Below are 56,980 nucleotides of genomic sequence, written 5' to 3'. Positions count from 1 at the left end.
GCTTGGCCAGCAGCGCGGGGGTCAGGTCGACCTTGGTGTCGTACGGGTTGTTGTAGGCCACGATCGGCACGCCCGCCTTGGCGACCTCACGGTAGTGCTCGACGACGGCCCGCTCGTCGGCGCGGAAGGAGTTGGGCGGCAGCAGGAGCACCGAGCCGCAGCCCGCCTCGCCCGCCTGCTCGGCCCAGCGGCGCGACTCGGCGGCGCCGTACGCGCCCGCTCCGGCCATCACGTTGCGGCCGCCGACGGCCTTGACGGCGGTCTCGATCACCTTGGCGCGCTCGTCCGGGCTGAGCGTCTGGTACTCGCCCAGCGATCCGTTCGGCACGACGCCGTCGCAGCCGTTCTCCACCAGCCAGCGGCAGTGCTCGGCGTAGGCGTCGAAATCGACGGACAGGTCGTCGCGCAGGGGCAGCGCTGTGGCGACCATGACGCCGTGCCAGGCCTTGCTGCGGTTCTCCATCGGGAAGTCCTCCATGTCAGGGGGGTTCATTGAACGGTGGGGTCGTCTGTGAGGTCGGCGAGTGCGCCGAGGGTGACGGGCTGGGCGATGGGGCGGCGGGGCGGCTGCGGCGGCTCACCCGCCAGGCAGGAGACGGCGTAGCCGCAGATGCGGCCCTGGCACCAGCCCATGCCGGGCCTGGCCAGCAGCTTGATCGAGCGCGCGTCGGTGGCGCCGAGGCTCTGCGCCTCGCGCACCCGCGCCAGCGGCACCTCCTCGCACCGGCAGACCAGCGTGTCGTCACGCAGCCAGCTCTGCCAGCCGGGTTGGACGGGGTAGGCGCGCTGCAGCGCCTCACCGAACGCCCGCCACCGCTCCCGCCGCCGCAGCAGCACCCCGGCCACGGCCCCGGCACCCGCCTCGCCGCCGTGGGCGCGCCAGTCGGCGGCGATCACCTGCCCCGCGATGCGCCCCTCCAGTTCGGACAGGCGCCAGCCCCCGACGCCCGTGGGCTCGCCCGCCGCCCAGACCCCGGCGACACTCGTGCGCTGGCCGGCGTCCACGGCCAGCACCGGGCTGCCGTCCACGTCGTGCCTGGTCGCGCAGCCGAGCTGGACGCCCAGGTCGATCTGCGGGACGAACCCGTAGCCGACGGCCACCGTGTCGCACTCGAGGACGCGGGTGGCGAGAACGTTCCAGTCCTTGTCGAGGCGGGCCACGGTGACGGCCTCCACCTCGCGCTCGCCGTGCGCCGCCACGACCGCCCGGCGCGTCCGGTACGGCACCCGGTGCCGTACGAGGTCCGCCGCGTACCCGGCGGCCTCACCGGCCTTGCCCAGGGCCAGCAGCGGATGCCTGGCCAGGCCGAGGCCGCCGTTGGCCTCGAACACCCCGAGCACCCGAGCCCCTGCCCCCGCCAGCCCGGAGGCCACGGGAAGCAGGAACGGCCCGGTGCCGGCGACCACGATCCGCCTGCCGGCGACGACGTCGTTGCCCTTGAGCAGCGCCTGCGCGCCGCCGGCCGTGAGCACGCCGGGCAGGTCCCACCCGGGGAACGGCAGCGGCCTGTCGTGCGCGCCGGTCGCGATCAGCACCCGCCGCGCCGCCACCGGGAGCGCCGTACGGTCAGGAGCCGTGCAGTGCACGGTCAGATCGCCGTCCGGCCCGCGGGTGAGGCTCCAGACCTGGTGCCGCAGCAGCAGGTCGGCGCGGGAGTCGAGGGCGCGGGCCAGCCGCAGGAACCGATCGAGCCCGGGCGCGGGCCGCGGGTCGGCGGAGTGGCGGAAGTACTGGCCGCCGAGCCGCATGGCGGAGTCCACGAGCGCCACCCGCAGACCGGCCTGCGCCGCCGTGAGCGCGCCCGCCACCCCGGCGGGCCCGCCCCCGATCACCACCAGGTCGTACGTCATGACGTGGTCACCTCGTCACCGGGCGCGGCCTCCACCAGGCAGGCCCGCTCGGGAGCCCGCCCGTTGACCGAGATGAGGCAGTCGAAGCAGACCCCGATCCCGCAGAACAGCCCGCGTGGCCGCCCGCCGAAGCGCGTGCTGCGCCACGAGCGCACGCCTGCGGCGTGCAGCGCGGCCCCGATCGTCTGGCCGGGGGTCACGGGGACAGGACGCCCGTCGATCGTGATGTGGAACGTCAAGGGGAGTCCTCCGAGAAGCGATCCGGCCGGAAGGGCCGCAGGTCCACGTCGGTCTCGGAGCCGGTGAGCACCTGCGCGAGCAGGTGACCGGTCGCCGGGGCCAGCCCGATGCCCGCGCCCTCGTGCCCGCACGCGTGGTACAGCCCGGGCACCCGCGGATCGGCGCCGATGACGGGCAGGTGGTCGGGGCAGTACGGCCGGAACCCGCAGTACGACCTGATGGCGCGCACGTCGCGCAGCGCGGGGAACAGCGCCACCGCCTGCGCGGCCAGCCGGGCCAGCACCGGCACCGACATGGTCCGGTCGAAGCCGACCCGCTCCCTGCTGGCCCCGATGAGCACGGTCCCCGAGGGCGTGGCCTCCACGACGGCCGACGTCTCCAGGCCCTCCGAGTCGCTGGCCACGTTCGTGACGTAGGCGGCGGTGTAAACCTTGTGCCTGATCAGCAGCTCCGCAAGCGGCTCCGTGACCAGGATGAACCCGCGCCTGGGCAGGATCGGCAGGTCGACGCCCGCCAGCGCGGCCACCTCGCCGCCCCATGTGCCCGCGGCGTTGATCACCGCGTCGCCGAGCACGTCGCCCTGCGAGGTGCGCACGCCCGTGATCCGGTCTCCTTCGCGGATGAACCCGGTCACCGCGGCCCCGAGGCGCAGCCGGAGCGTGCCCCGGCCGAAGCTCTCCGCGCCGTGGCTCAGCAGCCGCGCGGCGGCCAGCATGGGCTGCACCTGCGCGTCCTGCGGGTAGAACACCCCGCCCGCCAGGCCGTCGGCGAGGTGCGGCTCGTAGTCGCGCAGGGAGTCGGCGGGCACCAGGGAGTGCTCCACCTCCTGCTTGGCGGCCAGCCCGGCGAGCTGCCGCTGGACCTCGCCGGTCTCGGCGACGACCAGCCCGCCCTTGGCCTCGAACTCGAAGCCGCCGTGGCCGGCCAGCTCGCGCCACAACCGGTTCGAGAGCACGGCGAGCTCCAGCTCGGGCCCCGGCTCCTTGTCGGACACCAGGATGTTGCCCTCACCCGAGCCGGTAGTGCCACCGGCGACCGGGCCGCGATCGACCACGGTCACGTCGAGGCCCGCGCGCGCGGCGTAATAGGCGCAGGCGGCGCCCACCACTCCGGCGCCGACCACGATGACGTCGGACATCCCTACCTCCCTTCTGTAATATGTCACATACCCTCGCGCTTGAGAAGTCCACCGGTCATCCCATGGAGAAGGCCCCGCCGCGCGCCGGGCTTCGCGCTCACCGAGCGGGCGTTCCGGACGCCGGGCGACCGGTGGCGGGACCGGCCTGCCCGGCCCGTACCATCGATGACGTGAAGCTACCCACCGACCACCCCAATCCTCTCGTGCGCCGCCTGCTGTCCTTCTGGGCGCCCACAACGGGGACGATGCGGGGCTGGGCGCTGGCGTCCGTGGTGGTCAACGCGGGCATCGCGGTGACGGGCGCGGGCGTGCGCGTCACCGAGTCGGGGCTCGGCTGCCCGACGTGGCCCAGGTGCACACCGGACAGCTTCGTCCCGGTCGCGCACCCCGAGACCGACATGCTCAACATGCTCGTCGAGTTCGGCAACAGGCTGCTGACGTTCCTGGTGCTGGCGGTGGGGGTCGCGTGCGTGATCGTGGCGCTGCGCCTGACGCCGCGCAGGCGCTCGCTGGTGCTGCTGGCGTGGCTGCAGCCGGCGGGCGTGCTGGCCCAGGCGCTGTGGGGCGGGCTGGTGGTCAGCACGATGCTCAACCCGTTCACGGTGGGCATGCACTTCCTCATCTCCACCGGCCTGATCGCGGCCTGCTGGATGCTGTACGCGCGCGCCGGCGAGGGCGACGGCCCGGTCCGGCGGGTGACCCACCGCGACATCCGCAGGCTCGGCCACGCGCTGCTGGCCGCCGTGTTCGTGCTGCTGGTGGTCGGGGTCGCGGTGAGCGGCACGGGCCCGCACTCGGGCGACGAGAGGGCCTCCCGCTTCGATCTCGACATCGAGGCCGTGGCGCGGCTGCACGCCGACGTCGTCTACATCGTGGTGGGGCTGACGTTCGCGCTGCTGTTCGCCCTGCACGTGAGCCACGCGGAGCGGCCCGCCAGGCGGGCGGCGCTGGTGCTGCTCGCCGTGGAGCTGGGCCAGGGCGCGATCGGCTACACGCAGTACTTCCTCGCCGTACCCGCCGCGCTGGTCCTGCTGCACGTGCTCGGCTCCACGCTGGTCTGGATCGCCGCGCTCAGGGTGGTCACCTCGCTGCGCACCCGGGAGCCGCTGCCTGACCACTCCCCCACCGGAGTACCCGCCGCCGTCTGAGCGGTTGTGCCAGGGTATGGGGAGATAAGTCGGCCACTCCCCCACCCCTGGAGGGTGCGATTTGCTGCTGAATGTCCGCCCCACTCGGAAGGGGCTGCGCCGCGCGTACCAGGGGCTGGTGCTGGTCAGCGTGCTCGCCCTGGCCCCCATGACGTGGGCCTGGCTCAGCAGCTCAGCGCATCGGGAGTTGGCCGAGAGCGACGGCTGGCTCGCCCGCGTCCCCCCGGCGCAGGCCGCTCTGGTGCTGGGCGCGGGCCTGTACGGGAATCAGCCCACGGCGATGCTGGCCCGCAGGCTCGACATCGCCGCCGAGCTCTACCGGGCCGGCAAGGTGCGGGCGCTGCTGCTGTCGGGCGACAACAGCCGCAAGGAGTACGACGAGCCCACGGCCATGCGCGACTACCTGCGCGGCAAGGGCGTGCCCGACCAGGTGATGGTGCTGGACTACGCCGGGTTCGACACCTGGGACTCGTGCGTGCGGGCGCGCAAGGTGTTCGGGGCCCGGCAGGTGACCGTGGTGACGCAGGAGTTCCACCTGCCCAGGGCCGTGACGCTCTGCCGTACGGCCGGGCTGGAGGCGTTCGGGGTGGGTGACGACTCGACCAGGCAGTTCGCCGCGACCACGTACGTCTACGCCACCCGTGAGCTGTTCGCCACCGCCAAGGCGTTCGCCGACGCGATGATCCTGCACTCCGACCCGGTCTATCCGGGGCCGCGCGAGGTCTCCCTGGACCGGATCCTCGCTCAGCCGGGCGCGCCGGGGGCATAGCCCGGCGGCGGGGTGCCTCTCGCGATCGATCTGGTGTGCGCCGCCGGGACGGGGAAGTCGGCGCGGGCGGTGCTCATGCACTCCAGCAGTGCCCGCTGCTCCTCGTGGAAGGTCTGCTCGTCCACCATGTGTCGGGCCGCCCGCTCGTGCAGCAGGCCCAGCTCGGTGGCGGCCAGCTGGTAGTCGCGCATCGCGCGCAGCCCGCGCTTGCCGCCGTGGGCCTTGGCCCACTGCCGGGCCTGCCGCCTCCTGGAGAACGTCGACAGCATGTAGATGTCGGCCTGGCCGACCAGCTTGGTCGGCTCGTACGGCGGCAGATAGCGCTGGATGAGGGCCACGATGCGGCGCCGGTCCCTGAACACCACGCCGATGAGCACGATCAGCACGACCAGCAGGGTGAGATAGGCCACCACGAGCCCGGGGAAGCCGCCGTAGGAGGCCAGGCCGTTCCACAGGCCGTGCAGGATCATCGCGCCCGACCAGCCCGCCAGGATGTAGAAGACCCGCTCGGGGCCCTCGCGCTGGGCGGCGTAGGCCACGGCGACGCCGATCATGGAGCTGAACAGCGGGTGCGCGAGCGGCGACAGGATGCCGCGCAGCACCACGGTGACCGCCAGCCCCTTGACGCCGGAGGTGGAGAGCGCGGCGATGTAGTAGCTGACGTTCTCGCTCATGGCGAAGCCGAGCCCGACCATGCTGGCGTAGATGATCCCGTCGGTCGGCCCGTCGAGCTCGGCCCTGCGGAACCTCAGCAGACCCAGCAGCACCAGCCCCTTCATCGTCTCCTCCACCACGGGCGCGCCGAAGGTGGCCGCGATGTTGCGGGCACTGGCCTCCGACAGCTTGGCGGCGTCGATGATGTAGTGCAGGTTGAGCGAGTTGATCAGTCCGGCGGCCAGCACCGCGATGCCCGCGCCCCAGGCGAAGGCGAAGATCAGGTTGCTGCGCGGCTCAGGCTCCATGCGGTCGAGCGCCAGCACCGCCGCGAGCAGCATCGGCACCGGCGCGAGCGCCAGCGCGAGCCCGATGAAGAACTGCACCGGGGTGCGGTCGAACAGGTCGTACGAGAACGAGACCAGAGCGCAGATGCCGGTGAGGACCAGCCCGATGATCAACGCGGATGACGGGCGGTCCTTCAACACCCAGCGTGGATCACGGGTCGCCATACGGTGACTTTAACGGATCAGAGTGGAGGGGTCTGTGCCGGTCAAGACAGCGTCTTCGGCTCTCTGTGTTTACATCAGTAAAACGGACATCAGCGTGGCCTCGTCGCTTGCCGGCCGAGGCCAGGATGCGATCCGGTGGAAGCCGATGCCGCGCCCGTCCGGCAAGCCGGGCAGACCGTAGTTGAGAGCCGCGTTGTCGGGGCCTGACTCCGCATTCCTGGAGGGAGTGCGGCTCTTGGGCCACCGCCCCGCCGGACGCTTTCCCGTTGGTGCGGACACCAATGGGGGCGGGGACCGGACGCCAGTCAGGCACCCGGCTGTGACTGAACATTACCATCTGATTACTTGCAGTCGCAGCCGATCGGTCCAGAAAGCCAATAACAGTTCTTCGGGCAACTACAGGTTCACGTAGCGAGCGCCGGCAACGGTTCATACCCTCACCGCCCGGGCACGGCGAAGGTCACGCCAGCAGCGGGTCGATCGCGACGGCCAGGAACAGCAGCGCCAGGTAGGCGTTGGACCAGTGGAAGAAGCGCATGGGGCGCAGGTCGACGCCGCTCTTGCCGGCGTTGAGCCGGGCCAGCAGGCGGTGGACCTCCCACAGGCACATGGCGCCCAGCACGGCGGCCACGAGGGGGTAGAAGAGCGTGGTGCCGGCCACCGGCCACAGCGCCAGCGAGCAGAGCACGGTCGCCCACGTGTAGGCGATCGACTCCAGGATCACCCGCCGCTCGGTGGCCACGACGGGGAGCATGGGCACCTTGGCCGCCGCGTAGTCCTCCTTGTAGCGCATGGCCAGCGTCCACGTGTGCGGCGGCGTCCAGAAGAACACCACGCCGAACAGCACCAGCGGCGCCCAGTCGAGCCGGTCGGTGATGCCCGCCCAGCCGATCATCACCGGCATGCAGCCCGCGATGCCGCCCCACACGATGTTCTGGGCCGTGCGGCGCTTCAGGATCATCGAGTAGACCAGCACGTAGAACAGGATCGCCCCGGTGGACAGCAGCGCGGCCAGCCCGTTGGCGGTCATCCACAGGCCTGCCGTGGACAGCACGCCGAGCACGATTCCGAAGATCAGCGCGCCGCGCGGCGAGACCTGGTGCCTGGCCAGCGGCCTGCGGCGGGTGCGGCGCATCTTCTGGTCGATGTCGCGGTCCACGTAGCAGTTGAGCGCGTTGGCGCTGCCCGCCGATAGGGTGCCGAACACCATGACCGAGATCGACGTCCACAGCGGCGGCAGGCCGCCCGCGGCCAGGAACATCACCGGCAGTGTCGTGATCAGCAGCAGCTCGATGATCCGCGGCTTGGTGAGCGCGATGTAGGCCTTTACGATCATGGCGATCGAGCGCGGCCCCTCCACCTGCGGAGATCGGGCCGTCGCCTGCCTGTTGGTCAGCACCGTCAAGGCGCTTCCAGCCTGTGCGGAGTCAACGCGTAACCTCTGAATAGAGCGGATCCATGGGTAGGCGCCGTGGCGCCCCTGCGAACAAACAAACTGTAGTCGCAGGGTCGGCCGGTCCGGCCAATGGGGGGCTTGCGCCGTACATGGACGCGTGCGGGTGGAAGGGGAATCGATCGCCGACTCCACTCGGTTAGGGTCCCGTATGGGCGGGATAGCCAACACCAATGACAACTAGATTCCGGAGACCGAGCAGTTGAGCACCGAACTCGTGCCAGCCCTTGAATGGACCGACCTGGACAAGCAGGCGGTCGATGTCGTTCGAGCCCTGGCGATGGACGCAGTCGAGAAGGCGGGCTCGGGTCACCCCGGCACCGCCATGAGCCTGGCCCCCGCCGCATACTTGCTGTTCCAGCGTGTGTTGCGTCACGATCCGACCGATCCCAACTGGCTCGGGCGCGACCGGTTCGTGCTGTCGTGCGGCCACTCGAGCCTGACCCTCTACATCCAGCTCTACCTTTCCGGCTACGGCCTCACGCTCGACGACCTGCGGCGGCTGCGCCAGTGGGACAGCCTGACGCCCGCCCACCCGGAGCACGGCCACACCGCGGGCGTGGAGACCACGACCGGCCCGCTCGGCCAGGGCATCGGCAACGCCGTCGGCATGGCGATGGCCGCCCGCCGCGAGCGCGGCCTGTTCGACCCCGACGCCGAGCTCGGCGCCTCGCCGTTCGACCACCACATCTGGTGCTTCGTCAGCGACGGCGACATCGAGGAGGGCATCAGCCACGAGGCCAGCTCGATCGCCGGCCACCAGAAGCTGGGCAACCTCATCGTCGTCTGGGACGACAACCACATCTCCATCGAGGACGACACCCTCATCGCCAAGTCGGAGGACGTCGTCGCCCGCTACGAGGCGTACGGCTGGCACACCCAGAGCGTCGACTGGACCACCACCGGCGAGTACGAGGAGGACGTCCAGGCCCTCTACGACGCGCTGCAGGCGGCCAAGGCGGAGACCGACCGGCCGTCGTTCATCCGGCTGCGCACGATCATCGGCTGGCCGGCCCCCAACAAGCAGAACACCGGCAAGATCCACGGCTCGGCCCTGGGTGAGGCGGAGGTCGCCGCCACCAAGCAGGTCATGGGCATGGACCCGGCCAAGACGTTCGACGTGCCCGCCGGGGTGCTGGAGCACGCCCGCGGCATCGCCCAGCGCGGCCGCACCGAGCACGCCGAGTGGGAGAAGTCCTACGCCGAGTGGCGCCTGGCCAACCCCGAGCGGGCCGCGGAGCTCGACCGCATCTCCGAGCGCGAGCTGCCCAACGGCTGGGCCAAGGCGCTGCCGTCGTTCGAGGCCGGCACGTCGACCTCGACCCGCAAGGCCTCCGGCGAGGTGCTGAGCGCGCTGGCGCCGGTGCTGCCCGAGCTGTGGGGCGGCTCGGCCGACCTGGCCGAGTCCAACAACACCACGATGAAGGGCGAGCCGTCCTTCATCCCCGAGGAGTTCCAGACCAAGGAGTTCCCGGGCAACCGCTACGGCCGCACGCTGCACTTCGGCATCCGCGAGCACGCCATGGGCGCCATTCTCAACGGCATCGCCCTGCACGGCGGCACCCGCCCGTACGGCGGCACGTTCCTGGTCTTCTCCGACTACATGCGTCCCTCGGTACGCCTGGCCGCGCTGATGAAGCTGCCGGTCACGTACGTCTGGACGCACGACTCCATCGGCCTCGGCGAGGACGGCCCGACCCACCAGCCGATCGAGCACCTGTGGTCGCTGCGCGCGATCCCCGGCCTCGACGTGGTCCGCCCGGCCGACGCCAACGAGACCGCCTACGCCTGGAAGACCGTGCTCAAGCACACCGACCGGCCCGCCGCGCTCGCGCTGACCAGGCAGAACGTGCCGGTCCTCGAGGGCACCAGCGCCGAGGGCGTGGCCCACGGCGGCTACGTGCTGCGTGAGGCGTCCGACGGCCAGCCCAAGGTCATCCTCATCGCGACCGGCAGCGAGGTGGAGATCGCGCTGGATGGCCGCGACCTGCTGGAGGCCAAGGGCATCCCGACCAGGGTCGTGTCGATGCCGTGTGTCGAATGGTTCAAGGGGCAGGACATCGCATATAGGCAGACGGTCCTGCCTTCCTCGGTCCGGGCTCGCGTCGCGGTCGAGGCGGGCATCGCGCTCGGCTGGCACGAGTTCGTCGGCGAATGCGGCGAGATAGTCGGCCTCGAACACTTCGGTGCTTCGGCCCCGTACAAGACTCTGTATGAGTTGTTCGGGCTGACCGCGGAGCGCGTGGCGGCCGCGGCACATGCGAGCCTGGCCAAGCTGGGGCAGGAAAAGGGCGAGACGACGGGAAACTGAAGGAAGATGAGCGAGAACCTCAAGAAGCTGTCCGGCCAGGGCGTTGCCATCTGGCTCGACGACATCAGCCGTGAGCGGCTGCGCAGCGGCAACCTCGAGCAGCTGATCCGCGAGAAGAACGTCGTCGGGGTCACGTCCAACCCGACGATCTTCGCCAACGCGCTCAGCAAGGGCGACGCGTACGACGGCCAACTGCACGACCTGGCCGTACGCGGCGTGGACATCGGCGAAGCCGTGCGCGCCATCACCACCTACGACATCCGCTGGGCGGCCGACGTGCTGCGTCCGGTCTACGACGCCACCGGCGGCGTGGACGGCCGCGTGTCGCTGGAGGTGGACCCGCGCCTGGCCCGCGAGAGCGAGAAGACCGTGGCCGAGGCCCGGGCGCTGTGGTGGATGGTGGACCGGCCCAACCTGTTCATCAAGATCCCGGCGACGGTCGAGGGCCTGCCCGCGATCACGCAGGCGCTCTCGGAGGGCATCAGCGTCAACGTCACGCTGATCTTCTCCCTCGAGCGCTACCGCGCGGTCATGGACGCCTGGCTGGCCGGCCTCGAGGCGGCGCAGGCCAAGGGGCTCGACCTGGGCTCGATCGAGTCGGTGGCCTCGTTCTTCGTCAGCCGGGTCGACACCGAGATCGACAAGCGGCTCGACAAGCTGGGCAAGCCGGAGCTGAAGGGCAAGGCGGGCATCGCCAACGCGCGCCTGGCGTACGCGGCGTACGAGGACGTGATGAACTCCGAGCGCTGGCAGCGCCTGCGCGCGGCGGGCGCCAAGCCGCAGCGGCCGCTGTGGGCCTCGACCGGCGTGAAGAACCCCGAGTACTCCGACACCATGTACGTCGACCAGCTCGTCGCCCCCGGCACCGTCAACACGATGCCGGAGAAGACGCTCGACGCGACGGCCGACCACGCCAACGTCACCGGCGACACCGTCCGCCCGTTCTACGAGCAGGCCTGGAACACCATGGCCGCGCTCAAGGAGGCCGGCATCGACTACGACGACGTGGTGAAGGTGCTGGAGGACGAGGGCGTCGAGAAGTTCGAGGCGTCCTGGAACGAGCTGCTCGAGAGCGTCACCAAGAACCTGGTCCCGTGATGGAAGTGACCTACCGCGAGGAGGGGGTGGCCTCGGCCGCCGCCTCCGTCGCGGGGCGTCTCGTCGCCGACGGCGTGCCCGCGCGGCTCGCCGGCGGCGACCCCACGCTGTGGGGTGAGGACGCCGGGGCGGAGGCGGCTGTCAGGCTCGGCTGGCTGACGCTGCCCCGCTCTTCTCGCGAGCTGCTGCCCCGGCTGGGCGGGCTCGTCGAGCGGGCCCGCGCTGCGGGCCTGACCAACGTGGTGCTGACCGGGATGGGCGGCTCGTCGCTGGCGGCGGAGGTCATCTGCGCCACCGTCGACGTGCCGCTCACCGTGCTGGACACGACCGATCCCGGGCAGGTGCGCCGCGCGCTGTCCGACCGGCTCGACGCCACGGTCGTGGTCGTGGCCAGCAAGAGCGGCTCGACCGTGGAGACCGACTGCCATCTGCGGATCTACGAGGAGTTGTTCGCGGACGCGGGCATCGCGCCCGCGGACCGCGTCGTGGTCGTCACCGACCCGGGCTCGCCGCTGGAGAAGCGGGCCGCCGACGGCGGCTTCGAGCTGGTGCTCGCCCAGCCCGACGTGGGCGGGCGCTACGCGGCGCTGTCGGCGTTCGGGCTGGTGCCGAGCGCGCTGGCAGGGGCCGACGTGGAGCGGCTGCTCGACGACGCCCAGGAGGTGCTGCCGCTGCTGTCGCGCGACACCGGCAACCCAGGCCTCGACCTGGGAGCCGCGCTCGGCGGCGCGGCGCTGGCCGGGCGCGACAAGCTGCTGCTCGAGGACCAGCTGTCGGCCATCACGGGGCTGCCCGACTGGATCGAGCAGCTCGTCGCCGAGTCCACCGGCAAGCAGGGCAGGGGGATCCTGCCCGTCGTGGGCGCCGACCCCAACGAGTCCGGCGACGAGCTGGTCGTCGCCATCGAGACCGACCTCGGGGACGTGCGCGTGGACGGGCCGCTGGGCGCGCAGTTCCTGATCTGGGAGTACGCCACCGCCGTCGCGGGGCTGCTGCTGGAGATCGACCCGTTCGACCAGCCGAACGTGGCCGAGTCCAAGGAGAACACCGCGACCCTGCTGGCGCTGCCCGACCTGCCGACCGGCGCGCCGGCGTTCGTGGACGGCCCCGTCGAGGTGTACGGGTCGTCCACCGCCAGGGACCTGCCGGGGGTGTTCGCCGAGCTGCTGCGCGCGATACCGGCCGGCGGCTACCTGGGGATCATGGCTTATCTCGACCGGCTGGCCGCGTTCGACGCCCCGGTGCCCGACGGGGCCGACTTCGAGCAGATGACCGACGCGTGGATGTGGGCCGACGCGGCCACGCTGCGTCCGCTGCTGGCGCTGCGCACCAACCGGCCGGTGACCTTCGGGTGGGGGCCGCGGTACCTCCACTCGACCGGGCAATACCACAAGGGCGGGCCCCAGAACGGGGTGTTCCTGCAGATCACCGGGGCGGTGGCCGAGGACGTGCCGGTCCCCGGCAGGCCGTACACGCTGGGGCGGCTCCAGCTCGCCCAGGCGCTCGGCGACCTGGGGGCGCTCGAGACCCGCGGGCGGCCCGCCGTACGCCTGCATTTGACCGATCGCGCGGCGGGTGTCGCGCGCTTGCTCGCAGCCGCACAGGAGGCTTGAGATGACAGACCCGGCAGCACCCGCGGAGGAGGCCGCCGCCGTCGACAGCACGTTGGCGGCCACCGTGGCCACCTCAGCCGCGGGCACCGCCACCACCGAGGAGGTGGTCGCCGCCAACCCGTTGCGTGATCCGCGTGACAAGCGGCTGCCCCGGGTGGCGGGACCTTGTGTGATGGTCTTGTTCGGCGTGACGGGTGACCTGGCCAAGCGAAAGCTGCTGCCGGCGATCTACGACCTGGGGAACCGGGGGCTGCTGCCGCCCGGCTTCTCGCTGGTCGGCTTCGCCCGGCGGGATTGGAAAGACCAGGATTTCGCCCAGTTGACGCACGACGCCGTCAAGGCGCATGCCAGAACGCCCTTCCGCGAGGAGGTCTGGAAGCAGATCCGCGAGGGCATCCATTTCGTGCCAGGTGAGTTCTCGGACGACGGGGCGTTCGACGCGCTGGCCATGGCGCTCGCCGAGATCGACGAGACCCGGGGCACGGGCGGAAACTACGCTTTCTACCTGTCGGTGCCGCCGAAGTTCTTCCCCGTGGTGGTGGAGCAGCTCAAGCGGACCGGCCTGTCCGACGCCCCCGAGGGGTCGTGGCGGCGGGTGGTCATCGAGAAGCCGTTCGGGCACGACCTGAAGTCGGCGCACGAGCTGAACGAGATCACCACCTCGGCCTTCCCGGAGAGCTCGATCTTCCGGATCGACCACTACCTGGGCAAGGAGACCGTCCAGAACATCCTGGCGCTGCGCTTCGCCAACAACCTCTACGAGCCCATCTGGAACCGCGGCTTCGTCGACCACGTCCAGATCACGATGGCCGAGGACATCGGCATCGGCGGGCGGGCCGGCTACTACGACGGCATCGGCGCGGCCCGCGACGTGATCCAGAACCACCTGCTCCAGCTGCTCGCGCTGGTCGCGATGGAGGACCCGACCTCCTTCGACGCCTCGGCGCTGCGGCGGGAGAAGGAGAAGGTGCTCAAGGCCGTGCGGCTGCCTTCCAACCTGGCTCTGAACACCGCCCGCGGCCAGTACTCCGCGGGCTGGCAGGGCGGCGAGAAGGTAGTCGGCTACCTGCAGGAGGAGGGCATCCCGCCCGAGTCCAAGACCGACACGTACGCGGCCATCAAGCTGGAGATCGCCAACCGGCGGTGGGCGGGCGTGCCGTTCTACCTGCGCGCCGGCAAGCGCCTGGGCCGCCGGGTGACCGAGGTGGCGGTGGTGTTCCAGCGCGCGCCGCACCTGCCGTTCAGCAAGACTGACACCGAGATCCTGGGGCAGAACGCCCTGGTGATCAGGGTGCAGCCGGACGAGGGCATCACCGTCAGGTTCGGCAGCAAGGTCCCCGGCACCGCCATGGAGGTCCGGGACGTCTCCATGGACTTCGCCTACGGCGAGTCGTTCCTGGAGTCCTCCCCCGAGGCGTACGAGCGGCTGCTGCTCGACGTCATGATCGGCGACCCGCCGCTCTTCCCGCACCAGCGGGAGGTGGAGCTGTCGTGGAAGATCCTCGACCCGATCGAGGAGTTCTGGGCCACGCAGGGGCAGCCGGAGCCGTACGAGGCGGGCTCGTGGGGGCCGCCGTCCGCCGACGCGATGATGGCCCGCGACGGCCGTGTCTGGAGGAGACTCTAGTGACAACGTTCATGCTGGCGGACACCACGGCCGGCAAGATCTCGGCGCAGTTCACGCACCTGCGCCACCAGATGGGCGCGCCGGCCATCGGCATGGTGCTGACGCTCGTGGTGGTCTGCGAGGAGCGCCACCAGTACGACGCGCTGCGCGCCGCCACCGAGGCGGCCCGCGAGCACCCGTCGCGCATCATCGTGGTGATCAACCGCGAGCCGGAGGAGCCCAACAGGCTCGACGCCGAGCTGCGCATCGGCGAGTCCACGCCGGGCGAGGTCGTCGTCCTGCGCCTGTACGGCGAGCTGACCCAGCACGCCGACTCCGTGGTCAGCCCGCTCCTGCTGCCCGACACGCCGGTCGTGGTGTGGTGGCCGGGCGCGGCGCCCGACGCGCCGTCCCAGGACGCGGTCGGCGCTCTCGCCCAGCGCCGGATCACGGACGCCAGGGGCTTCGACCACAGCGGCGTCAAGTCGCTGGTGACCAGGGCCAGGGGGTACGCCCCCGGCGACACCGACCTGGCGTGGTCCAGGCTGACGCCGTGGCGCAGCCTGCTGGCGGCCGCGTTCGACCAGCCGGTGGGCAAGGTGCGCAAGGGCGTCGTCGAGGCCTCCCAGGGCAACCCGAGCGCGCCGCTGCTGGCCGCCTGGCTGTCGGAGCGGCTCGGCGCCCCGATGAAGGTCGTCGACTCCACCGGCCCGGGGCTGACGGCCGTGCGGCTGCAGCTCAACGACGGCGAGCTGATCATCTCCAGGCACGATGCCCGGCTGGCCACGCTGTCGCGGCCCGGCCAGCCCGACAGGAACGTGGCCCTGGCCAGGCGGCAGACCTCGGAGCTGATGGCCGAGGAGCTGCGCAGGCTCGACAGCGACGAGATCTACGAGGCCGCGGTCAAGCGGTTCGCCCGTACGTACAAGGGGTGACCGGTGACCTCAGTGGCTGAGAGAGTAGTGCCCGTGAGCGTTCCCAACGTAGTGGTCCACCGCGACGCCGACGTCCTGGCCAAGGCGGTGGCCGCGCGGATCATCACGCGGCTGGTCGACGTGCAGTCGGCCAAGGGTTCGGCGTCGATCGTGCTCACGGGCGGCACGGTCGGCATCGCGACGCTGGCGGCCATCGCCGCCACGCCCGCCCGCGACGCCGTGGACTGGCGCCGCCTGGACATCTGGTGGGGCGACGAGCGTTTCCTGCCCTCCGGTGACAAGGAGCGCAACGAGACCGGCGCCCGCGAGGCCCTGCTCGACCGCGTGGACGTGGACCCTGAGCGGGTCCACGTCATGCGCGGCCCCGACTCGGGGATGACGGCGGAGGAGTCGGCCGAGTCCTACGCCGCCGAGCTGGCCAGGGCCGCCAGGCCCGAGGACCACGGCCCGGTGCCGAGCTTCGACGTGACGCTGCTCGGCATGGGGCCGGACGCCCACGTGGCGTCGCTGTTCCCGGGCATGCCCGCCCTGTACGACACCCGCTCGGTGGTGGCCGTGCACGGCGCGCCCAAGCCGCCGCCGACCCGCATCTCGCTGACGCTGCCCGCCATCCAGACCTCGCGCGAGGTCTGGGTCGTGGCCGCCGGCGAGGAGAAGTCGGGCGCGGTACGCCTGGCGCTGTCGGACTCGGGGCACGTCCAGGTGCCCGCGTCAGGGGCCAGGGGTCGTGCGCGCACGTTGTTCCTGCTGGACCGGGCGGCGGCCAGCAAGATCCCGCCGGAGCTGGGGCGCATCTCGTCGCCCTGACGCCCTGCCCGTCTCGCTTCTGGTGTCACCTGTCCGGCACCCGGGCGGGGCGGGCGGTGTCAGGCCCCTTGGGCCGCCAGCAGGTCGTCGATCTCCTTGAGCAGCGCCTGCTTGCGCTCCTGCGCCAGGTAGGACGCCTGGACGCCGTTCCTGGAAAGCTGCGCGAGCTCCTGCCTGCCGAAGCCGAAGGTGTGCGCGGCCACCCGGTACTCCTCCGCCAGCGTCGTGGCGAACATGGGCGGGTCGTCGCTGTTGAGCGTCACGTACAGGCCCTCCTCCAGCATCCGCGGCAGCGGGTGGTCCTCGATGCGGGCGATCTGGCCCGTACGGAGGTTGGAGGTGGGGCACACGTCCAGCGGGAGCTGGGTGTCGCGCAGGTGCGCGACCAGGCGCGGGTCGGCGAGGCAGTTGATGCCGTGGCCGATGCGCTCGGCGCCGTAACCCTCGATGACCTCCCAGATCGTCTCAGGGCCGCTCATCTCGCCGCCGTGCGGAACGCTGTGGAGGCCCGCGGCGCGGGCGGCCGAGAACGCCGAGCGGTACGCGTCACGATATTTCGGGCGCTCCTGCTCAATGCCGCCGATGCCGAAACCTACCAGCGCGGCGGGAGGTTCCTGGAGGGCGTGCTCGACCGTCACCTTGGCGGCCTCATCGCCGTACTCGCCGGGGATGTCGAAGATGTACGCCATCTCCACCCCGTGGTCGCTCAGCGAGCGGCGGGCGGCCAGGTCCAGCGCCTCGGTGACCTCACGCATGGGCATGCCGACGACGTGGTGGGCGTACGGGGTCACCTGCAGCTCCACGTAGCGGGCGCCCTGCGGGGCGAGGTCACGGGCCAGGCCGAGGACGAGGGTGGCCACGTCCTCGGGCTCGCGGACCAGGGCGTTGACGGCCCGGTACACCTGCGCGAAGTGCGGGAAGTCGCGGAAGGTGTAGAAGCGGCGCAGCTCCTCCTCCGTCGAGGGCACGGGGCCGCCGGGGTGGCGGCGGGAGAGCTCGAGGACGGTGGGGACCGAGGCCGAGCCGACCAGGTGCACGTGGAGCTCGACCTTGGGCAGCGCGTCGATGAAGGCGTCGAGGGTCATGGCGACGACGATAAGGGCCACATTTCCCGAAAAAACAGCATTAGAGGATGAATTTCACAGAGAAATGTTAGCTTCAGCGGCTTGGGCTAAACTGGTGCGCGTGACCAACGCCGAAGCGTACGATCGCGGCTTCGCCCAGCTCAGCTCCCACACCGTCGGCCCCCTCCTCGACCGGGCGTGCGCGCCCCGCCTGCTCGACGTCGGCTGCGGCACGGGCGTGGTCACCGCGGCGGCGCTCGCGTTGGGCGCCCAGGTCACCGCCGTGGACGTCAATCCGGTGATGCTGGAGCTGACCGCCCGCCGCCACCCGTACGCGACGATCCGCCAGGCCGCGCTCCCCGACCTGCCGTTCGAGGACGAGGAGTTTGACGCCATAGCGGGAAATTTCATCATCAATCACGTGCCCGACACGGCCAGGGCACTCAAGGAGCTCCACCGTGTGCTGCGCCCCGGCGGCACGCTCGCCCTGACCTGGTGGAAGTCCGACGAGATGACCGCCACGAACGTCTTCTCCGACGCCATCGCCGCCGCCGAGGTCCCCTACCAGCCCCCTGCCCGGCCGTTCACCGGCGACGACACGCCGCAACGCTTCACGGAGCTGCTGGAGGAGGCGGGCTTCCAGGGCGCAGCCGTGGAGACCCTGCGCTGGCGCCACCGGGTGGACCTCGCGGCGTGGTGGACCGACATCGTGCAGGCGAGCGGCCCCCGCTTCGCGGTGATCGCGCGCCAGCCGCCGGAGACTGTCGAGCGGATCAGGGCGCACTACCTCAGGCTGGCGGCCCCGTACGAGCGGGAGGGCTTCCCCGTGTGCGCCTATCTGGCGCACGCCACCCGCTCACCGCGCGAATCCGTCGGTCGTGAGCAGTACGCGTGAGCTGATTCGATCCAAGACGGCCTCGGGCAGGTCGGGACAGTCGTGGATCTCGACCCGCTCCAGCGCCGGAAGATCGATCAGCCCGTCCAGGTCGCGCAGCTCAGGGCAGTTGTCGACCTGTAGTGAGCGCAGGGCGGGCAGGTGCGTGAACCCGTTGAGCGTGCGCAGATGAGTGATGTTCCGAAGGCGCAGAGATTCCACTCGGGAGAGCGCGGAAGGCAGGAGCAGCTCGTCGAAATCCATCATGGAGCCGAACGTGAGCGTTCGCAGCGCGGGCAGCCGGGTCAGCGCGGACAAGTCCTTCACCGTCAGCGGCCCGAACAGCCTGACCGTCGCGATCGACGGGTGCTCCTCCAGGCCGTCCAGGCAGGTGAGCTCGTGCTCGGGCAAGAGCGAGATCTCGGCGAGGGACGGGAAACCCGACAGGAAACGCAGGCCGGGGAGGGGGCGGCGGGGAAGGGACAGGACGGCGAGGTGGGGATGGCCGGCCTGCTCCAGGCCTGTCAGCGCGGCCTCGGCGCTGAGTGTGCGCAGCGCGGGCAGTCCTTCGATGCCCGCGTGGCTGGTCGGCTGGTCGGAGTTGAGGTGCAGTTCGGTGAGGGCGTCGAGCCCGTGCAGGTCGGCCAGGGAGGTCAGCGGGAGGTCGAGGTGGAGCTCCTTGAGGCCGCCGAGCCGGGCCACCCGGCGCGGGTCCGCAAGGGAGCCGCATCCGAGGATGTCGAGCTTTTCGAGCCGGTCGTCCAGCGCGCTCAGATCCGCGAGTTCGCGGCAGTTCCAGAGGGTCAGCGAGCGCACTGCGGGGATGCCCTCCAGGGTGGAGAGCCGGTCCAGGTGATACAGGTCGAGCTCGTCAAGGCGGTGCAGGTCCGCCAGCAGGCCGAGGTCGCGGACCCGCAGCATCACCAGGTGGAGCGTGCGAAGGGCGGGCAGGCCGGCCAGGGCGGACAGATCCCGCGGCTCGGTGACCCCGCTCAGCGTCACTTCGGCGATCGACGGATGCCCTGCCAATCCCTTCAGCGAGGGCCTCGCGTGATCGTCGTGGATGCTGATCTCAGCCAGGTCCGGGAAACGGTGGACGAAGCTCAGATCCGGCAGTGGGGCGGAGGGAAGACGAAGGTTGGTCAGGCGGTGGTACGGCCCGCCGGTGTTCAGCATCTCCGAGCCTGTGCACTGGGTCAGGCAGAGCGTCTTCAGCGAGGGCAGCGCGTCGATGCCGTCGATCGAGGTGATCGGGGTGTCGGGAGAACCGACGACGAGCTCCTGGAGCGCATCGAGATCGCGGAGGCCGGTGAGCGTGCTGACCTTGGTGTAGCTGAGGTCGAGGCTCTGCAACTGAGGCAGCCCGGACAGGGGGCTCACATCGCTGAGGGACCGGCAGTGGGACAGGTCAAGATGGGAGAGCAGGGGAAAGGCGTCGGCGAATCCGTCGAGCCTCGTCACCTCGGTGCGGGACAGGTCCAGCCATCTCAGGCGGCGCATGCCCAGCAATGGGGTGAGGTCGCTGATCCGGGTGTTCAGAAGGTGGAGGGATTCGAGCCGCGTCAGGGCGGCCAGGGGCGAGAAATCGGTCACGAGCGCGGCCGAGCTGAGCTCGAGCTGGGTCAGGTGGGTGAGGCCGGCGAGCTCGGCGATGTCCTCGTAGAACACGTGGCCGCGTAGGTCCACCTTGCGCAGATTGCTCAGATGCCGAAGACCGGGAGTGAGGGAACTTCCTTTGAGCTGGAGCTCGGTGCGCCCCTCACGCACGAACGCGGGCGCGAGGAGGAACTCGGCGAACCCGTCCGGATCCGGCGTCGTCGGCCAGAACTTGAGCAGCCGTTCCGTGGGTGGTGATGCGATCTCGGCGAACTCGGCGGCCAGTTCGAGTGCCGGCCGCGAGACCGTGGGGGCGACGATGGCGAGCTCACGGATCGCTCGCCAAGCGCGCGTGGGGGTCGCCCTGGGCAGGAGGGCGCGTAAGGCCGCGAGGTTCGGTGCCGTGGAGGGGGTGGCCATGCCGCCGCACCCTACCGGTGTCCGCCGACAAGATCGGCTCTGAAGCCTGCTCTCAGCCTTTCGACCAGGCGGTCGCCAGCGGCATCAGCACCCCGTCGACCGACTCCGCGACGAACTCCGGGCCGAACGGCGGCCCGGCGAAGATCAACCGATGCCACACCAGCGCCTCCGCGACCGCGAAGAGCCGCCCGATGTCGACCGGCCCGACCAGCTCCCCGCGCTCCACGGCCCGCTCCAGCGGATCGCGTACGGCGTCGAGGTCTCTCGTGCTCAGATGCGCGCGCAGCGTGCGCGCCAGCTCCTGGTGGGACAGCAACGTCGACGACAGGCCGATGATGAGCGTGTGCTTGCGCTCCACCGTCTTGCACAGGCTCAGGAAGACGGCGGCCAGGTCGCCGCGGAGCGAGCCGGTGTCGGCGCCCTGCGGCGCGTCCATGTCGAATCGCCGGCAGATGACGTCCACCACCAGCTCCGGCTTGCCCGGCCAGCGCCGGTAGATCGTGGCCTTGCTGGCCTTGGCCCGCTTGGCGATCTGGTCGACCGACATCCGGTCGTAACCGACCTCCGACAGCAGCTCCATCGTGGCGTCGAGGATGGCCCTTTCGCGCTCGGGGTCGAGTGGAGCCACGTACACGTCCTTCTAGCTGTAGGCGATTTTTTCGAATCGTACGCCCGTCAGCTCGGCCGACACGTCCCACAGCCTTCTGGCGAGCTCTTCCGACCTGGCCGCGGCCGACGGCGTTATGATCTTGAATTTGGGGGCCACGAACTCGCCGCCATGGATGTCGGGAGAGGTCGCGGCGTAGAGAGTGGGCAGCGCGCCGGCCGCCGCCGACTTGAGGACCAGGCCCACGAGGGGCTGTAGCCGCCCCACGCTGACGATGTTCGTGGCGGTCGCGCCTGGATGGCAGGCGACGCTGGTCAAGTCCACACCGGCCTTCTCAGCGCGTCGCTGGAGCTCCAGGGCGAAGAGCAGGTTGGCGAGCTTGGAGCGCCCGTACGAGCTCATCCGGCCGTAACCGTGCTCCAGCGCGAGGTTGTCGAAGTCGATCCTGCCGCCTTTGTGCGCGTCACTGGAGACGGTCACCACGCGGGCGCCGGGAGAGGCGAGCAGGAGCGGCAGCAGCAGGCCGGTGAGCGCGTAATGGCCCAGGTGGTTGGTGCCGAACTGCATCTCGAAGCCGTCCTTGGTCTCCTGCCTGGGGATCAGGCCGATGCCCGCGTTGTTGATCAGCAGGTCGACCTTGTCCACGCCCTCGGCGAACCGCCTGACCGAGGCCAGGTCCGCCAGGTCGAGGTGGCCGTACTCGACCTGACCGCCGGGGACCGCCCGCTGGATCTCCGCGACGGCCGCGGCACCCTTCTCCGGCGAACGCGCCGCGACGACGACGCGCGCGCCGTGCCTGGCCAGCTCCAGCGCGGTGGGGAGCCCGATGCCGCTGTTGGCGCCGGTCACGATGGCGGTCTTGCCGGTCAGATCGGGCATGGAGTCAGGGGTCCAGCCAGTCATCGCCACTCCTCGGGTGCTTGAACCGCTGCGGGCCGCGAGCCGCTGGACGCGACCCACGGTGTACGAAACCGTTTCGTACACTTTAACCTAGTCGCTGACGCGCGTGGCGCTCCTCGCGCCGCGTGACTTCGAGCCGCTGTTCGGCCTCGGCGAGCCGCTTGCGGGCCTTGGCCAGCTTCCGCTCCAGCCGGGCGACCCGCTCGGCGCGTTCGTCGTGCTCCTTGAGTGCCACGTCCAGCGCCTCCTGCCACTCCTGGTGCGCGGCCTCGGCCTCCTGGCGCTCCTTGGCCTTCCTGGCCTCGGCCTCCTCGCGCTGCCTCGCCTCCTCCTCCTGTTCTTCCGGTGGCTTGCGCCTGGCGGGCCGTTCCCGGGGGATGGGGGCGGGGGCGAAGCCGCTGTAGTTGAGGGGCTTGGCCAGACGGCCGTCGCGCACCTGCGCGGCCGCGTCGGCATCCACGACGGCGGCCTCCAGTGTCTGGTCCAGCTCGGCCGCCGCCGCGGGCGACAGGCCGCCGTCCTGCCGCGCCAGCCGGCCCACCTTGGCCGTCACGTCGCCGCGGCGCCGGGTCAGCTCGGCCAGCGCGTCGGGGTCCTGCTCCTGCCAGGCGGCACGCAGCCGCTCCCCCACCTCGAGCAGTTCGGCCAGCTCCCCTGGATGCTCGCGGGCGAGCCGGTTCACGGCCCAGGCGGACACCGTCGGCTTGCGCAGCTTCGCGATCTCGCGCGCGAGCCGTACGTCGCCCGCTTCCTTCGCCGCACGGGCCTCGGCCTCGCGCGCAGCGGTGAACTCGGACGGCGGCAGCACATATAGCCTGCCGGCCACCTCGTCAAGATCCACACAGGACAAATACCCCACATCCGCTGGTTTGTAGCGCATAGTGGAGGCAGTGGCAGTCGAACGGAGGCCCCCGTGTTCGAACGCTTCACCGACCGTGCGCGCCGAGTCGTCGTCCTCGCCCAGGAGGAGGCGCGGATGATGAGCCACAACTACATCGGCACGGAGCACATCCTGCTCGGCCTCATCCACGAGGGCGAGGGCCTGGCCGCGCTGGTGCTCGACGGCTGCGGCGTGGAGCTCGATCACGTACGGGCCTTCGTCGAGCGCGAGGTGGGCCCCGGCACCAAGTCGCCCGGCGGGCACATCCCGTTCACGCTGCGCGCCAAGAAGGTGCTGGAGCTGTCGCTGCGCGAGGCCCTGCAGCTGCGCCACAACTACATCGGCACCGAGCACATCCTGCTCGGGTTGATCAGGGAGGGCGAGGGGCTGGCCGCCCAGGCGCTCGTGGACGCGGGCGCGGATCTGCCGGACGTACGGCAGCGCCTGCTCGAACGCGTGGGGCGCGCCTCAAAGGAGCGCCCGAGCGAGATGGTGTTCGCCGGCGGCTCGGTGCTGAGCGAGCGGCTCACGCGGATCGAGGAGAGCCTGGAACGCATCGAACGCCACCTGGGCATCCAGCCGGCCGCCGACGGGAAACCCGCCGAGAGTCCTTCAGGAGAGCCTTCCGCGAGGCCTTTCGACGAGCCGCCACCGGCCGAAGAGGGTCTGGGCTGACGGCGGCGCACCGGCCTGAACGGGGCCCCGGCGCACCGCTCCGAAGAGAGACCTAAGCCGACGCCAGCGCGCCGACCGGCAGTCTGGCCTCCATGACGCCCGGGTCCTCGGTGTAACCCAGCGTGGCGCCCAGCGAGATCAGCATCCTGCGCATCTTGGCGTTGTCGGACAGCATGGTGGCCCTGACCTCCGCGTACCCGAGGTCGCGGGCGCCCCGCACGAGCATCCTGGCCATCGCCGTGCCCAGACCGCGCCCCTGCCAGCGGTCCTCGACCAGGAAGGCCATCTCGGCGATGCCGGGGTCGGGGGTGAACATGAGGTTGGCCATCCCCACGACCTGCCCGTCATGCCCGGCGACCAGCGAATGTGCCCTGTTCCTGTCGCAGAGCCGGTCGAACATGCGCGCCGGCAGCGTCGGCATCGAGGTGAAGTAGCGGAACCTGCGCGACTCGGGCGAGCACCGGTCGTGCAGGTCGCGTACGGCCTCGCGGTAGATCGAGGTGAGCGGGCGGACTGTGACCTCCGCGCCGTCGGCGAGCTTGATCGCGCGGTCGGCCACGGCCTGCTCGGTGGCGGGCTGGGCGAGCCGGGCGAAGGAGGCCGCCCTGGCCGCCTCGGTCAGCGTGAACGGCAGCTCCGCACGGCGCAGCCGTACCGCCCTTCTGGGGGCCACGGGGACGACGAGCTGGGTCGGGTCGGGAAGATCACTCACCGCTTCACCATAGATCCACCTGGCGTCGTCGGCGCGCAGCAACTCGGCCAGGAGGTCGGGCAGCCGCCACGGCATGGAGCGCAGCCTGGAGGCCAGCAGCAGCGCCCTGGTGGGCTCGTCGGTCAGCTCGTGGGCGGTGGCGGGGACCACCTGGACCCGGCGGCCCCCGGCCGCCTCCAGCGCCTCGCGCACCGTCTCGGGGTTGGCGGGGATGTCGGCGACGAACTCGTCGACGGTGCCGTCCGCGTCGGACTGCACGCTCAGCCCGAGGATATTGCCGCCCCTGGCTGCCAGGGCCGCGGTGAGTGAGGCCAGCCGGCCGGGTCGCTCGTCCACCGTGGTGCGGATGCGCAAGAATCCCATGGCCATGAGCATGCCTGGCGGCTGTTACGCAACCGCTAACGATGTGTTTCATCGCGTATTTCATCGCAAGAAGCCACGATTTATCCCCCTTTAGCCCTCCATATCACCCCACCCCTCGCAGGTCACCGGGCCGGGCGGGAAGATGTACGGCGGGCTCGGCGTGCGCGAGCCGATCCACCGCTGAGAAAGGGAACCCATGAACATCCTCTTCCGAGGAGGCCGAGTCTTCACCCCGAAGGGCGTGCTGTCCGAGGCCGTGCTGGTGAGCGATGGCATGATCGCCGCGGTGGGCCCCGAGGGAGAGCTGGCGCGCCAGGTGCCGTCCCACGAGACGGTGGACCTGGACGGCGGCCTGCTGGTGCCGGGTTTCACGGATGCGCACATGCACCCGATCCAGGCAGGCCTCGAACGGTCGAAGTGCGATTTGTCCGAGCATTTCGGCCTTGACGCGTACATAGCCGTGATAGCCGACTACGCCGCGAAAAATCCTGGCAAAGAGTGGATCGATGGCGGCGGCTGGGACATGTCGGCGTTCCCCGGCGGCCTCCCCCACCGCGAGCAGCTCGACTTCCTCGACCGCCCCGCGTACCTCATCCAGCGTGACCACCACGCCGCCTGGGTCAACACCCGAGCCCTGCGGGAGGCCGGCATCACGAGGGACACGCCGGACCCGGCCGACGGCCGCATAGAGCGCGACGCCGCAGGCGAGCCCACCGGGGTCCTGCACGAGGGCGCGATGGACCTCGTCGGCCTGCTCACTCCCCGCCCGACCGCCCAGGACCTGGAGGACGCGCTGGCGGACGCGCAGGAGCACCTGTTCTCGCTGGGCATCACAGGCTGGCAGGACGCCATCGTGGGCTCCTACGCCGGTTCGCAGGACCAACTGCCCACCTACCTGGCCGCGGCCCGCTCAGGCAGGCTCAGGGCACGCGTGGTGGGCGCTCTGTGGTGGGACCGGACGCGCGGCCTGGACCAGGTAGAAGAGCTGGTCGAACGCCGGGCCGCCGCCGAAGGGCTCGACCGCTTCATGGCCACCTCGGTCAAGATCATGCAGGACGGCATCACCGAGAACTTCACGGCCGCCACCCTGGAGCCGTACTGCCTGTGCGGCGGCACGGGCCTGTCGTACGTGGACCCGCAGAAGCTCAAGGAGTACGTCGCCGAGCTGGACAGGCTCGGCTTCCAGGTGCACTTCCACGCCATCGGCGAGCGGGCCGTGCGCGAGGCCCTGGACAGCTTCGAGGGCACGAGCCCCGGCAACCGGCACCACATCGCCCACCTGCAGATCATCGAGCCGTCGGACGTGCCGCGCTTCGCCGCCCTGGGCGTCACCGCCAACCTGCAGCCGCTGTGGGCCACGCACCACGCCCAGATGGACGAGCTGACGCTGCCGTACCTGGGGGAGCCGCGCTCGTCGTGGCAGTACCCGTTCGCGGACCTGCTGGCGCACGGCACCCGCTTCTGCGCGGGCAGCGACTGGCCGGTCTCCGACGCCGACCCGCTCCAGGGCATGCACGTCGCGGTGAACCGCACCGAGCCGGGCGGCTCGGTGCACGCGAGCTATCCGACCGCGCAGACCCCGTTCCTGCCCGGCCAGCGCATCGACCTGGCCGCGGCCATGACCGCGTACACGGAGGGCTCGGCCTGGATCAACCGCTCCCCCGCCGGCGCCATGGAGCCGGGCCGCCCGGCCGACCTGGTGGTGCTGGACCGCGACCCGTTCGAGCTCCCGGCCGGCGACATCTGGACGACGCGGACGCGCATGACGTTCGTGGACGGCGACGCGGTCTACGAGCGCCGCTGAGCGTCCGGGGAAACGGCGAAGGGGCCTCGGGAGTCCGAGGCCCCTTCGCCGAATCCGGTCACTACCAGGGGGACTTGTTGTTACGCAGGCGCTCCAGTGCCTCCTCGAGGATCGCCTTGCCGTCCTTGTCGCTCCTGCGCTCCTTCACGTAGGCAAGATGCGTCTTGTACGGCTCGTTCTTCGGCGGGGCAGGTGGGGCCGACTCGTCCTGTCCGGCAGGAAGGCCGCAACGGGGGCAGTCCCAATTCTCGGGGACCGCCGCGTCACTGGCGAAACTGGGGCGCGTCTCGTGCATGTTGGCGCACCAGAACGAGACCCGCACTCTCGGAGCTGCCTCGCCGCGCTCGGCCTCCCCCATCGGGCCGGCTCCGACTCGACTGCCACGGATCGCGTTGCCACTACCCACGGATGAACTCCTCGCTCGATCGCCCCGCGCGCAGACACGGGGGGAGAATCACTGTCACGCGTTAACTTGTTGCTCAGGGCTTCATGAGCAAGCCGAGAGCGATGATGCAGACGAACCAGATGGTGCCCGTGATGACGGTCAGCCGGTCGAGGTTGCGCTCCACCACCGAGGAACCACCGAAGTTCGACGAGAAACCGCCGCCGAACATGTCAGACAGGCCGCCACCCTTGCCCTTGTGGAGCAGCACGAGCAGGATCATGAGACCGCTCGCCAGGATGAGGGCGATGGAGATTCCGATTTCCACGGTATGCCTGTTCCTTCAATGCTTTGTTACGCGTGACGATTCAGACTTGCCTTCTGAGGGTACGGCCTGCTGTCAAGTCGCACCCCCAGAACGACTCAGTTAGCCTGGCATACCGTAGAAACGGCAGATCTTCGCGAACTCCCCGGCGTCGATGCTGGCGCCGCCCACGAGCGCGCCGTCGACATCGGGTTGTGCCATGATCCCTGCGATATTGCCTGACTTGACCGAGCCTCCGTAAAGAATACGGACGCCGGAGGCCACTTCGGGGTCGTAGAGCTCAGCGAGTCTGACTCGCAGCGCACCACACACCTCCTGGGCGTCCTCCGGGGTGGCCACCTCGCCGGTGCCGATCGCCCACACCGGCTCGTAGGCCACCACTATCGATTTTGCCTGCTCGGCGCTGATTTTGCGCAGCGCGGCGTCGAGTTGACCGAGACTGTGCGCGATGTGGCCGCCCTCTTGACGCACCGCCAGGCCCTCTCCGACGCAGAGGATCGGGGTGAGCGAGTGGCGGTAGGCGGCCTGCACCTTGGCGTTGACCAGGTCGTCGTCCTCGCCGTGGTACTGCCGGCGCTCGGAGTGGCCCACGACCGTGTACGTGCAGCCCAGCTTGGCCAGCATGGCGCCCGAGATCTCACCGGTGTAGGCGCCCGCGTCGTACTGCGACAGGTCCTGCGCGCCGTACACGATCCTGAGCTTGTCGCCGTCGACCAGCGTCTGCACGCTGCGCAGATCGGTGAACGGCGGCAGGACGGCGACGTCGACCTTGTCGAAGTCCTTGTCGTTGAGCGCGAAGGCGAGCTTCTGGACCAGCGCGATGGCCTCGAGGTGGTTGAGGTTCATCTTCCAGTTGCCGGCGATGAGCGGCTTCCGCTGGGTCAACTCAGTCCTCCAAAGCCGCGAGTCCGGGAAGGGTCTTGCCCTCAAGATATTCGAGGCTGGCCCCGCCACCGGTGGAGATGTGCGAGAAACCGTCCTCGGGGAGCCCCAGCTTCCGTACGGCGGCCGCCGAGTCGCCGCCGCCCACCACGGTGAAGGCCCCTCCGCTGCCGGTACGGGCGATCAGCGCCTCGGCCACCGCCCTGGTGCCGCCGGAGAACGCGTCGAACTCGAACACGCCCATGGGGCCGTTCCAGAAGACGGTGCCGGCGTCGGCCAGCTTGGAGGCGAACAGCTCGCGTGTCTTGGGGCCGATGTCGAGCCCCTCGCGGTCGGCCGGGATCGCCGTGGCCTCGACCACGTCGTGCTCGGCGTCCGGCGCGAACGTGACCGCCGCCAGGATGTCGACGGGCAGCACCAGCTCGACGCCGCGCTCGGCGGCCTCGTTGAGGAAGCCGCGCACCTGGTCGAGCTGGTCCTCCTGGAGCAGCGACTTGCCGACCTCGTGGCCCTGGGCCTTGAGGAAGGTGTACGCCATGCCGCCGCCGATCAGCAGCCGGTCGACCTTGGTCAGCAGGTTGGCGATGACGCCGAGCTTGTCGGAGACCTTGGCGCCGCCCAGCACCACGGCGTAGGGCCGCTCGGGGCTCTCGGTGAGCTTCTTCAGCACCTCGACCTCGGCCACGACCAGGCCGCCCGCCGCGTGCGGCAGCAGCTTGGGCACGTCGTAGACGCTGGCGTGCTTGCGGTGCACCGCGCCGAACCCGTCACCCACGTAGAGCTCGGCCAGCCCGGCCAGCTTCTCCGCGAACGCGCCCCGCTCAGCGTCGTCCTTGGACTCCTCGCCCGGCTCGTAGCGCAGGTTCTCCAGCAGCGCCACCTGGCCGTCCTGGAGCTGTTCGACCGTGCTCCCGGCGCTGTCGCCGACCACGTCGGTGGCGAAGGCGACCTCCTGGCCGAGCAGCTCGCCCAGGCGTCCGGCCACCGGCCTGAGCGAGTATTTCGGATCGACCTTGCCCTTGGGCCTGCCCAAGTGGGCACAGACGACGACCTTGGCGCCCCGGTCCACCAGCGTCCTGATCGTCGGCACCGACGCCCGGATGCGGCCGTCGTCGGTGATCGTCTCCCCGTCGAGGGGGACGTTGAGGTCGGCGCGCACGAGCACGCGCCGCCCCTTCACGTCGAGATCGTCGAGCGTGCGCATGCTCATACTCCTGTTCATTGCCTCTGCTCCGCAGAGGCGGGCTCGGTCGCCGGAAAGCCGCCGCCTTCCCTCGTCACTCCGGTCGCTACGCTCCCTGCGTTCCTCAGTCCAAGCGACGGCGCTCCCTCGCGTGTTCATTGCCTCTGCTCCGCAGAGGCGGACTCGGTCGCCGGAAAGCCGCCGCCTTCCCTCGTCACTCCGAGAAGGCGGCTCGCTCCCCTGGAGCAGCCGCCTTCCCTCGCGGGCTCATGCCCCCACTAAACGCGCGCCCGGTCGCTCGGACCCGCTGGATCAGAGGTCGCGGCCGACCAGCTCGATCAGGTCGGCGAGGCGGTTGGAGTAGCCCCACTCGTTGTCGTACCAGCCGACGACCTTGACCTGGTTGCCGATCACCTTGGTGAGACCGGCGTCGAAGATGCACGAGGCCGGGTCGGTGACGATGTCGGAGGAGACGATCTCGTCCTCGGTGTAGCTGAGGATGCCCTTGAGCGGGCCCTCGGCGGCGGCCTTGACCGCGGCGTTGACCTCCTCGACGGTGACCTCGCGGCTGACGTCGACGGTGAGGTCGGTGGCCGAGCCGGTGGGGATCGGCACGCGCATGGCGAAGCCGTCGAGCTTGCCCTTGAGCTCGGGCAGGACCAGGCCGATGGCCTTGGCGGCGCCGGTCGAGGTGGGCACCACGTTGAGCGCGGCGGCGCGGGCGCGACGCAGGTCCTTGTGCGGGCCGTCCTGCAGGTTCTGGTCCTGCGTGTAGGCGTGGATGGTGGTCATCAGACCCTTCTCGATGGTGAAGGTGTCGTGGAGGACCTTGGCCATCGGCGCCAGGCAGTTGGTGGTGCAGGAGGCGTTGGAGATGATCGTGTGGCTGGCCGGGTCGTAGGACCCCTCGTTGACGCCCATCACGATCGTGACGTCCTCGTTCTTCGCCGGGGCGGAGATGATGACCTTCTTCGCGCCGTTCTCGGCGTGCACCTTGGCCTTGGTGGCGTCGGTGAACAGACCCGTCGACTCGACGACCACGTCGACACCGAGGTCGCCCCAGGGCAGCTTGCCCGGGTCGCGCTCCTCGAAGACCTTGATCGCCTTGCCGTCGACGGTGATCTCGTCGCTGGAGGCCTTCACCTCGTACGGCAGACGGCCCAGGATGCTGTCGTACTTCAGCAGGTGAGCGAGCGTCGCGTTGTCAGTCAGGTCGTTGACCGCGACGATCTCGATGTCCTTGCCGCTGGCGGCCACAGCGCGCCAGAAGTTGCGGCCGATGCGGCCGAAGCCGTTGACGCCTACGCGGATGCTCACGGAAACCGATCTCCTCGAACCAGATGGCGGGCTGAAACCTCAACCACGAACCTTATCGGACCTAAATTGGTTTAGACCACTGGAGGTACCCACTCTGAATCGGCGTTCAGGAGGCACGTTTTGCGACGTTCGAGTAAAGTGCCCGACTCATCGATGTAAATTCGTGCATTCTCTGGGGGCTGAGATGTCACATAAGCGGTCCGGCCTGCTGCCCGGGCTGATCACAGGGCTGATCGCCGCGCTCGTCTGCGCGGCGGCTTTGGGGGCGGCCGTCCTGTTCCAGACGCGCCTTCCCGCCGCCGTCACGACGTTCGGGAACGGCCACCCTCTCTCGCTCGTTTCGTCCCTCGCGATCGCTCTCATCGTCGTCCTGGCGATGGGCGCGGTACGCCCCCGCAGCGTCATCCTCGTCCCCGTGGCGGCCCTGTACGCGGGCGGAGCCGTGGCGGCGGGCCAGATCGCGGGATCGTCAATCATGATCGGCGCCACCCTGCGCACCCCGGCCGCCGAGCGCGGCCCCGTGGACCTGGCCGACATCACCCTGGACAACTTCTCCGCCGGCCTCCCCTACGCGCCGTCGCTCTACCGGGACCCCCTGTCGGAGACGTGGGCCGCCTGGCTCTACATCGCCGTGGCCGCCCTCGCGGCCCTCGTCCTGCTCACCCTACGCGTAGCCCGCGTCCGGCGGGCCCAGCGCGCCCTGGCTGCCGACGAGGTCTCGGCGGAGGAGCCCGAGTACCGCGCCCCGTTCGAGCCCGTCCAGGCCCCGAGCCAGAAGCCGACAGCGGACCTGTTCACTCCCCGCAAGCCCGCCGGCAAGGACTGAGCCGCCACTCCGGCCGGGCCTGACAGGGGACGTCCCGGAACGGCATGCCGCTCGAACCGGAGTCCCCACGGCCGACGAACCGACGGCCGTGGGGGACGGTCAAGGCGGCCACGGAGCCGGCCCAGAATGCGCGTCGTCACGGCGACCGGCCCGTGAGCCTTCACGACCGGCCATGACGGACGGCAACCCACGTCGGCGCGTGCGGCCCACCGTGCGCAGCCGTACAAGATGGACGGCTTGACGGGCGCGCGGCCCACCGTGCGCAGCCGTACAAGATGGACGGCTTGACGGGCGCGCGGCCCACCGTGCGCAGCCGTACAAGATGGACGATTTGATGGGCGCGCGGCTCCACTGCGCGCAACCGTCACCCACGGGCCCGGCGCGGCACACCGTGCGCACCGGGACTTACGAGCTCGCCTCGGCCGGCGTGCGGGCCGTCACTCATGAGATCGCGCGCCCGGGACAGGTAGAGAACGCGCGCCCGTCAGGGGGCGAGCATGTCGACGGTGAGGTTGGCCTCGGTGTTGGGGATCCCCAGGTCGGAGGCGCGCTTGTCGGCCATGGCGAGCAGGCGGCGGATGCGTCCCGCGATGGCGTCCTTGGTCAGCGGCGGGTCGGCGATCTGCCCCAGCTCCTCCAGGGACGCCTGCTTGTGCTCCACCCGCAGCCGCCCGGCCACCACCAGGTGATCCGGCGCCTCCTCCCCCAGGATCTCCAGCGCCCGCTGCACCCGGGCCCCGGCCGCGACCGCCGCACGGGCCGAGCGCCGCAGGTTGGCGTCGTCGAAGTTGGCCAGCCGGTTGGCGGTGGCGCGCACCTCGCGGCGCATCCGGCGTTCCTCCCAGGCCAGCACGCTGTCGTGCGCCCCCAGCCGGGTGAGCAGCGCGCTGATCGCGTCGCCGTCACGCACCACGACGCGGTCCACTCCGCGCACCTCACGCGCCTTGGCGTGGATCTTCAGGCGCCGGGCCGAGCCCACCAGCGCGAGCGCCGCCTCCGGACCCGGGCACGTGACCTCGAGCGACATCGAGCGGCCCGGCTCGGTGAGGGAGCCGTGCGCGAGGAACGCGCCACGCCAGGCGGCCTCCGCGTCGCAGGCCGCGCCCGCCACGACCTGGCGGGGCAGACCGCGCACCGGGCGGCCGTGGTTGTCGATCAGGCCCGTCTGCCGGGCCAACGCCTCGCCGTCGCGGTAGACGCGTACGACGTAGCGCGAGCCCTTACGCAACCCGGCGGGAGCGAGCACGAGAACCTCGGCCTTGTGCCCGAACACCTCACCGATGTCCTTGATCAGCCGCCGCGCGGTGGCGTTGGTGTCGAGCTCAGCCTCGATCACGATCCGCCCGCCCACCAGGTGGAGGCCGCTCGCGAACCGCAGCAGCGTCGAAACCTCCGCCTTACGGCAGCACGGCTTCAGCACCGGCAGGCGACTCAGCTCGTCCTTCACCACACCTGTCATGGCCATGCGTTAGTCCTCTCCCCCATTCAGACCGGCTCTCAGCAGTCTCTCGCACCTTCGCACCGCCCCGGCCAGGATCAACGCTTCTGGAGGAAAATCTCGTCCAGGACGGAGGCAAGACGTCGTGGGTCATGCCTCGGGGAGCCGTCGGCGGCGGCCACGTCGGCCATCACGAGCCGAGCGCCGAGCGCGCCGGCGGCCTTCTCCAGCGCGCCCGGGTCGTCCACCACCCCGGTGTCGGCGAGCACGACGTCGATCGCCAGGTCAGGCGCGTGCTGTCTGAGCACCTCCAGGTGTTGCTGAGGGGAGAAGTCATCGGTCTCGCCCGGCTGGGGCGCCAGGTTGAGCGTGACGAGCCGCTTGGCCTTGGTCGCGTGCAGGGCCCTCGCGAGCTCGGGCACCTTGAGGTGGGGCAGCACGCTGGTGAACCACGACCCCGGCCCGAACACCAACCAGTCGCTGTCCAGCACCGCCTCGACCGCCTCGGGCCGCGCGGGCGGGTCCTCGGGCACGAGGGAGATCGCCTGCACGCGTCCGGGCGTCAGCGCGCAGGCCACCTGCCCGCGCACGATCGAGATGACGCCGTCGAGCTCGACCTCGGCGACGATGTCGAGCGGCACCGACGCCATCGGCAGCACGCGGCCGTGCGCGCCCAGCAGCCGGCCGACCCAGTCGAGCCCGGCCACGGGGTCGCCGAGCAGCTCCCACAGGGCGACGATGAGCAGGTTGCCGACGGCGTGCCCGTGCAGCTCGCCCTCGCTGCGGAAGCGGTGCTGCACGACCTCGCTCCACGTGCTGCCCCACTCGTCGTCGCCGCACAGTGCGGCGAGCGCCATCCGCAGGTCGCCGGGTGGCAGCACGCCGAGCTCGCGCCGCAGCCGCCCGCTGGACCCGCCGTCGTCGGCGACGGTCACCACGGCCGTCAGCCGGTCGGTCACCATCCTTAACGCGGACAGGGACGCGTAGAGCCCGTGCCCGCCGCCCAGCGCCACGACGTGCGGCCCGAACCCCGGGAACCCCTTCGGGGCCGGCTCACCCTCTCCCGGCTCCGGACTCTCCTCAGCCGGACGCGAAAGCCGCACCGGGCACACGCCAGCACCGGCCTCCGCCGCGGCCGGACGCCCCTCTACCGGATCCGGTGAACCCGCCGCTGCGCCGCCTTCATCGGTCACTCCCGCCCCACATCCCGATGGCTCACCTGGACCTCCATGTCGCGGTCATGCAGGCGGGCGGCGATCTGCTCGGCCATGGCCACGCTGCGGTGCTTGCCTCCCGTGCAGCCCACCGCCAGCGTGGCGTAGCTCTTGCCCTCGCGGGCGTATCCGGCGACGACCACCCGCAGGACCTCCTCGTACGCGTCGAGGAACTCCTTGGCCCCCGGCTGCCCCAGCACGTAGTCGCTCACCGGCGACTCGAGCCCGGTCATCGGCCGCAGCTCGGGCACCCAGTGCGGGTTGGGCAGGAACCGGCAGTCGACCACGAGGTCGGCGTCCACCGGCAGGCCGTACTTGAACCCGAAGGACACGATGTTGAGCCGCAGCCCCGGCCGGTCCTCACCGCCGAAGTACGCGACGATCTTGTTACGCAGGTCGTGGACGTTGTGCGAGGAGGTGTCGATCACCAGGTCGGCATTGGCCCTGACCTCCCGCAGGATGCCCCGCTCGCGGGTGATCCCGTCGACGAGCCGCCCCTCGCCCTGGAGGGGGTGCGGCCTGCGGACGTTCTCGAACCTGCGCACCAGCTCCTCGTCGCTGGCCTCGAGGAACACGACCCGGACCCGCACGCCGCGCCCTTCGAGCTCCTCGATGGCGGCGTTGAGGTCGGTGGTGAAGGCCAGGCTGCGGACGTCCACGACGGCCGCCACCTTGTCGGCGGCCAGCTTGACCTTGCCCGCCTCCTCCGCCATCGCGAACAGCAGCCCGGGCGGCAGGTTGTCGATGACGAACCAGCCCAGGTCCTCGAGCGCTTTGGCGGCTGTGCTGCGCCCCGCCCCTGACATGCCGGTGACGATGACGAACGCCGGCTCCGTGCTCATTTCCTCTCTCCGTCCCGCGCGCCCTGGACGGGCGCACCACCATAGCGGAGGCACCCGGGCACGCCCTGGCGTCCTGGCGAGATCAAGGTGACTCTCCCTTCAGCGTCGACACGATGACCTCGGCGATGGACGGGCCGATGCCTGGAACCTCGCAGATCTCCGCGGCAGTGGCCTCGCGTAGTTTCTTCACGGAGCCGAAGTGCTTGAGCAGCGCCTGCCGGCGAGCCGGCCCGAGGCCCGGCACGCTGTCGAGCGCGCTCTCCTTCACCGTCTTGGACCTCTTGGACCGATGGTAGGTGATGGCGAACCTGTGTGCTTCGTCCCGCACGCGTTGCAGCAGGTAGAGACCTTCACTTGAACGAGGCATGATCACCGGCTGGTCGTCGCCGGGCAGCCACACCTCCTCCAGCCGCTTGGCCAGTCCGCACACCGACACGTCATCGATGCCGAGTTCGTCGAGCGCCCGCTGCGCGGCGGCCGCCTGGGGACCCGCGCCGTCGACGACGACGAGGTTGGGCGGATAGGCGAACTTGCGCGGCTTGCCCGTCTCGGGGTCGATGGGGCCGTGGCCGCTGTCGTCGTCAGCGGCCAGCTCGCCGGTGGCCGAGCGCTCCTCGAGGTAGCGGCGGAACCGCCGCGTGATCACCTCGTGGATCGACGCGACGTCGCCCTCCTTGCTCTTGACGGCGAAGCGCCGGTATTCGCTCTTGCGCGCCAGGCCGTCCTCGAAGACCACCATCGACGCCACGACGTTCTCGCCCTGCAGGTGGGAGACGTCAAAGCACTCGATGCGCAGCGGCGCCTGGTCGAGGTCGAGCGCGTCGGCGATCTCCTGCAGCGCCTTGCTCCGGGTGGTCAGGTCGCTGGCACGGCGGATCTTGTGCTGGGCGAGCGACTCCTTGGCGTTGCGCTCGACGGTCTCCATCAGCGCTCTCTTGTCGCCGCGCTGGGGCACGCGCACCTCGACGCGGGTGCGGCGCTGTTCGCTCAGCAGCTCGGCGACGGCCTCGCAGTCGGGCGGCAGCGCGGGCACGAGGACCTCGCGCGGCATCGCGTCGGGGCTCGCCTCGGCGTACATCTGGAGGAGGAACTGCTCGACCAGCGCGCCGGGCGAGGTCTCCTCGACCTTGTCGACCACCCATCCGCGCTGGCCGCGGATGCGGCCGCCGCGCACGTAGAAGACCTGGACGGCGGCTTCGAGCGGGTCCTCGGCCAGCGCGATCACGTCGGCGTCGGTGCCCTCGCCGAGCACCACGGCCTGCTTCTCCAGCGCCCGCTGCAGCGCCTGGATGTCGTCGCGGAGCCGGGCCGCGCGCTCGTACTCCTGCTCCGAGGCCGCGTCGCGCATGTCCTTCTCGAGGCGCTTGATGAAGCGGCTGGTGTTGCCCGCCATGAAGTCGCAGAAGTCCTCGGCCAGCTCCCGGTGCTCCTCCGGGGTGACCCGGCCGACGCAGGGCGCCGAGCACTTGTCGATGTAGCCGAGCAGGCACGGGCGGCCGATCTGGCCGGCCCGCTTGAACACCCCCGCGCTGCACGTGCGCACCGGGAAGACCCGCAGCAGCAGGTCGACGGTCTCGCGGATGGCCCACGCGTGCGAGTAGGGGCCGAAGTAACGCGTGCCCTTGCGCTTGGCCCCGCGCATGACCTGCACGCGCGGGAAGTCCTCGCCCATGGTGACCGCGAGATAGGGGTACGACTTGTCGTCGCGGTATTTCACGTTGAAGCGCGGGTCGAACTCCTTGATCCAGGAGTATTCGAGCTGCAGCGCCTCGACCTCGGTGCCGACGACGGTCCAGTCGACGTCCGCGGCCGTGGTCAGCATCGACTGGGTGCGCGGGTGGAGCGCGGAGAAGTCGGCGAAGTAGGAGTTGAGCCGCTGGCGCAGGCTCTTGGCCTTGCCGACGTAGATCACCCGGCCGTGCGCGTCCCTGAACCGGTAGACCCCGGGGGAATCGGGGATCGAACCCGGCTTGGGCCGGAAACTCAAGGGGCTGCCCGCTGATCTCGCCACGTTCAAAGCCTAGTAGCCCCCACCGACAAGGTGGCCCGCCGCGCTTCCCAGCGGCGCGACGGGCCTGCCCGGCTACGCGAGCGTGATCTGGTCGCCCTCAACCTTGATCTGCTGCGCGGGCAGCGGTTTGTCGGCCGGCCCGTGCTTGACCGAGCCGTCCGCGATGGCGAACTTGCTGCCATGGCACGGGCAGACGATCACACCGTCCGAGACGTTGCCGACCGTGCATCCGTTGTGCGTGCACACGGCGCTGAACGCCTTGAACTCACCCGACGTGGGCTGGGTGACCACGATCTTCTGATCCTTGAAGACCGTGCCGCCGCCGACGGGGATGTCGGCGGTCTTGGCCAGCGTGCCACCGGCCAGTGCGCCGGACTGCGACGCGCTCCCGCCGGCCGCGGGCTGTGTGGTTTCTGCGCTGCCGCCGCAGGCGGTGAGCGCCAGCGCCAGGCCGCCCGCTCCGACACCGGCGATCACCGTACGGCGACTCTGAAGGTCATCTCCCATGTGCTCACCCAACCGCATGCAGGTGAGAAATTCATGAGACACGGCCTATGCGAGCCGGATCTTGTCACCGTCGACGGTTATCTTCTTCTCCGCCAGCGGCTCACTGGCCGGCCCGTTCGCGACGGAGCCGTCGTTGATGTTGAACTTGCTGCCGTGACACGGGCAGTTGATCGTCTTGTTGGAGACGCTGGCCACCGTGCAGCCCGCGTGGGTGCAGACCGCCGTGAACGCCTTGAACTCGCCCGCGCTCGGCTGCGTGACCACGATCTTCTCGTTCTCGAAGACCTTCCCGCCGCCCTCGGGGATGTCCGCGGTGTCGGCCAGCGCCTTGCTCTTCGAGGCCGTCTTCTTTTTCTTCGGTGCCGACGACTCCGAGGGCTGCTCCGCCGGCGGCTCCGCACTCGCCTCCGTCGTCGGCGAACCGTAGCTCGCACATGCCGTCAGAACCGCCGCGAGCCCGGCGCCTCCTGCGCCCAGGACCACCGTCCGGCGCGTCTTATCCGTCATCGTGCGTTCCTCCCAGATTGGCTTTCACTTCAGGTACGGCCGGCGCCCTCGCACCGGTTCAGCGTGCCCGAGCCCAATCCGGTTCTCTACGCATAAGTACGCCTTCAGGCGACCACGATGCCGTCGCCTTCGACCTTGACCTTGTAGGAGGCCAGCGGGGCGGTGGCGGGTCCCTTGGTGGCCTTGCCGCTGTCGGCGGAGAACTCGCTGCCGTGGCAGGCGCACCGGATGACGTTCTCCTTGGGGGCGCCGACCGCGCAGCCCTTGTGCGTGCACACCGAGCTGAACGCCTTGTAGACGCCCTGTGTGGGCTGCGTCACCACGACCTGCAGGTCCTCGATCACCGTGCCCCCGCCCACGGGCACGTCGGCCGTCTTGGCGATGACCTTGCCCTTGAGGCTCGGCTGGGCCTTGGTCTCTCCCCCGCCGCACCCGGCCAGCGCCAGCCCGCACACCGAGATCCCGGCCGCCCCCAGCACCTCGCGCCGCCCCAAACCGTTTTCAGGCATGGCTCCGCCCCGCTCCTTCACCGTCATGATGTGCCGACCTTCCGCGTCGCCGCTGACCCCCTGCAGGCCAGGCCGTTACCGATGCTCAACTTTATTGGCGGCACCCCTCGGTCCGGTTACCGGGTCGCGGGCCGCAGGATCGCCGCCACGTGCGGACCACGGGATCGGCCCACAGATCGGCTCGCCGGTGAGAGCGTGGTCAGCGAGCGGTAGGCGGACGGTCAGCGGCGGGGCCGACGCTGACCATATGACTCTTACGACAGAACGCCCGCCTGTCTCCCCGTCCAAGCCTCGCTGGTGGCGGCGGCCGTGGGTGGCTCCACTGGCGGTGGTGTCGGCCGTGTTCGTCGCGTACTCACTGCCGCCGTACCTCTCCCTGGACCCGGCCCAGTCCCGAGTGCCGGCTCCGGACTTCTTCCCGCCGCACTTCGTGGTGCTCTCCCTGCACGTGATCTTCGGCTCGACCGCGATGATCACGTGCTGCCTGCAGATCTGGCCGTGGTTCCGGGGACGCTATCCGCGCGCGCACCGGATCATCGGCCGGGTGTACGTCTTCGGCGGCTGCGTCCCGAGCGGCCTGCTGGCGCTGGTGGTCAGCGTGACCACCCCGTATTTCGGCCCGGCGACGGCGGCCAGCGGAGTCGTGCTGGCGCCCCTCTGGGTGGGCTGCACGCTGGCAGGCTGGCGGATGGCCAGGCAGCGCAGGTTCGTCGACCACCGCCGATGGATGATCCGCAGCTTCGCCCTGACCATGTCCATCGTCACGAACCGCATCTGGGCCGCCGTGTTCGTCATCACCCTGTCGCCGCAGCTCGACACGGCCTTCCACGGCGACCAGGCGTTCCTGGTGAGCACCGCGGCGGCGATGAGCGCGTGGCTGGGCTGGGTGCTGCCGCTGCTGGTGGCCGAGTGGTGGCTGGAACGCGGCGACGCCGCCAAACGCCGCGCCCGCGCTCGCACCACCACCGGCTGACCACACCGTGCCCAGGCCGGCGCAGGGCGAGCCGTCACACGCCACCCAGCGGCGCGCGACGGCTCAGAAGGCCAGGATCTTCCGCAGGAAGCGCCCCGTGTGGCTCTCGTCCACCAGTGCGATCTCCTCGGGCGTCCCGCTGGCGACCAGCGTCCCGCCCCGGGAGCCGCCCTCGGGCCCCATGTCGATGATCCAGTCGGCCGTCTTGATCACATCGAGGTTGTGCTCGATGACGATCACCGTGTTGCCGCCGTCCACGAGCCGCCCGAGCACGCCCAGCAGGCGCCGGATGTCCTCGAAGTGCAGGCCGGTGGTCGGCTCGTCCAGCACGTAGATGGTCCGCCCCGTCTGCCGCCGCTGCAGCTCCGACGCGAGCTTGACCCGCTGTGCCTCACCGCCGGACAGCGTGGTGGCGGGCTGCCCGAGCCGTACGTAGCCGAGGCCCACGTCGTGGAGCGTCTGCAGGTGGCGCTTGATCGCGGGGATCGCGTCGAAGAAGCCCAGGGCCTCCTCGATCGGCATGTCGAGCACCTCGGAGATCGTCTTGCCCTTGTAGTGGACCTCCAGCGTCTCCCGGTTGTAGCGGGCGCCGTGGCAGACCTCACAGGGGACGTAGACGTCGGGGAGGAAGTTCATCTCGATCTTGATGGTGCCGTCGCCCGCGCACGCCTCGCAGCGCCCGCCCTTGACGTTGAAGCTGAAGCGCCCGGGCTGGTAGCCGCGCACCTTCGCCTCGGTCGTGGCCGCGAACAGCTTGCGGACGTGGTCGAAGACGCCGGTGTACGTGGCCGGGTTGGAACGGGGGGTGCGGCCGATCGGCGACTGGTCGACATGGACGACCTTGTCCACGTGGTCCATGCCGTTGATGCGCGAGTGCCGCCCCGGCACCGTGCGCGCGCCGTTGAGCTCCTTGGCCAGCGCGTTGTAGAGGATGTCGTTGACCAGCGTCGACTTCCCCGACCCCGACACGCCCGTGACCGCCGTGAACACGCCCAGCGGGAAGTCGATGTCGACTCCCTTGAGGTTGTGCTCGCGCGCGCCCTTGACCGTGATCTGCCGCTTCCTGTCGCGCTTGCGGCGCTTGGGCGGGATCGGGATGCTCCTGCGCCCGGACAGGTACTGGCCGGTGATCGACTCCTCGCTGGACAGGAGCTCCTGGACGGTGCCGGACACCACGACCTGGCCGCCGTGCTCGCCTGCGCCGGGGCCGATGTCGACCACCCAGTCGGCCGCCGCGATCGTGTCCTCGTCGTGCTCGACCACGATCAGCGTGTTGCCCATGTCGCGCAGCCTGATCAGCGTGTCGAGCAGCCGCATGTTGTCGCGCTGGTGGAGCCCGATGGACGGCTCGTCGAGCACGTACAGGACGCCGACCAGGCCCGAGCCGATCTGCGTTGCCAGCCTGATGCGCTGGGCCTCGCCGCCCGCCAGGGTGGCGGCGGCGCGGTCCATGGTCAGGTAGTCGAGGCCGACGTCGAGCAGGAAGCCCATGCGGGCGTTGATCTCCTTGACCACCCGCTCGGCGATGTGCATGTCGCGGTCGGAGAGCTTGAGCCCGGCCAGGAACTTCGCGCACTCGCCGATCGACATGGCCGCCACCTCGGCGATCGACTTGTCCGCGACCGTGACCGCCAGCGTGACCGGCTTGAGCCGGGCACCCTTGCAGGCCGGGCAGGGGATCTCGCGCATGTAGCCCTCGAACCGCTCACGGGTCGAGTCGCTCTCCGCCTCGGCGTGCCGGCGCTGCACCCACGGGATGACGCCGTCATAGGTGGTGTAGTAGGAGCGCTGCCTGCCGTAGCGGTTGCTGTAGCGGACGTGCACCTGCTCGTCGTGCCCGTACAGCAGCGACTTCTGCGCCTTCTTCGGCAGCTTCTCCCACGGCGTGTCGAGCGTGAACCCGACCGTGTGGCCGAGTGCCTCGATCAGCCTGACGAAGTATTCGCTGGTGTGGCCGCCCGACCACGGGTGGAGCGCGCCGTCGCCGAGCGTGCGCTCGGGGTCGGGCACCACCAGGTCGGGGTCGACCTCCATCTTCGTGCCGAGGCCCGTGCACTCGGGGCAGGCGCCGAACGGTGAGTTGAAGGAGAACGAGCGCGGCTCCAGCTCCTCGAACGACAGGTCGTCATAGGGGCAGTAGAGGTGCTCGGAGTAGAAGCGCTCGCGGCCCGGGTCGTCCTCGGGCAGGTCGACGAACTCGAGCGTGATCGTGCCGCCCGACAACTGCAAGGCCGTCTCGACCGAGTCGTTGAGCCGGCGCCGCGCCGACTCCTTGACCGACAGGCGGTCGACGATGACCTCGATGTCGTGCTTCTCGTACTTCTTCAGCGTCGGCGGCTCCTCCAGCCGCACGATGGTGCCGTCGACCCTGGCCCGGGCGAAACCCTTGGTCTGCAGCTCGCGGAACAGCTCGGCGTACTCGCCCTTGCGGCCCCTGATCACCGGCGCGAGCACCTGGAAGCGGGTGCCCTCCTCCAGGTCCATCACGCGGTCGACGATCTGCTCGGGCGTCTGCCTGGCGATCGGACGCGAGCACACCGGGCAGTGGGGCTTGCCGATGCGCGCCCAGAGCAGCCGCAGGTAGTCGTAGACCTCGGTGATCGTGCCGACGGTCGAGCGGGGGTTCTTGCTGGTCGCCTTCTGGTCGATCGACACCGCGGGCGACAGGCCCTCGATGAAGTCGACGTCGGGCTTGTCCATCTGGCCGAGGAACTGGCGGGCGTACGCCGACAGCGACTCGACGTAGCGCCGCTGCCCCTCAGCGAAGATCGTGTCGAAGGCCAGGCTCGACTTGCCGGAGCCGGACAGGCCCGTGAAGACGATCAGCGAGTCTCGCGGCAGGTCGAGCGAGACGTCCTTGAGGTTGTGTTCTCGTGCACCACGCACGATCAGGCGGTCAGCCACGGCGATCCCGGAGGTCTAAAGGCGGATAGGTCCACGGGGATGGTAGACGGGGGCACCGACAATTTCGGCGGACCGTTGCCCGACCCCCGAAAATCCGTCCTACACAGACTACGGCCATCTCCCACCCCGCCAGGAGCCCTTCTGCATTCAACCAGCTGACCTGCCGCTTTATGCCGGGCCCCGGGCAGGCGTCCTCAATGATGAAATATCCAGACATAACCGTCCTACCCGCGCTGCAGGCCGAGCCGGCCTCGGCCACCGACCAGCTGCCGCTGTCCGCGACCTGCCGCGGGAGCGCCGGTCGGAGCCGGTGGAGGGCATGCGGCCGCCCGCCGCAGCACGGTGAGCGAGATCGTGCTCAAGAACACGTCCGGCCAGGCCATCGGCAGCTGGCCGCGCCTCGGTCCCGGCCCCGCGGTCGAGGGGTGCGCCCGCCGCCATGCCGGCCTGGCTGACCGGAAGATCACGTGGCGAGGGCGTTACGCTGGTGCCCGTGGGGCAGCCGTGCATGCCCGGTGGCGCCGTCCTTCCAGAGCCGCCGCCGTGGCTGACGATGCCGGCCCCCGCTGATCTGCCCGCGACGCCCCCAGAGGACTATCCATGACCTACACAGGTGACGTCCAGGTCGGCGGCCCCGCCGACGTGCGCGAGCTGCCCGCGCTCACGATCTGCAAGCTCGCCGTCGGCCCGTACGACAACAACGCCTATCTGCTGCGCTGCACCGAGACCGGCGAAGGGCTGCTGATCGACGCGGCCAACGACGCCGACCGCCTGCTCGCCCTGGTCGCCGACCAGCCGGTACGCTCGATCGTCACCACGCACCAGCACGGTGACCACTGGCAGGCTCTGGAGCAGGTGAGCAAGGTGACCGGCGCCGACACGATCGCCCACCCGCTCGACGCGCCCGCCCTCCCGGTTCGGGTGGACCGCACGGTCGAGCACGGCGACACGATCGCCTTCGGCGCGGTCACGCTCGAGGTGATCCACCTGCGCGGCCACACGCCCGGCTCGATCGCCCTGCTGTACGACGGCGGCGGGGCGGGCCGGCACCTGTTCACGGGGGACTCACTGTTCCCTGGCGGCGTGGGCAACACGTGGAAGGACTCGGAGCGCTTCACGCAGCTCTACAACGACGTGGTCGAGCGCGTCTTCGACCGTCTCCCTGACGAGACGTGGGTGTACCCGGGCCACGGCAAGGACACCACGCTGGGTGTCGAACGCCCCGCGCTGCCGGAATGGAAGGCCCGCGGCTGGTGACCCACCGTGCTCCACGGTCAAGCTGACCACGGAGCCGGCCCAGAACGCGCGTCGTCACGGCGAGCAACCCGTGAGCCTTCACGACCGGCCATGACAGAAGGCAAGGGACGTCGGCGCGTGCGGCCCACCGTGCGCAGCCGTACAAGATGAACGATCAGACGGGAGCGCTGCCCACTGTGCGCAGCCGTACAAGGTGGGAGGGTTTTCACGAAGTCACCACGGATCAGCGGCGCAGGACGTGGAGGATGCGGTCGGCGGCGAGGGCCGGGTCGTCGGCGATGCCGACGAGTTCGCCCCACGACCACCGGTAGAACCACCCCTCCGGCATCGGCACGCAGTCGATCGTCTCCGCCAGCATCACCGTCTCAGGATCACTGATGCGCAACGCGGGCGGATAGGACCGCAACGTGGCGGTCAGCCCGCGCTGCTCCAACTCCGTGGCCAGCTTGCCGAGATAGTACGTGCGCGTGTGCTCGCGCGGCGTGGCCGACATGGCTCTATCAAAGCCGAAGGAAGACCAAAGCCGAAGTAAGACGAAAAATCCCGTCAGTTGCTGATGCGCGTGGCCGCTTCCCTGCGCTGCTCCCGCTTGTAGACCAGCATGCGCAGCGGGATCGCCGCCACCAGCGCGATCTGCATGCTCGCACCGATCTTGATCGGCAGGTCGCCGCCCTCCGGCCAGGCCACCCAGACGGTCAGGAAGGCCACGTTCACCATGATCCACCCCAGGACGCCCGCCGCGAGCTGGCCCTTCGGCTTGGGGTACTCGATCCGGCTGACCATCAGCCATGCCACGCCCAGCACGGCGAGCAGGGACCAGACACTCGGCTGGAACAGCAGCACGATGGAGATCACGGTCATGGCGCCCATGGGGATGGGCAGGCCCATGAAGTCGCCGCTCTTGGTCTTGACGCAGGCGAATCTGGCCAGGCGCACGACCCCGGCCACCAGCACGGCCGCCGCGGCGGCGACCACCATCATGAACGGCACCTGATCGGTGAACCCGCCCCAGATCACGACCATGAACGCGGGCGCGAACCCGAAGCTGATGACGTCGGCCAGGTTGTCGAGCTCGGCGCCCATCGCGGAGGCACGGAAGCGCCGCGCGACGAGGCCGTCGAACAGGTCGCACGTCGCGCCGATGAGCAGCAGCACGATGGCGGTGGCGAAGTAGCTCGGATCGGGCGTGAAGCGATGACCGCCCTGGAGCTGCTGGATCGCGGAGTAGGCCAGGACGCACACGGCGAGGAAGCCGCAGACCGCGTTGCCCAGCGAGAGCGAGTCCGCGGCAGACAGGCGGAACGCCTTGCCGACCGGACCCCGAGGTTCTTCCTCCTCATCCACCTGCCAACTGCCGGCGTCAGCCGCGGTCAATTCTGGTCACCCCCGCAACCGTCTTGTCACCCACGGACACCGCGGGAGATATCCCTTCGGGAAGGTAGATGTCGACGCGCGAACCGAACCTGATGAGACCGATCCGCTCGGCCTGCGCGACCTTCGCTCCGCTGCTCACGTACCGCACGATCCTGCGCGCGACCGCGCCAGCGATCTGCACCATCTCGATGTCACCCAGCGCGGTCTCGAAATGCCACACCACGCGCTCGTTCTGGTCGCTGTCCTTGTTGAACGCCGGCAGGAACCCACCTGCCACATGCTGCACGGAGGCGACATTTCCCGCAAGAGGGGCACGGTTGACATGGACGTTCAGGGGGCTCATGAAGATCGCGACCCTGGTGCGGCCGTCCGGCCACGGGTCGATGCTCTGTACCACCCCGTCGGCGGGCGACAGGATGCGTCCCTCGCCCGGCGTGCGGTCGGGGTCACGGAAGAACCAGAGCATGCCCCCGGTGAGCGCGCTCAGCGGCGCCGCCGCGAGCGCCCATCGCCGGTCCTTGCGCGTCAGCAGCGCGGTTGCGGCCGCCGCGGCCGCCGTCGGGATGAGCCACGGGGAGACCCCGCGTGCGAGCCTGACGCGGCTCGACTTGGCAGAATCGTCTGACACGTACAACCTTTGGTGGAGACTGAATTGGGCGCTTTGCCGTGATGTTACAGAACAAGCAACTATGACACGGCGCAACTACACAAGCAAAGCGCCTCGAAGTCCTTTTCGCTAGACCTGCTCCGGGTGCGGCTCCTCCTCCTGGCGCGCGTCGATCCGCGCTTTGACCAGGCTGGCCACGGTGGTGACGACCATGGTGACACCGATGACCGTGAGCGACACCCAGATGGGGATTTCGGGCGCCCAGGAGACATGGCTGGCGTGCAACGCCTCCAATATCAGCTTAACCCCGATGAACCCGAGGATGAACGCCAAACCATAGCTGATGTAGACCAGTCGTTGGAGCAGACCGCCCAGCAGGAAGTAGAGCTGACGCAGCCCCATCAGGGCGAACGCGTTGGCCGTGAAGACGATGAAGGGGTCCTTGGTGAGCCCGAAGATGGCGGGAATCGAGTCGAGCGCGAACAGCAGGTCGGTGCTCCCGATCGCGATCATCACGATGAGCATCGGGGTCACCATGCGCCTGCCGTCGATCTTGACGGTGACCTTGGAGCCGACGTACCCCTCGGTGGTGGGGAAGGCCCTGCGCACCCACCTCAGCAGGATGTTCTCGTTGAACTCCTCTTCCTCGCCCTTGAGGTGCTGGCGGACGAGGTTGATCGCGGTGTAGACGAGGAAGGCCCCGAACAGGTAGAAGAGCCAGCTGAAGCGCTGCAGCGCCGCCGCTCCGAGCGCGATGAAGAGACCGCGCATCACGAGGGCGAGCAGGATGCCGACGAGCAGCACCTTGTGCTGGTACGCCCGTGGCACGGCGAACCTGCTCATGATGATGAAGAAGATGAAGAGGTTGTCGACGCTCAGGCTGTATTCGGTGATGTAGCCGGCGAAGAACTCGCCGGCTTTGCCGGCTCCGAACGTGACCCACAGAATCGCACCGAACACCGCGGCCAGGGCGACGTAGAACGTGACCCAGTATCCGGCCTGCCGCATGGAGAACTCTCGGGCTTCGCCGCGGTCGACGATCCAGAGGTCAATGGCGAGCACAACGAGGAGACCGCCGATCACGGCGATCCAGGCCCACATAGGTACAGTCACGTCTCAAGCCTCCGGCATGCACGACTCATTGCCGGAGGTCTCTCCCGCCCGCTTTCAACCGCGGACCGGCAGCCCCGGGGGCCCCGTGGAGTGGGGCTGCACCGTGATGACGAGGCTGTCGCGAAGGGATACTCCCCTCCCTAACCCAGGCACTATATAAGAACGCCCCGACCCGGCCTAATCATCCCTCCCGATCTTGAGCCCCGTACACGGCGAGCACGTCCTGCACCGCGTCGTCGGCGCCGGGCATCTCCCGCCCCCGCCGCTCGGCCGCCGCGGCCAGCGTTTCCGCAAGTCCCGGCGTTTCGATCAGCTCACGTACGCCTCTGCGCACCCCCTCGGCATCCCCGTACGGAACCAGAACCCCGGCATCCCCCAAAATGTCCGGAATCCCCCCTACTTTGTAGGCAATTGCCGGTGTTCCCGACATGAGCGCCTCGCGCAGGGTGAGCGGCTGGCCCTCCCAGCGGCTCGGCATCAGCAGGGCGACAGCGGCCCCGAGCAGGTCAGGCACGTCCGTCCGGTGTCCCAGGAGCAGCACGGGCAGCTTCTCGTCCTCGATCCTGCGCCGCAGCTCCTCGCGCAGCGGCCCGTCGCCCGCGATCACGAACAGCGGCTCACCGGACGGCCACGGCCCGGCGGCGACGTCGAGCAGCGTCTCGAGCCCCTTCTGCTGGGCCAGCCGGGCGACCGTCAGGAACACGGGACGCTCGCCCGCGCCCAGCTCGTCCCTGACCTCCCGAGGCGTGCGTTTCGCCGGCTCGGGCGCGGGCGCGGGCACCACGGCGGCCCGCACGTCGCTGGCGCCGAGCCGGGACATGCTTTCGCCGAGGTCCGGCGAAACCACCAGCACGTGATCGGCCCCCCGGGCCCCGATCCGCTCCAGCACCCCGTAGACGAGCCCGACGAACCCGCCGGCGGTCAGCGCGTTGTGCAGAGTGACGACCAGCCGCGCTCCACCTCGGCCCGTCTCCTCGCGAAGCCGGCCCGCCCCACCTCGCCGACCTGCCTCCTCACGAAGCCGGCCCGCCCCACCTCGCCGACCCAGCTTCGCGAGCGCGGCCAGTGCCCCGGCCCTCAGCCCGTGAGCGTGCACGACGTCGGCGTCCCGGGTCAGCCGCCTGACGGCCAGGACCGCGCGCAGGTCGTTCACCGGGTGCGGCCGGTCCGACACGGCCACCTCCACGAAACGGGCCCCCGCGCGGGCGTAGGAGAACTTCTCCTCGACACTGCGCGGCCCGATGACGGCCACCTGGTGCCCCCGCCGCACCAGCCCTTCAACCAGCATCAGGACATGCCGCCCGGTGCCCCCGGACGTGGTGCCCAGCACGAAAGCCACCCGCACAACCGCTCCTAACGTGGTCTCAGACCCGTCTTCACGTGGTCTCCAACCGGAGCCCACCCGCGCTTACCTACTCGGCCCCGTCACCCTCGCTCGACCCTGTCGCAGCTCCGCCCCGCCGTACGAGCCCCGCCACAGTGGCGGCGTCGGCCCTGTCCACGACGGCCACGACCGCCGCGCCCACCACCAGCGCCACGACAGCGGCCAGCACGGCGGCCCCCACATTCGGCCAGATGCCACTCGCCCCCAGCAGCCCCACGACGCCGGCCCCCGCCAGGTACCCCAGGAGCCCGCCGCCAAGCGCCGCGCCGACGGCCCGGGGCAGCCCCGCCACGGCCCCGCTCCCCCGGGCGCGGACCACCGAGCCGAGCAGCAGCATCCCGCCCACACTCATCCCGACGCTCATGCCGAGCGCCATCCCCCCGATCCGCCATCCCTCGGGCAGCGCCAGCGCGAACACCACCTGCCCGGCCATCGCGACCACCCACCCCGTCACGGTCCCGGTGGCGGCCGCCCGGCCGCGCCCGACCGCGTACAGGACGCGGCTCAGGTGCGCGATGAGCCCGTATCCCACCAGCCCCGGCGCGAACAGCGCGATGGCGCGGGCCAGCTCGGCCGGCGACAGCACGTCGGATTTGGAGCCCAGGAACACCACGGCGCCGGGCGAGGAGGCGGCGGCCAGCACGCCGGCCGCCAGCCCGGACACCAGCACCACGGCCCGCGTGGTGCGCGCCGCCAGCTCGGAGAACGCCCGCGGCTCGCCTGCCAGCGCGGCCAGCCGGGGAAAGGCGCTGGTGGCGATGGGCACGGCCAGCACCGCGTACGGCACCAGGTAGATCGCCCACGCGTAGTTGTAGACGGCGAGGGCGCCGTTGCCGACCGTTCTGTTCGCCAGCAGCACCACCACGATCATGGCGGCCTGCTGGGCGAGGAGCGCCGCGATGCCGGCCATGGCGAGCCTGCGCACCTGGACGGCCACCCCGTCGGGGAACCTCAAGGTGGGCCGCCACCGCAGCCCCAGCCGGCTCGTGGGCCCGATCACGGCCAGCACCAGCGACAGCACCCCCAGACTGGTGCCTACCGACAGTGCCAGCTCGGCAGGCCCGGGCACCTTGGCGGGATCGGTCACCCCGCCGCTGAGCGGCACGAACAGCAGGTAGGCCACGATGACCACGATGCTGGACACGAGAGGCGCGACCGCGGGCCCGGCAAAGCGCTTGTGCGCCTGCAGCACGCCGTAGAGCACGACGGCTACGCCGTACAGGGGGATCTGGGGGGCGAAGACGACCAGCATCCGGGCGGCGACGGCCGTCACCGCCCCGGTGTCCGTGCACTGGTCGATGGTCGCGCCGAAGAACAACCCGATGATCGGCCCGGCCAGCAGCGCGGTGAGCACGGCCAGCGGGACGAGCACGACGACCACCCAGGTCAGCAGCGCCGAGCTGATCCACCCGACCCGCTCACCGGCGCGACTCACCCCCGGGCCCTCTCCGGGCAGACCAGCGGCCTCCTCAGCTGGGCGACGACCGATGCCGCCCGGAGCCGACGCCTGCCTGCCGGACGGGCCGGCACCGCTGAAGGGCTGCGCACCCGGCGCCCGGGCGGCGGCTCCCGCGAGCACCGGGACCACCATCCCCGCCAGAGCCCCGCCGACGACCACCTCGAAGACGATGTTGGGGATCTGGTTGGCCGTCATGTAGGCCGTGGCCAGGCAGTTGGTCCCCACCGTCTGCGCGAAGGCGTACTGCTTGGCGAAGCCCGCGATGCGCGCCAGCACTGTGATGGCCCCGATGAGCATGGCGCCGCCCGCGACCCCTCGCGCCGTCACCACAGCCACCAGGCCTCCCCAGCCCCGCTCCCGACCAAGCTGACGCAGAACATCCTGGCAGGCCGTACCGACAAACGCGGGCTCACACAGGCTGGGCGGGACGGCGGCCGAGCATGTCGAGGCGGTTGAGCACGGGGTTGCCCGCGATGACCTTGGTGAAGCTGATCTTCTCCGCGGCGGCGGTCAGCGCCACGACGGTGCCCAGCAGGACGTACCGGCCGGGCCTGCCCAGCTTGGTGACGGCGGCGAGCCCGAGCAGGGCGCCCAGGGCGTTGGCGCCGACGTCGCCGAGCATGGCGCGCTCGCCGAGGTCCTCGGGCAGCAGCGCCGCGGCGGCGCCCAGCGGCACGGCGGCCAGCGCGGCGGCGGCGGGCTCGTCGCGGAAGAGGGAGGCGGCCAGCAGTGGCCCGCCGGTCAGCAGAGCGACCTTGATGGCGCGGCCGGGGCGCAGGTCGAAGAGGTTGGCGAGGTTCGCGGCGCCGGCGATGGTGGCGCCGTTGACCAGGATGTCGGCCGGCCCCTGGGAGACGAGGGCGGCCGCGCCGAGCCCGGTGGCGCCGATGCCGAGGATCTTGACGGCGCCGCTGGTGACCTCGCCGCGGGCGAGCGCGGTCAGGTGGCCCTTGAACCCTTTGGAGGACGTGGTGCCGTACAGGTCGTCGTACGCGCCGAGCGCGGCGCTGCCCCCGCCCGCGACGAGCGCGGCCAGGCGCAGGCGCCCCGGCAGGCCGGGCGTGAGCGCCGCCGCCGCGCCTGCCCCCGCGGCGAACGCGGGGCCTTCGAGCAGCGTGATGGGCTCGCCGCGGTGGTTCTTGCGCGTCCAGCGGCCGGTCAGGTCGGCCGGGCGGTTGCCGGTGAACGCGGTGTAGGCGACGCGGGCGGCCACGGCGCCGATCGCGGCACCGGCGAGCGCGTAGAGCAGGCCACGGACCCGGGTGGCAGGCATGTCAGCTCCCTGACTGGTTTGTGGGGGACGGAGTGGCGCTCGGCACCGCCGGCAGCGGTGCGGAGTTGCCCTTGCCGATGCCGTACTGGCCGGCGCGGCCGCTCAGCTGCTCACGGAGAGAGTAGACGATCGCGACGCGCCCCGCGGGCATGTCGGCGGTGTCGACCGAACTGACGCGCTTGGAGATCTCGCTGTCGTCGCGCAGGGCTCCGATCGCGTCGCCCGGGACGGCGGTGGTGATGGCGGTCCCGGCCAGCACCGTACCCTTGCCGGCCACGTCGAGGCCGCTCGCCATGGAGACGAGGGCGCCTGCCTGGAGCTCGGCGCTCTCTCCCTCGTACGGTTTCTCCGGCGTGAACATGACGGCGAGCGTGGCCCGCTTGAGAGGGTCGCCTTCGGTGGAGAGCAGCCCGCCCGTCTCGAACGCGCTCACGACGTCGGCGGTGGCCGGATTGGGGGTGCCCGCCTGCGCCGGGTCTGTGGTGACGAAAGCGGCCGAGATCAGCGTGGCGGCTCTGTCCCAGGAGGTGGCCGTAGTGGGGAACGTCATGTTGGCCGGCTTGAGCTGGTTGACCAGGCCGTCGAGCACGCCGGTGGCCTTGGGGTCGAGGAGCTTCTCCGTCAGCGCGAGCCGCCCGGAGATCTGCGCGCCCGCCTGGGTGAGCACCTGCTGCGCGGCCTCGCGCATGGTGGTGCTGGAGCCGGGCGTCTCGACCAGGAGCACCCGCTGGCCCGTCAGGTCGCCCGCCACCATGCTCGGCGTCATGGCGGCGATGAACGTGTCGTTGCCCGTCTCGCGGCTCTGGAGTGCGTCGAGCTGTGTCCGCAGCTCCTCTTTCGACTTGGTGAGCTGGGCGGTCACCTCCCGCGCCGATCTGACGGCGGGCTCCTGCAACAGCGTGGTGCCCAGCACGACGCCCACCGCGAGCGCCAGGAAAATCGCGACGATGGAGACGAGGTGATAGCGGAAATCGATCACGAGAAGAGTCCGACCAGCCAGAAGATGAATGCGTTCCAGGCGTCTTGCAGGCCGTTCAGCCAGGTCTGACCGATCGGCGAGATGAAGAGTGCGACACTCATCGTGATCAACGCCGTGATCACGAGCAGCAGCAGCTGCGGGGTGGAGATGCGGCTGCGGTAGAGCCTGCTCACGCCCTTGGCGTCGATGAGCTTGCTGCCGATGATCAGCCGGGTGAGGAAGGTGCTGGCCATGCCGGAGCGCCCCTTGTCGAGGAACTCCTCCAGCGTGCCGTGGGTGCCGACGGCGACGATCAGCTCGGCGCCCTTGTCGTCGGCCAGGAGCATCGCGATGTCCTCGCTGGTGCCGGTGGCGGGGAAGATCACCGCCTCGCGGCCGAGCTGGTGGACGCGCTCCAGGCCGGGCGCCCTGCCGTCGCGGTAGGCGTGCACGACGAGCTCGGCGCCGGAGGTCAGGGCCTTGGTGGAGACCGAGTCGAAGTCGCCCACGATCACGTCGGGCAGGTAGCCGGCCTCCAGCAGCGCATCGGCCCCGCCGTCGACGCCGACGAGGACGGGACGGTATTCGCGGATGTAGGGACGAAGGGTGGCGATGTCTTCCTTGTAGTGATATCCGCGCACCACGATAAGGACATGCCTGCCCTCCATGGAGGTGCGGATCTCGGGCACGCCGACTCCGTCGATGAGCAGCCTGCCCTCACCGCGGACGTACTCCATCGTGTTGACGGCGAAAGCCTCGATCTGCACGGCGAGCCCGGCTCGGGCCTCGGCCATGGCCGCCTCGACGGCCTCGGCTGTCTGCTCTTCGCCCTTGCCGACGACGTCGTCGTCGAGATAGACGACGCCGTCGTTGACGCGGATGACGTCGCCGTCCTTGACCCGTTCGAACAGCTCCTGGTTGGCGTTGTCGACGAACGGCACGCCCGCCTCGACCAGGATCTGTGGCCCCAGATTGGGATAGCGACCGCTGATGCCGCTGGCGACGTTGACCACGGCCGCGGCACCGCACGCGACGAGTGCCTCCGCGCTGACCCGGTCAACGTCGACGTGGTCGATAATCGCTATCTCACCGGGCTGGAGGCGCTTTGTCAGCCTCTTGGTACGCCGGTCGATTCTCGCCACTGCCGTTACACCGGGAAGGTCATCAACCTTCCTGCCGCGGAGGCCCGGCATCTTGCTTCCCGGAACCTTCATCAAGACCATCCTGCCAGAGCGAAACAGCGCAGAGGCCACGCATCACGCGGCGTGTCCGCTATGTCACTCAGGATCACCTGTCTGCCGCGGCCAGACCGAGCAGTTCTTCGGCGTGCGCGCGGCCCAGCTCGGAGTCCTCCAGGCCGGCCAGCATGCGGGAGAGCTCGCGTACGCGGCCCTCGTGGTCGAGCGTGACCACGCCGCTGCGCACGACGCTGCCGTCGCTCGCCTTCTCGACCACCAGGTGCTGGTCGGCGAACGCGGCGACCTGCGGCAGGTGCGTGACCACGATGACCTGCGCGGTGCGGGCCAGCCTGGCCAGCCTGCGCCCGATCTCGACCGCGGCCTTGCCGCCCACGCCCGCGTCGACCTCGTCGAAGACGAACGTCGGCACCGGGTCGGCACCGGCGAACACCACCTCGATCGCCAGCATGACCCGGCTCAGCTCGCCGCCGGAGGCGCCCTTGTTGAGCGGGAGGGGCGGCGCGGCGGGGTGGGCGGCCATCCGCAGCTCCACCTCGTCGCGGCCCTCTGGCCCGAACTCCGGGCTCTGGGCGAGCTGGACGACGACTCTGGCGTGGGGCATGGCCAGCGCCGTCAGCTCCTCGGTCACCGCCTGGCCGAACCGCTCGGCGGCGGCCTGGCGCACCCGGGTGAGCTCGTCGGCCAGCTCGGTGAGGCGGGCGGTCAGCTCCTCGTACTCGCGGGTCAGCTCCTCGATGCGCTCGTCGTCGCCCTCGAGCTCGCCCAGCCGCGCGGCGGCCTGCTGCGCCCAGGTCAGGACCCCTGCGCTGTCCTCCGCATATTTCCGGATCAGCCCGGACAGCACGGACCGGCGTTCCTGCACGGCCGCCAGCCGGGCCGGGTCGGCCTCGATCGACTCCGCGTACGCCGCCAGATCGGTGGCCACGTCGGAGATGAGGTAGCCGGCCTCGGCCAGCCGGTCGGCCACGGAGGCGAGCTGGGGGTCGAAGTCGCGCACGACCTCCACGGCCGCCCGCGCCTCGCCGAGCAGGGAGATCACATCATGAGGGCTCCCCGCCGCCTCCATCGGGTCGCCGAGCAGCGCCGTGTGCGCGGTCGTGGCGGCGCTGCGCAGGGCGTCTGCGTGCGAGAGCCGCTCCTCCTCGCCGCGCAGCTCGGCGTCCTCGCCCGGCTTGGGGTCGACCTTCTCGATCTCCTCCAGGCCGAAGCGGAGCATGTCTGCCTCCTGCGCCCGCTCCCTGGCCCTGGTGGTCAGCTCCTCGAGCAGCGCGCCGACCTGCTTGTGCCGTTTGTACGCCTGAGAGTAGGCCCGCAGCGGCTTGACCAGCTCGTTACCCGCGTAGCGGTCGAGCGAGGCGCGCTGCCTGGCCGGCTGGAGCAGCCGCTGCTGGTCCATCTGCCCGTGCACCGCCACGAGGTCGTCGGCCAGGTAGGTCAGGGTGCCGACGGGCACTGTGCGCCCGCCGAGCCACGCCCTGGACCTGCCCTCGGCCGAGACGGTGCGCGAGATGATCAGCTCGCCGTCCTCGACCTGGCCGCCGATGTCCTCCACCTGCTGGGAGACGCGCCCGCCCGACTCGATGACCAGCGTGCCCTCGACGGACGCCCGCTCGGCTCCCGGGCGGATGCGCGAAGGGTCGGCCCGGCCGCCGAACAGCAGCCCGAGCCCGGTCACGACCATCGTCTTGCCCGCGCCGGTCTCGCCGGTGACCACGTTGAAGCCCGGCGAGAGCTCGAGAACGGCCTCATCGATGACGCCGAGCCCCTGGATGCGGACCTCCTCGACCCTTGGTCGCACTGCCCACTCCCGTTCACTGCCGTGTCTGATGGTCACACGCGTCGTTTCCGAACACCTGCGCCCATGTGATCCTACGCGCTCTCCCATCCATTGACTCAGGGTCGCACCCTTCCGCGCCAGCCCTGAACAGGAAGCTCGAACTTGGCGACCAGCCTGTCGGTGAACGGCGCGCCGGTGTTCTCCACGCCGTGCAGGCGGGCCAGGCGTACGGGATCGGCACCCCTGCGCACCTCCACCCGCGAGCCGGAGGGCAGCTCGAAGCGGCGGCGGCCGTCGCACCACAGGACGCCCCCCGGCGTGTCGGGCAGGATCTCGACGGCCAGCGTGGAGCGCGGGGAGGCCACCAGCGGCCTGGCGAACAGCGCGTGCGCGCTGATGGGCACCATGAGCAGCGCCTCCACCTCCGGCCATACGACAGGTCCGCCCGCCGAGAAAGCATAGGCGGTGGAGCCGGTCGGAGTGGCGCAGATCACGCCGTCGCAGCCCCACCGAGACAGCGGCCGGCCGTCGATCTCGGCGACCACCTCGAGCATGCGCTCCTGCTTTTCGACGGTGACCTCGTTGAGCGCCCACGTGTCGGCGAGCACCCGGCCGTTCAGCCGGGCGAGAACGTCGATCGTCATGCGCTCCTCGACGTCGTAGCGGGCCGCCACGACACTGTCGACCGCGGCCGACAGATCGGCGACCTCAGCCTCAGCCAGGAACCCGACATGTCCGAGATTGACCCCCAGCAGCGGCGTGCCGGCGGGCCTGGCGAGCTCGGCCGCGCGCAGCAGCGTGCCGTCGCCGCCGAGCACCATCATGACCTCGGCGTCCTTGACGGCGCCCGGGTCCGCGGGCACCGCCTCGACTCCGCGGCAGCCGATCTCGCCGAACTCCGACTCCAGCACCCGTACGGCGATCCCGGCGTCGACCAGCCGGTTGATGACCAGGCGTGCGCTCTCGACTGCGGCATCACGCCCGGTGTGTACGGCGACCAGCACGGTCCGTTTCATTGCGGCCCTTCCGCGACGGCACGCTCGATCTCGGCCTCGAGGTCGGCGACCGGCGGCTCGCCCTCCCCCTTGCCCAGCCAGAGCAGATATTCGACATTTCCCGATGGTCCCGGCAGCGGGCTCGCGGTCACGCCGCGCACGGCCAGCCCCAGCTCCCGGGCCTTGGCGGCGGCGTCGCGAACGGCGCCCTTGCGCAGCTCCGGATCGCGTACGACGCCGCCTGCCCCCACGCGGTCCTTGCCCACCTCGAACTGCGGCTTGACGAGCATCACGAAGTCGGCCCGCGGCGCGGCGACCGAGGCCAGGGCGGGCAGCACAAGCCTCAACGAGATGAACGACAGATCGCCGACGACCAGCGTGGGGGGCTCGCCGACCAGGTCCGGGGTCAGGTCGCGGACGTTGACGCGCTCCATGACCGTCACCCGCTCATCGGTGCGCAGCGACCAGGCCAGCTGGCCGTAGCCGACGTCCACGGCGAGCACGTGGGCTGCGCCGCGGCGCAGCAGCACGTCGGTGAAGCCGCCCGTGGAGGCGCCCGCGTCGAGGCAGCGGCGGCCCTCCACCCGCAGGCTCTCGAACGCCTCCAGCGCGCCGAGCAGTTTGTGCGCTCCTCGCGAAACATAGTCGGGCCCCTCTTCCGAGGCCGCGACGACGATGGCGGATGCGGTGTCGACCTGGGTGGCGGGCTTGCGGGCCTGCTGGCCGCCGACGGTGACCCGGCCGGCCTCGATGAGCTGGCCTGCCTGCTCGCGCGACCTGGCCAGGCCGCGGCGTACCAGCTCGCTGTCGAGGCGGATCCTGCGGCTCACTGCTCTTCCACGGCGGTGGCCAGCGTGGACTCGAGCCCGGAGAACGCCTCCTCGAAGACCCCCACGTGCTCACTCACCGGCAGCTCGGCCAAGCGGCCGAGACCGGCCACGATGGCGTCGACCCGCTCGTCGCCGGTCTCCTCCGGCAGCTCACTCATGACTCGACGGTAACGCCTCCCGCGAGCGCCCGGGACCTTGGCAGGCGTGTCATGCGTTGTAGCCCATACGGGGGTGCTACTCATGTGGAACGCTACGCTCCCCCAAGAAGGAAGAAAGGATGCGCACCATGGCAAGCGTCGAGGAGTGCCGGACGGCACTGACCAAGCTCGTCGCCCAGTTCGACGAGATCGACGAGGAGGACCGCGCCAAACACGTGGTCGAGCGGACGGTCAGCTGCCGCGTCAGTGACCTTGACGTGATCTTCTACGGCCGCCTGCACCACGGAGGGCTCGACCCGTTCACGGAGCAGCCGCCTGCGAACGGCAAGCCCGCCGACGTCAAGCTCACGATCGCGAGCAGCGACCTGATCGCGCTGGTGGACGGGGAGCTGGACCTGGCCAGGGCGCTGCTCGGAGGGCGGGTGAAGGTCGACGCCAGCTTCGGCGACCTGCTGCGCCTGCGCAAACTGATCTGACTCCCCTGTCCCCTTGGCTCTGACCCCCGAAAGACCCCATCCGCCCTCCCTCCGGAGCACTCACGACCCCGACCCGTTGAGGCGCTCACTCGCGACGAGACGCCACTCACCGATCAGGACCTGATCGATCCACCACATGTGGGGCCACATCCGCTGCCGCTGCGCGCTCAACCGAGCCGATCGAGCACGGGCTTGACGGCGTCCTCCTCGACCCGGCCCTCGCCGGCCGCGGTCCAGGCCGCGTCACAGGCGGCCCGCAACCCGTCGATC

Annotated in this window: 53 protein-coding genes and 1 pseudogene (2 of these 54 only partly in view); 15 read left to right on the top strand and 39 right to left on the bottom strand. The window is 70.4% G+C overall.

What is annotated here, in order from left to right; all coding sequences use genetic code 11:
- The 4 genes in view from ABD830_RS31170 to ABD830_RS31155 are tightly spaced (at most 26 nt apart) and all read right to left on the bottom strand, a layout consistent with a single transcriptional unit that may run on beyond the window.
- Window positions 1-463 carry the 5' portion of a dihydrodipicolinate synthase family protein gene (locus ABD830_RS31170; RefSeq protein ID WP_344995180.1) on the bottom strand. Its footprint begins 431 nt before the window's first position, so 463 of the gene's 894 nt are visible here — the first part of the coding sequence; the start codon lies at window positions 461-463; the stop codon falls past the left edge of the window.
- Window positions 464-489: 26 nt separating this feature from the next.
- Window positions 490-1,851, bottom strand: coding sequence for an FAD/NAD(P)-dependent oxidoreductase (locus ABD830_RS31165; RefSeq protein ID WP_344995178.1), 1,362 nt, complete (start codon window positions 1,849-1,851; stop codon window positions 490-492).
- Window positions 1,848-2,090 (bottom strand): (2Fe-2S)-binding protein, encoded by a 243-nt coding sequence (locus tag ABD830_RS31160; RefSeq protein ID WP_344995175.1) that lies wholly within the window; start codon window positions 2,088-2,090, stop codon window positions 1,848-1,850. The genes ABD830_RS31165 and ABD830_RS31160 overlap by 4 nt, the downstream gene beginning before the upstream one ends.
- Window positions 2,087-3,229 carry an NAD(P)/FAD-dependent oxidoreductase gene (locus tag ABD830_RS31155; RefSeq protein ID WP_344995172.1) on the bottom strand — a complete coding sequence of 381 codons (1,143 nt, stop codon included), beginning with the start codon at window positions 3,227-3,229 and terminating at the stop codon, window positions 2,087-2,089. Before ABD830_RS31155 ends, ABD830_RS31160 begins: the two co-directional genes overlap by 4 nt.
- Window positions 3,230-3,399: 170 nt before the next feature.
- On the opposite strand from ABD830_RS31155, the gene ABD830_RS31150 reads away from it, so the two are divergent.
- Both ABD830_RS31150 and ABD830_RS31145 read left to right on the top strand, forming a co-directional pair.
- Window positions 3,400-4,377, top strand: coding sequence for a COX15/CtaA family protein (locus tag ABD830_RS31150; protein ID WP_344995170.1), 978 nt, complete (start codon window positions 3,400-3,402; stop codon window positions 4,375-4,377).
- Between the two features lie 61 nt (window positions 4,378-4,438).
- Window positions 4,439-5,146 carry a SanA/YdcF family protein gene (locus tag ABD830_RS31145; RefSeq protein ID WP_344995167.1) on the top strand — a complete coding sequence of 236 codons (708 nt, stop codon included), beginning with the start codon at window positions 4,439-4,441 and terminating at the stop codon, window positions 5,144-5,146.
- Here ABD830_RS31145 and ABD830_RS31140 read toward each other — a convergent pair.
- Window positions 5,122-6,312 (bottom strand): PrsW family intramembrane metalloprotease, encoded by a 1,191-nt coding sequence (locus ABD830_RS31140; protein ID WP_344995165.1) that lies wholly within the window; start codon window positions 6,310-6,312, stop codon window positions 5,122-5,124. The genes ABD830_RS31145 and ABD830_RS31140 overlap by 25 nt on opposite strands.
- A gap of 460 nt (window positions 6,313-6,772) precedes the next feature.
- Window positions 6,773-7,717 (bottom strand): heme o synthase, encoded by a 945-nt coding sequence (locus ABD830_RS31135; RefSeq protein ID WP_344995163.1) that lies wholly within the window; start codon window positions 7,715-7,717, stop codon window positions 6,773-6,775.
- Window positions 7,718-8,045: 328 nt separating this feature from the next.
- Here ABD830_RS31135 and tkt point away from each other — a divergent pair, with 328 nt between their 5' ends.
- From tkt to pgl, 6 genes are read left to right on the top strand one after another with little or no spacing between them, the layout of a single operon-like run.
- On the top strand, window positions 8,046-10,076 hold the full coding sequence (tkt, locus tag ABD830_RS31130) for a transketolase (protein WP_378520789.1): 2,031 nt from the start codon (window positions 8,046-8,048) through the stop codon (window positions 10,074-10,076).
- Between the two features lie 6 nt (window positions 10,077-10,082).
- Window positions 10,083-11,174 (top strand): transaldolase, encoded by a 1,092-nt coding sequence (gene tal, locus ABD830_RS31125; protein WP_344995157.1) that lies wholly within the window; start codon window positions 10,083-10,085, stop codon window positions 11,172-11,174.
- Entirely contained in the window at window positions 11,174-12,787 is a 1,614-nt protein-coding gene (locus ABD830_RS31120; protein ID WP_344996038.1) for a glucose-6-phosphate isomerase, read from the top strand. The genes tal and ABD830_RS31120 overlap by 1 nt, the downstream gene beginning before the upstream one ends.
- Before the next feature lies 1 nt (window position 12,788).
- Window positions 12,789-14,414 (top strand): glucose-6-phosphate dehydrogenase, encoded by a 1,626-nt coding sequence (gene zwf / locus ABD830_RS31115; protein ID WP_344995154.1) that lies wholly within the window; start codon window positions 12,789-12,791, stop codon window positions 14,412-14,414.
- A complete protein-coding gene (opcA, locus tag ABD830_RS31110; protein WP_344995151.1) occupies window positions 14,414-15,328 on the top strand; it encodes a glucose-6-phosphate dehydrogenase assembly protein OpcA in 915 nt (304 codons plus the stop codon). Before zwf ends, opcA begins: the two co-directional genes overlap by 1 nt.
- Window positions 15,329-15,361: 33 nt before the next feature.
- Window positions 15,362-16,135 (top strand): 6-phosphogluconolactonase, encoded by a 774-nt coding sequence (gene pgl / locus ABD830_RS31105; protein ID WP_344995148.1) that lies wholly within the window; start codon window positions 15,362-15,364, stop codon window positions 16,133-16,135.
- A 59-nt stretch (window positions 16,136-16,194) separates the two neighbouring features.
- Here pgl and add read toward each other — a convergent pair whose 3' ends face one another.
- A complete protein-coding gene (add, locus tag ABD830_RS31100) occupies window positions 16,195-17,220 on the bottom strand; it encodes an adenosine deaminase (protein ID WP_344995145.1) in 1,026 nt (341 codons plus the stop codon).
- 100 nt (window positions 17,221-17,320) lie between these two features.
- On the opposite strand from add, the gene ABD830_RS31095 reads away from it, so the two are divergent.
- Complete coding sequence (locus tag ABD830_RS31095) at window positions 17,321-18,094, top strand: class I SAM-dependent methyltransferase (RefSeq protein WP_344995142.1); 774 nt, start codon at window positions 17,321-17,323, stop codon at window positions 18,092-18,094.
- On the opposite strand, the gene ABD830_RS31090 is transcribed toward ABD830_RS31095, so the two are convergent.
- The 4 genes from ABD830_RS31090 to ABD830_RS31075 form a co-directional block, all read right to left on the bottom strand.
- Entirely contained in the window at window positions 18,056-20,089 is a 2,034-nt protein-coding gene (locus ABD830_RS31090; protein WP_344995139.1) for a leucine-rich repeat domain-containing protein, read from the bottom strand. The two genes, ABD830_RS31095 and ABD830_RS31090, sit on opposite strands and share 39 nt — an antisense overlap.
- 52 nt (window positions 20,090-20,141) lie before the next feature.
- Complete coding sequence (locus tag ABD830_RS31085; RefSeq protein ID WP_344995136.1) at window positions 20,142-20,717, bottom strand: TetR/AcrR family transcriptional regulator; 576 nt, start codon at window positions 20,715-20,717, stop codon at window positions 20,142-20,144.
- A gap of 12 nt (window positions 20,718-20,729) precedes the next feature.
- Window positions 20,730-21,599, bottom strand: a complete 870-nt coding sequence (locus ABD830_RS31080) for an oxidoreductase (RefSeq protein WP_344995133.1) — start codon at window positions 21,597-21,599, stop codon at window positions 20,730-20,732.
- An 82-nt stretch (window positions 21,600-21,681) separates the two neighbouring features.
- Window positions 21,682-22,437: a hypothetical protein gene (locus tag ABD830_RS31075; RefSeq protein WP_344995130.1), complete on the bottom strand. Its 756-nt coding sequence runs from the start codon at window positions 22,435-22,437 to the stop codon at window positions 21,682-21,684.
- 72 nt (window positions 22,438-22,509) lie between these two features.
- On the opposite strand from ABD830_RS31075, the pseudogene ABD830_RS31070 reads away from it, so the two are divergent.
- Window positions 22,510-22,929: pseudogene (locus ABD830_RS31070) on the top strand (Clp protease N-terminal domain-containing protein); the annotation flags it as partial.
- A gap of 274 nt (window positions 22,930-23,203) precedes the next feature.
- Here ABD830_RS31070 and ABD830_RS31065 read toward each other — a convergent pair.
- Window positions 23,204-24,226 (bottom strand): GNAT family N-acetyltransferase, encoded by a 1,023-nt coding sequence (locus tag ABD830_RS31065; RefSeq protein ID WP_344995127.1) that lies wholly within the window; start codon window positions 24,224-24,226, stop codon window positions 23,204-23,206.
- A 196-nt stretch (window positions 24,227-24,422) separates the two neighbouring features.
- Here ABD830_RS31065 and ABD830_RS31060 point away from each other — a divergent pair, with 196 nt between their 5' ends.
- Window positions 24,423-26,030, top strand: coding sequence for an amidohydrolase (locus tag ABD830_RS31060; protein ID WP_344995124.1), 1,608 nt, complete (start codon window positions 24,423-24,425; stop codon window positions 26,028-26,030).
- 61 nt (window positions 26,031-26,091) lie between these two features.
- Here the strand turns inward: ABD830_RS31060 and ABD830_RS31055 are convergent, their stop codons facing one another.
- The 5 genes from ABD830_RS31055 to gap all read right to left on the bottom strand — a co-directional run bounded on the left by ABD830_RS31055 (window position 26,092) and on the right by gap (window position 30,119).
- Entirely contained in the window at window positions 26,092-26,436 is a 345-nt protein-coding gene (locus tag ABD830_RS31055; RefSeq protein ID WP_192785730.1) for an RNA polymerase-binding protein RbpA, read from the bottom strand.
- Between the two features lie 73 nt (window positions 26,437-26,509).
- Window positions 26,510-26,740, bottom strand: coding sequence for a preprotein translocase subunit SecG (gene secG, locus ABD830_RS31050; protein WP_139630497.1), 231 nt, complete (start codon window positions 26,738-26,740; stop codon window positions 26,510-26,512).
- A gap of 99 nt (window positions 26,741-26,839) precedes the next feature.
- Window positions 26,840-27,622: a triose-phosphate isomerase gene (gene tpiA / locus ABD830_RS31045; protein ID WP_344995111.1), complete on the bottom strand. Its 783-nt coding sequence runs from the start codon at window positions 27,620-27,622 to the stop codon at window positions 26,840-26,842.
- Between the two features lies 1 nt (window position 27,623).
- Entirely contained in the window at window positions 27,624-28,823 is a 1,200-nt protein-coding gene (locus ABD830_RS31040; RefSeq protein WP_344995108.1) for a phosphoglycerate kinase, read from the bottom strand.
- A 291-nt stretch (window positions 28,824-29,114) separates the two neighbouring features.
- Window positions 29,115-30,119 (bottom strand): type I glyceraldehyde-3-phosphate dehydrogenase, encoded by a 1,005-nt coding sequence (gene gap, locus ABD830_RS31035; RefSeq protein WP_344995105.1) that lies wholly within the window; start codon window positions 30,117-30,119, stop codon window positions 29,115-29,117.
- A gap of 184 nt (window positions 30,120-30,303) precedes the next feature.
- On the opposite strand from gap, the gene ABD830_RS31030 reads away from it, so the two are divergent.
- Window positions 30,304-30,945 (top strand): hypothetical protein, encoded by a 642-nt coding sequence (locus ABD830_RS31030; RefSeq protein ID WP_344995102.1) that lies wholly within the window; start codon window positions 30,304-30,306, stop codon window positions 30,943-30,945.
- A 484-nt stretch (window positions 30,946-31,429) separates the two neighbouring features.
- Here the strand turns inward: ABD830_RS31030 and whiA are convergent, their stop codons facing one another.
- The 7 genes from whiA to ABD830_RS30995 form a co-directional block, all read right to left on the bottom strand.
- Window positions 31,430-32,410, bottom strand: a complete 981-nt coding sequence (gene whiA / locus ABD830_RS31025; protein ID WP_138714326.1) for a DNA-binding protein WhiA — start codon at window positions 32,408-32,410, stop codon at window positions 31,430-31,432.
- Between the two features lie 71 nt (window positions 32,411-32,481).
- The gene (locus ABD830_RS31020; RefSeq protein WP_344996035.1) at window positions 32,482-33,396 is read right to left on the bottom strand and encodes a gluconeogenesis factor YvcK family protein; all 915 of its coding nucleotides are present in this window, start codon (window positions 33,394-33,396) and stop codon (window positions 32,482-32,484) included.
- A gap of 176 nt (window positions 33,397-33,572) precedes the next feature.
- Window positions 33,573-34,439 (bottom strand): RNase adapter RapZ, encoded by an 867-nt coding sequence (rapZ, locus tag ABD830_RS31015; protein ID WP_344995093.1) that lies wholly within the window; start codon window positions 34,437-34,439, stop codon window positions 33,573-33,575.
- A gap of 82 nt (window positions 34,440-34,521) precedes the next feature.
- The gene (gene uvrC / locus ABD830_RS31010) at window positions 34,522-36,426 is read right to left on the bottom strand and encodes an excinuclease ABC subunit UvrC (protein WP_344996032.1); all 1,905 of its coding nucleotides are present in this window, start codon (window positions 36,424-36,426) and stop codon (window positions 34,522-34,524) included.
- 96 nt (window positions 36,427-36,522) lie between these two features.
- Window positions 36,523-36,957, bottom strand: a complete 435-nt coding sequence (locus ABD830_RS31005) for a Rieske (2Fe-2S) protein (protein ID WP_344995090.1) — start codon at window positions 36,955-36,957, stop codon at window positions 36,523-36,525.
- A 45-nt stretch (window positions 36,958-37,002) separates the two neighbouring features.
- On the bottom strand, window positions 37,003-37,464 hold the full coding sequence (locus ABD830_RS31000; RefSeq protein WP_344995087.1) for a Rieske (2Fe-2S) protein: 462 nt from the start codon (window positions 37,462-37,464) through the stop codon (window positions 37,003-37,005).
- Window positions 37,465-37,568: 104 nt separating this feature from the next.
- Window positions 37,569-37,973 carry a Rieske (2Fe-2S) protein gene (locus ABD830_RS30995; protein ID WP_344995084.1) on the bottom strand — a complete coding sequence of 135 codons (405 nt, stop codon included), beginning with the start codon at window positions 37,971-37,973 and terminating at the stop codon, window positions 37,569-37,571.
- Between the two features lie 247 nt (window positions 37,974-38,220).
- On the opposite strand from ABD830_RS30995, the gene ABD830_RS30990 reads away from it, so the two are divergent.
- Entirely contained in the window at window positions 38,221-38,946 is a 726-nt protein-coding gene (locus ABD830_RS30990; RefSeq protein ID WP_344995081.1) for a DUF2306 domain-containing protein, read from the top strand.
- A gap of 63 nt (window positions 38,947-39,009) precedes the next feature.
- On the opposite strand, the gene uvrA is transcribed toward ABD830_RS30990, so the two are convergent.
- On the bottom strand, window positions 39,010-41,850 hold the full coding sequence (gene uvrA / locus ABD830_RS30985) for an excinuclease ABC subunit UvrA (RefSeq protein ID WP_344995078.1): 2,841 nt from the start codon (window positions 41,848-41,850) through the stop codon (window positions 39,010-39,012).
- A gap of 600 nt (window positions 41,851-42,450) precedes the next feature.
- On the opposite strand from uvrA, the gene ABD830_RS30980 reads away from it, so the two are divergent.
- Window positions 42,451-43,107 carry an MBL fold metallo-hydrolase gene (locus ABD830_RS30980; RefSeq protein WP_344995075.1) on the top strand — a complete coding sequence of 219 codons (657 nt, stop codon included), beginning with the start codon at window positions 42,451-42,453 and terminating at the stop codon, window positions 43,105-43,107.
- A gap of 223 nt (window positions 43,108-43,330) precedes the next feature.
- Here the strand turns inward: ABD830_RS30980 and ABD830_RS30975 are convergent, their stop codons facing one another.
- The 13 genes from ABD830_RS30975 to ABD830_RS30915 form a co-directional block, all read right to left on the bottom strand.
- Complete coding sequence (locus ABD830_RS30975; protein ID WP_344995073.1) at window positions 43,331-43,600, bottom strand: hypothetical protein; 270 nt, start codon at window positions 43,598-43,600, stop codon at window positions 43,331-43,333.
- 53 nt (window positions 43,601-43,653) lie between these two features.
- Window positions 43,654-44,481 (bottom strand): CDP-diacylglycerol--serine O-phosphatidyltransferase, encoded by an 828-nt coding sequence (pssA, locus tag ABD830_RS30970; RefSeq protein ID WP_344995070.1) that lies wholly within the window; start codon window positions 44,479-44,481, stop codon window positions 43,654-43,656.
- Entirely contained in the window at window positions 44,468-45,109 is a 642-nt protein-coding gene (locus ABD830_RS30965) for a phosphatidylserine decarboxylase (protein WP_344995067.1), read from the bottom strand. Before ABD830_RS30965 ends, pssA begins: the two co-directional genes overlap by 14 nt.
- A 108-nt stretch (window positions 45,110-45,217) precedes the next feature.
- Complete coding sequence (locus ABD830_RS30960; protein WP_344995063.1) at window positions 45,218-46,201, bottom strand: TerC family protein; 984 nt, start codon at window positions 46,199-46,201, stop codon at window positions 45,218-45,220.
- Between the two features lie 181 nt (window positions 46,202-46,382).
- Entirely contained in the window at window positions 46,383-47,540 is a 1,158-nt protein-coding gene (locus ABD830_RS30955; RefSeq protein ID WP_344995060.1) for a glycosyltransferase family 4 protein, read from the bottom strand.
- A gap of 73 nt (window positions 47,541-47,613) precedes the next feature.
- A complete protein-coding gene (gene murJ, locus ABD830_RS30950) occupies window positions 47,614-49,341 on the bottom strand; it encodes a murein biosynthesis integral membrane protein MurJ (protein ID WP_378520788.1) in 1,728 nt (575 codons plus the stop codon).
- Window positions 49,342-49,453: 112 nt separating this feature from the next.
- Window positions 49,454-50,317 carry a hypothetical protein gene (locus ABD830_RS30945; protein WP_344995054.1) on the bottom strand — a complete coding sequence of 288 codons (864 nt, stop codon included), beginning with the start codon at window positions 50,315-50,317 and terminating at the stop codon, window positions 49,454-49,456.
- A gap of 1 nt (window position 50,318) precedes the next feature.
- The gene (locus tag ABD830_RS30940; RefSeq protein ID WP_344995051.1) at window positions 50,319-51,296 is read right to left on the bottom strand and encodes a copper transporter; all 978 of its coding nucleotides are present in this window, start codon (window positions 51,294-51,296) and stop codon (window positions 50,319-50,321) included.
- On the bottom strand, window positions 51,293-52,489 hold the full coding sequence (gene steA, locus ABD830_RS30935; RefSeq protein ID WP_344995049.1) for a putative cytokinetic ring protein SteA: 1,197 nt from the start codon (window positions 52,487-52,489) through the stop codon (window positions 51,293-51,295). The genes ABD830_RS30940 and steA overlap by 4 nt, the downstream gene beginning before the upstream one ends.
- 73 nt (window positions 52,490-52,562) lie before the next feature.
- On the bottom strand, window positions 52,563-54,272 hold the full coding sequence (gene recN / locus ABD830_RS30930) for a DNA repair protein RecN (protein WP_344995046.1): 1,710 nt from the start codon (window positions 54,270-54,272) through the stop codon (window positions 52,563-52,565).
- A gap of 95 nt (window positions 54,273-54,367) precedes the next feature.
- Window positions 54,368-55,267, bottom strand: coding sequence for an NAD kinase (locus ABD830_RS30925; protein WP_344995043.1), 900 nt, complete (start codon window positions 55,265-55,267; stop codon window positions 54,368-54,370).
- Window positions 55,264-56,076 (bottom strand): TlyA family RNA methyltransferase, encoded by an 813-nt coding sequence (locus ABD830_RS30920; RefSeq protein ID WP_344995040.1) that lies wholly within the window; start codon window positions 56,074-56,076, stop codon window positions 55,264-55,266. The genes ABD830_RS30925 and ABD830_RS30920 overlap by 4 nt, the downstream gene beginning before the upstream one ends.
- Window positions 56,073-56,234 (bottom strand): hypothetical protein, encoded by a 162-nt coding sequence (locus ABD830_RS30915; protein WP_344995038.1) that lies wholly within the window; start codon window positions 56,232-56,234, stop codon window positions 56,073-56,075. Before ABD830_RS30915 ends, ABD830_RS30920 begins: the two co-directional genes overlap by 4 nt.
- Before the next feature lie 119 nt (window positions 56,235-56,353).
- On the opposite strand from ABD830_RS30915, the gene ABD830_RS30910 reads away from it, so the two are divergent.
- Window positions 56,354-56,710 (top strand): SCP2 sterol-binding domain-containing protein, encoded by a 357-nt coding sequence (locus ABD830_RS30910; protein ID WP_344995035.1) that lies wholly within the window; start codon window positions 56,354-56,356, stop codon window positions 56,708-56,710.
- Window positions 56,711-56,877: 167 nt separating this feature from the next.
- On the opposite strand, the gene ABD830_RS30905 is transcribed toward ABD830_RS30910, so the two are convergent.
- Window positions 56,878-56,980, bottom strand: partial view of an HAD-IIA family hydrolase gene (locus tag ABD830_RS30905; RefSeq protein ID WP_344995032.1) — the 3' end only. Its footprint extends 869 nt past the window's final position; only the last 103 of its 972 coding nucleotides appear in the window; the start codon falls outside the window, past its right edge; its stop codon occupies window positions 56,878-56,880.

Origin of the sequence: Nonomuraea helvata (assembly GCF_039535785.1) — a bacterium.
GTDB classification, from domain to species: domain Bacteria; phylum Actinomycetota; class Actinomycetes; order Streptosporangiales; family Streptosporangiaceae; genus Nonomuraea; species Nonomuraea helvata.
This window is presented reverse-complemented; position numbering and strand designations above follow the sequence as displayed.

Bases quoted from the DNA above. Each gene is read 5' to 3' on its own strand.
- ABD830_RS31165 (WP_344995178.1), bottom strand. From the start codon at position 1,851: ATGACGTACGACCTGGTGGTGATCGGGGGCGGGCCCGCCGGGGTGGCG.
- ABD830_RS31155 (WP_344995172.1), bottom strand. From the start codon at position 3,229: ATGTCCGACGTCATCGTGGTCGGCGCCGGAGTGGTGGGCGCCGCCTGC.
- ABD830_RS31140 (WP_344995165.1), bottom strand. From the start codon at position 6,312: ATGGCGACCCGTGATCCACGCTGGGTGTTGAAGGACCGCCCGTCATCC.
- tkt (WP_378520789.1), top strand. From the start codon at position 8,046: ATGGACGCAGTCGAGAAGGCGGGCTCGGGTCACCCCGGCACCGCCATG.
- tal (WP_344995157.1), top strand. From the start codon at position 10,083: ATGAGCGAGAACCTCAAGAAGCTGTCCGGCCAGGGCGTTGCCATCTGG.
- ABD830_RS31120 (WP_344996038.1), top strand. From the start codon at position 11,174: ATGGAAGTGACCTACCGCGAGGAGGGGGTGGCCTCGGCCGCCGCCTCC.
- zwf (WP_344995154.1), top strand. From the start codon at position 12,789: ATGACAGACCCGGCAGCACCCGCGGAGGAGGCCGCCGCCGTCGACAGC.
- add (WP_344995145.1), bottom strand. From the start codon at position 17,220: ATGACCCTCGACGCCTTCATCGACGCGCTGCCCAAGGTCGAGCTCCAC.
- ABD830_RS31090 (WP_344995139.1), bottom strand. From the start codon at position 20,089: ATGGCCACCCCCTCCACGGCACCGAACCTCGCGGCCTTACGCGCCCTC.
- ABD830_RS31080 (WP_344995133.1), bottom strand. From the start codon at position 21,599: ATGACTGGCTGGACCCCTGACTCCATGCCCGATCTGACCGGCAAGACC.
- ABD830_RS31065 (WP_344995127.1), bottom strand. From the start codon at position 24,226: ATGGGATTCTTGCGCATCCGCACCACGGTGGACGAGCGACCCGGCCGG.
- ABD830_RS31060 (WP_344995124.1), top strand. From the start codon at position 24,423: ATGAACATCCTCTTCCGAGGAGGCCGAGTCTTCACCCCGAAGGGCGTG.
- ABD830_RS31040 (WP_344995108.1), bottom strand. From the start codon at position 28,823: ATGCGCACGCTCGACGATCTCGACGTGAAGGGGCGGCGCGTGCTCGTG.
- ABD830_RS31030 (WP_344995102.1), top strand. From the start codon at position 30,304: ATGTCACATAAGCGGTCCGGCCTGCTGCCCGGGCTGATCACAGGGCTG.
- whiA (WP_138714326.1), bottom strand. From the start codon at position 32,410: ATGGCCATGACAGGTGTGGTGAAGGACGAGCTGAGTCGCCTGCCGGTG.
- rapZ (WP_344995093.1), bottom strand. From the start codon at position 34,439: ATGAGCACGGAGCCGGCGTTCGTCATCGTCACCGGCATGTCAGGGGCG.
- ABD830_RS31005 (WP_344995090.1), bottom strand. From the start codon at position 36,957: ATGGGAGATGACCTTCAGAGTCGCCGTACGGTGATCGCCGGTGTCGGA.
- ABD830_RS31000 (WP_344995087.1), bottom strand. From the start codon at position 37,464: ATGACGGATAAGACGCGCCGGACGGTGGTCCTGGGCGCAGGAGGCGCC.
- ABD830_RS30995 (WP_344995084.1), bottom strand. From the start codon at position 37,973: ATGCCTGAAAACGGTTTGGGGCGGCGCGAGGTGCTGGGGGCGGCCGGG.
- ABD830_RS30990 (WP_344995081.1), top strand. From the start codon at position 38,221: ATGACTCTTACGACAGAACGCCCGCCTGTCTCCCCGTCCAAGCCTCGC.
- ABD830_RS30980 (WP_344995075.1), top strand. From the start codon at position 42,451: ATGACCTACACAGGTGACGTCCAGGTCGGCGGCCCCGCCGACGTGCGC.
- ABD830_RS30975 (WP_344995073.1), bottom strand. From the start codon at position 43,600: ATGTCGGCCACGCCGCGCGAGCACACGCGCACGTACTATCTCGGCAAG.
- murJ (WP_378520788.1), bottom strand. From the start codon at position 49,341: ATGCTCATCGGGGCCATCACAGTGCTGGCGCGCATCGCGGGCTTCGCC.
- ABD830_RS30945 (WP_344995054.1), bottom strand. From the start codon at position 50,317: ATGCCTGCCACCCGGGTCCGTGGCCTGCTCTACGCGCTCGCCGGTGCC.
- steA (WP_344995049.1), bottom strand. From the start codon at position 52,489: ATGAAGGTTCCGGGAAGCAAGATGCCGGGCCTCCGCGGCAGGAAGGTT.
- ABD830_RS30925 (WP_344995043.1), bottom strand. From the start codon at position 55,267: ATGAAACGGACCGTGCTGGTCGCCGTACACACCGGGCGTGATGCCGCA.
- ABD830_RS30915 (WP_344995038.1), bottom strand. From the start codon at position 56,234: ATGAGTGAGCTGCCGGAGGAGACCGGCGACGAGCGGGTCGACGCCATC.
- ABD830_RS30910 (WP_344995035.1), top strand. From the start codon at position 56,354: ATGCGCACCATGGCAAGCGTCGAGGAGTGCCGGACGGCACTGACCAAG.